Raw genomic sequence first — 55,681 nt, 5'->3', positions numbered from 1 at the left:
CAGGAAGCTCGCCGCGCTGATCAATGCCAGATGGCTGAGGGCCTGGGGCGTATTGCCCAGGTGATGGCCGTGAACATCGAACTCCTCGGCGTAGAGCCCCAGCGGATTGGAATAGCGCAGCAGCTGCTCGAACTCCAGATGCGCCTGTTCGACCCGCCCGGCCCGGGCCAGGCATTCGACGTACCAGAATGAACAGGCGGTGAATGCACCCTCTTCCCCGGCGAGACCGTCGTCATGGTCGTCGTCGTTGCGGTAGCGATAGACCATACCATCGCGCACCAGCGTGCCTTCGATGGCGTCCAGAGTTGCGATCCAGCGCGGATCGCTGGCCCCGACAAAACGCACCAGCGGCATCAGCAACATCGATGCATCCAGGTTGCGACTGCCCTTGTATTGCACGAAGTGGCCGAGGTCAGCGTTCCAGAAGTTTTTCCAGATATCGTCGTGAATCGCCTGCCGCTCCTTGTCCCAACGATCAAAGGGCGCCGGCAGCGAGCGTTTGAAAGCCAGGCGCAGCGCGCGGTCCAGAGCGACCCAACACATCAGGCGCGAATGCAGGAAGTGCTGATCCTGGCCGCGCATTTCCCAGATGCCGACGTCTTTACTGCGCCAGTTTTCGCACACGTAATCCACCAGACGAGTCGCGTGCTGCCAGCCTTCGTAGGAAATCGCTTCGCCATATTTGTTGGCCAGATACACGGCGTCCATCAGTTCGCCATAGATATCCAGCTGGGTCTGCTGGTAAGCCTCGTTGCCGATACGCACCGGGGTGGCGCCGCCATAACCGGAAAGATGCGTCAGGGTTTCCTCAGGCAGCTCTTCGCGGCCATCAAGGCTATAAAGGATGCCGAGGGTGCTTGAATCATCGCAGCAATCGCCCATTCTGCCGCGCACCCAGCCCATGAACGCGTTGGCTTCATCGGAATAGCCCAGGCGCATGAACGCATAGACGGTGAACGATGCGTCGCGAATCCAGGTGTAGCGATAGTCCCAGTTGCGCTCGCCGCCGAGGGTTTCCGGCAGGCCGAAGGTCGCGGCAGCCACAATGCCGCCATGTTTGCGGGAAGTGAGCAGTTTGAGAGTCAGCGCTGAACGGTTGACCATTTCCTGCCAGCGGCCACGGTACTCGGACTGTTTGCTCCAGCGCCGCCAGAACGCCAGGGTGTCGTCCAGATAGCGCGGACATTGCCCGGCGCTGACCTGCTCGTCGTCGATCCCGCCGAGCACGAACTCGAAAATCTCGCCTTGCTGCATGGTGAACTCAGCGACGGCGGTCTGCTCATCGACGTGCAACGGCGCGGTCGATGAAAGTCGCATGCCGGGCTGCCCCTCAGCCTCGAAGCACACATCTTCGCCATCCATACGCACGCTCATTTGCGCACGACTGTAATCCAGCCGCACCCGGCAGCGCATGCGCATGGTCGCTGCGCCGTAGCGCACCTCGATGCGCCGCACCACGCGAGGCAAGTCGTCCTCGTGTTGCCCGATGGGCATCAGGTCAGTCACCTCGACGACCGCGTCCTTGGCGATCCAGCGGGTCTGCAGGACATTGGTGTCCGGCAGGTAAATTTGCTGGCGACGCGCGTCAGGCAGATCCGGCGCCAACTGAAAAATCCCGGCATCGTTGCTGTCCAGCAGTGCGGTGAACACCGATGGGCTATCAAAATCCGGCCAGCAGAGAAAGTCGATGCTGCCCGTGTCGGCGACTAGCGCTGCGCTGCGCATATCGCCAATGATGCCGTGGTTTTCGATAGGGTTTTGCGCTTCTTCCAGAAACTTAGCCATTGTCGCGAAACTCCGGATAGAGGCTCATGCCACCGTCGATGAACAAGGTGGTGCCATGCACGTAATCGGATAAATCAGACGCGAGCCAGACCACTGCATTGGCCACGTCTTCTGCTTCACCGACGCGGCCGTAAGGAATCAGCTTCAACAGTTTGGCTTCGGCATCGCCCTTCATCGCGTCCTGATTGATCGCCGTGCGAATCGCGCCCGGCGCAATGCTGTTGACGCGGATTTTCTTCTCGCCGACCTCCTGGGCAATGGTGCGCATCAATAGATCGATGCCGCCTTTGGACGCCGCATAGTTGGCGTGCCCGGCCCAGGGAATCAGCTGATGCACGGAACTCATGTGAATGATCTTGCCCATGGCTCTGGAAACCTCCGGATGCATGCCTTGGGCGACGAACTGGCGCAAGGCACTGCGGGCGCAGAGAAACTGGCCGGTCAGGTTGACGTCGATCACCTTGTTCCAGTCGGCCAGGCTCATGTCGAAGATCGACGCATCTTTTTGCAGGCCGGAATTGGCGACCAGAATGTCCAGGCGACCGAAATGCTCCAGGGTTTGCGCGAACATGCGCTCGACCTGATCCTCCTGCGAGACGTCAGCGCCGATGGCAACCGCCCGACCGCCTTCGGCAATGATCTGTGCCGCAAGCTTTTCGGCCGGTTCAGGCTGGGAATTATAGTTGATCACCACGGCGGCGCCCGCCGCCGCCAGGGCTTTGGCCGCTCCTGCGCCAAGGCCCGAACTGCCGCCGGTTACCAATGCAACCTGCTTGTCCAATGAAATACGCATCGAGTCAAAACCTCATGTTAAGCATGTAGAGCTGACCGGTAAGCCGAACGGGAAGTTCATTGGAAGCCGCTGCAAGCTGCCAGCTTTAAGTTGCAAGCCGCTTGACGACACCGCTTGCGGCTTGTCGCTTGGGGCTTGCAACTGGTAGCTTGCCCGCACAGGGCCATAACCCCCCGCGGATTGCTACCACAATGAACCGAAATCAACTGCGCAAGGCCGACATCAACCTGATGGTGGTGTTCGAGACCTTGATGCAAGAGCGCAACGTGACCCGCGCCGCCGAAAAGCTGTTTCTCGGCCAGCCGACCATCAGCGCAGCGCTCAATCGACTGCGCGCCTTGTTCAACGATCCACTGTTCATTCGCGTCGGGCACCGCATGGAGCCGACCGCTCGCGCCCAGGAAATCATTCTGCATCTGTCGCCGGCGCTGGACGCCATGTCCACGGCCTTGAGCTTGAGTCACGACTTCGACCCGGCCAGCAGCAACATGACCTTCCGCATTGGTCTGTCCGATGACGTCGAATTCGGTCTGCTGCCGGCCATGCTGCGCGCCATCCGCCTGGAAGCACCGGGCGTGGTAATCGTGGTCAAGCACGTGGACTACTGGAATATTTCCGAACTGCTGATTTCAGGGGAAATCACGGCCGGGGTCTGCCTGACCCGAGAACTACCGGCCAATGCCAAGCGCAAGCTGCTGCGGACTATTCAGCCCCGAGTAATCCGCGCCGACAAATCGGCCACGCCACTGACTCTGGATGAATATTGCTCACGACCGCATGTGGTGGTGTCCCACGTGGCCAACATCAGCAGCTTCGCCGATGAGTGGCTGAGCGCGCTGGGCCGCAAGCGGCATGTGGTGTTGTCGATTCCGCAATACAGCACGTTGCCTGCCTTGATGGCCGGAACTGACTTGCTGTCGAACATGCCGACTTACACCGCCAGTGCGATGAGTGCGTTGGGATTGGTACAGGATGAACCGCTGCCATTCATTACCCCGACCCTGGATTTGTCCATGGTCTGGCTCAGCGTAATGGACACCGATCCGGCCGAGCGCTGGCTGCGTCGGCGGCTGGAAGACTTCATGGGCGAGCCCGCGTCGGCGCCCGCCCAGGTGACAGATCAGCCTTGAATCAGCCGAAACGCCCGGTGATGTAGTCTTCGGTCTGGGTCTTGGAAGGCTTGGTGAAGATGGTGTCGGTGTCGCCGTGCTCGATCAGCTCGCCCATGAACATGAACGCGGTGTAGTCCGAGCAGCGCGCCGCTTGTTGCATGTTGTGGGTCACGATGATCACCGTGAACTGCTCTTTGAGCTCGGTAATCAGCTGCTCGATGCGCCCGGTGGAAATCGGGTCAAGGGCTGAAGTCGGTTCGTCCAGCAACAAGACCTGTGGACGCAACGCGATGGTGCGGGCGATGCACAGACGCTGTTGCTGACCGCCGGACAGCCCGGTAGCGCTTTGCTTGAGCTTATCCTTGACTTCATCCCACAGCGCCGCGCCGCGCAGAGCCTGTTCAACGCGATCTTCCATCTCACGACGCGAGAGCTTTTCGTGGTGCTTGATGGCGTAGGAAATGTTGTCGTAGATCGACATCGGAAACGGCACCGGCTTCTGGAACACCATGCCGACGTGACTGCGCAGGCGGTTCATAGAATAGCCAGGGGCCAGGATGTTCTCGCCATTGAGCAGCACTTCACCCTTGGCTTCCTGCTTTGGGTACATCGCGTAGATACGGTTGAAAACCCGCAGCAAGGTCGATTTGCCGCAACCCGAAGGACCGATGATCGCCGTAATGCGTTTTTCCGGGATCACCATGTCGATGGATTTCAGGGATTGCTGGCCGCCGTAGAAAAACTCCAGACCACGGACTTGAATCTTGGTTTTTTCATTGGCAAGGGAAAGGTTATTCATCATGACGCCCTATTGCGCAAAAGAATTAAGCGGGAAGCAAGACTGAGGAACAGCACGAACAAGGTCATGACCAGAGCACCTGCCCAGGCCAGAGAGTGCCAGTCGTCGAACGGGCTCATGGCGTACTGGAAGACCACCACCGGAACACTGGCGATCGGTTTGAGCAGATCGCTGCTCCAGAACTGGTTGCCGAAAGCGGTGAACAGTAACGGCGCGGTTTCGCCGGTAATACGCGCCAGCGCCAGCAGGATACCGGTGACCACGCCAGCCTTGGCGGCACGCAGGACGATCTGCAAGGTCAGCTTCCATTGTGGAACCCCTAATGCCAACGCCGCTTCACGCATGGTCGACGGCTGCAGTTGCATCATTTCATCCGTGGTGCGCACCACCACCGGAATCACCAGCAACGCCAAAGCCAGGGCCCCGGCCAGCGCCGAGAAGCCAACCTGATGATTGGTAATAGCGTTAAGCGGCAACACGACCACGGTGTAGACAAACAGACCGAGAACAATGGAAGGCGCCGACAGCAGGATGTCGTTGATGAAGCGCACGGTGTTGCCCAGTTTGGTGTAACGGGCAAACTCGGCCAGCCAGATACCGGCCATCAAACCAATCGGGGTACCGATCAGCAGGCCGATACCGGACATCAGCACACTGCCGTAAAACGCGTTGGCCAGACCGCCTTCGGTACCAGGCGGTGGCGTCATGCCGGTAAACAGCTGCAGATTCAGGGCATCAATACCCTTGATGATGGTGGTCAACAGAATCCAGACCAGCCACAACAGACCAAATGCCGTGGCGCCGCAGCTGAGCACCATCGCAATTTTGTTCTTGAAGTTACGAGAGCGGTAAAGGCGCTCGCTGCCTGCCATGTCCTTACTCATAACCCCTCCTTGCGTGACAGACGAGACAGCATCAGACGGGCCAGAGCCAGCACGATGAAGGTGACGACAAACAACAGGAAGCCAAGAGCGATCAGGGCCGAACGGTGCAAGTCGGTGTAGGCCTCGTTGAACTCGTTGGCGATCACCGAAGCGATAGAGCTGCTCGGCATCATCAGCGAGGCCGAGAATTGGTGGGCGTTACCCAGCACGAAGGTCACCGCCATGGTTTCACCCAACGCGCGACCCAGACCGAGAAACACACCGCCGACTACCGCTGAACGCGTATAGGGAAGAACGATGTCCCATACCACTTCCCAGGTCGTGCCGCCCAATGCGTAAGCCGACTCTTTCAACGTGGTGGGTACGGTGCGGAAGACTTCCTGCATGACCGAGGTAATGAACGGCGTAATCATGATCGCCAGCACGATACCTGCCGTGAGCATGCCGATACCCAGTGGCGGCCCCTGAAACATCGGGCCGATCAGCGGCAATGCACCCAGGTTCTCGGTGATCCAGGGCGAAAGGTGTTCAGCCATGAACGGACCGAATACAAACAGGCCCCACATGCCATAAATGATCGAAGGAATCCCCGCCAACAGTTCGATGGCCGAGGCAACAGGCATCCGCAACCAGGGCGGCGCAACTTCGGTCAGGAAAATCGCAATGCCGAAACTCACCGGAACGGCGATCAGCAAAGCCAGAAATGATGTCACCAGTGTGCCGTAGATCGGAACCAGTGCGCCGAATTTGCCGGCGTTCACGTCCCATTCGGTACTGGTCAGAAACTCAAACCCGAAGGTTTGAAATGCCAGACTGCCGCCCCAGAGAGTGGACAGTGCAATACAACCCAGCATTGCAAGCACCAGCATGGCAGCTGCTTGTAACGACCGCTTGAACCACAAGTCATGGCGGTGATCCCGCTTGGCGCGCTTTTCGCCATCGGATTCAACTTCGGTGACGTTAGCGGACAGGTATTGGGTGTTTTCAGTCATGTTGGGTCCACTCGTAAGAAAAAGCCCCTGCCACCAAGCCGATATCGCGGCTCGATGACAGGGGTGTACGGGCTTGGATCACTTACTTGGTGAATTCCGTTTTCCAGTAGGCATCCACGCGGTCAACCAGCGACTTGGGCAGAGCCACATAGTCCAGCGACTCGGCTTGTTTCTGGCCGTTGTTCAAAGACCATTTGAAGAAGTCGAAAGCAGCTGCGCTTTTCTCTTCGTTCTTGGCTTTTTTGTACATGATGATCCAGGTGGTGGCCGTGATTGGCCATGCAGCTTCACCTGGAGCGTTGGTCATGATCAGGTTGAAGTCTTTGGCGCTTGCCCAATCGGCGGTGTCGGCAGCTGCAGCGAACGCCTTGGCGTCAGGCTTGATAAACTTGCCGGCAGCGTTTTTCAGCTGGGTGTAAGCCAGTTTGTTGGTAACGGCGTAGGAATACTCGACGTAGCCGATCGAACCTTTGATCTGCTTCACGTAGGCAGAAACACCCTCGTTACCCTTGCCACCCACACCGGCTGGCCAGACCACTGTCGAACCGAACTTCAACGTCTCGTTCCACTCCGGGCTGACTTTGCTCAGGTAGTTGGTGAAGTTGTAAGTGGTGCCCGAACCGTCCGAACGGTGAACAACGGTGATAGCCGTATCGGGCAGCTTCACGCCGGAATTCAATTCAGCAATGGCTGGATCGTTCCACTTCTTGATTTTGCCCATGAAGATCTCGGCGATGGTTGGGCCGTCCAGCTTCAGCTCGCCGCTTTCCACGCCTTCAACGTTGACGATTGGCACGATACCGCCGATCACGCTTGGGAACTGACCCAGGCCGCCAGCGTGCAGATCGTCTGCGGACAGCGGGGCATCGGATGCGCCGAAGTCAACGGTGGCCGCCTTGATCTGAGCGATACCGCCGCCCGAACCGATGGACTGATAGTTGATACGGTTGTCCGCGGTTTTGCTGTAGTCCTGGGACCACTTGGAGATAACCGGAAAAACGAAACTCGAACCAGCGCCCGTTACGTCAGTCGCATGGGCCATACCGCTCAGGCACAGCGAAGCGATCAGAAGCGACAAGCGTTTTTTAGTCAGCAGTATCACGGCAATACCTCAACAAGAGAATTTTGATGGCCCATCCATGGGAAGGCCCGATGCGGATTTAATCCTTGGAATGTTGCGGTTTAATGACAATCAGTCGAGTTGTGTCATTTTCGGGATTTTTTGTAGGTGATGTCTTACGCGCCAAAAACCAGAAACCCCCGAATTCAGTCAATGAATACGGGGGTTTCATGGATTTTCAGGTGATGAAAAAAAATAAAGGCTCAATGCCATTACAGGCACGCATGACCTGTAGGAGATTTTATTTTTTAGGCAACCCTCAGACGCCGCCGATGTGTTATCTGCACCAACGTCTTCCCGGATAAATCCGGTCCTACAGATCGCGCCGATATCGAAATCGTAGGAGCGAATTCATTCGCGAGGAGGCCGGGACAGGCTCCAACTCTCTCGCTGACTGCACCGACGCCCTCCCGGATGAATCCGGTCCTACAAGACCGCGCCGTTTTCGGAATCGTAGGAGCGAATTCATTCGCGAGAAGGCCGGGACAGGCGCTGACTCTCTCGCTGACTGCACCGACGCACTCCCGGATGAACCCGGCCCTACAGTTCAGGCATTCGCGGGCAAGCCTTGCTCCAACGGATTCGTTCGGTTACTCCCCGTAAATATCGAAATCGAAATACTTCAGTCGAATCTTTTCGTACGTGCCATTGGCGCGGATTGCGGCAATCGCCTGAGTGAAGCGGCCAGCCAACGGGTCGTTCTTGCGCACGGCGACACCGATGCCGGTCCCGAAGTACTGTTCTTCGGTGAACGTCGGGCCGACGAACTGGTAATCCTTGCCTTCGGGTTTCTTCAGCAAGCCTTCATCGATGGCCACCGAACTGGCCATGGTCGCGTCCAGTCGGCCGCCCAGCAGGTCGAGGAACACTTCGTTCTGCGAGCTGTACGGCACCAGTATCGCGCCTTGCGGAACGAATTTTTCAGTGGCGTAACGCTCGAAATTGGTCGCCCGCTGCACGCCGATCCGCTTGCCTTTGAGCTGCGCGGGCACGTCAGTGATGCCGCTGTCCTTGCGCACCACCAGCCGCGCCGGGATTCGATAATAGCGATTGCTGAAATCCACGGACTTCATGCGCTCCGGCGTCATCGACATCGAGGAAATGATCGCATCGACCTTCTTGACCTTGAGGGCCGGAATCAAGCCGTCGAATTCGTTTTCCTTCCAGACGCATTCGACTTTCATCTCGGCGCAGAGCGCCTGGCCAATGTCGTAGTCGAAGCCGACGATCTGGTTATCCGGCGTCTTGGACGCGAATGGCGGGTAAGCGGCTTCGATACCGATGCGCAGCTGTGGCTCGGCGGCCTGGGCGTTGACGGCCAGCGCCAGGAGTGAGGCGAGGCCGAATTTGATTACGGTGTTTTTCAGGTTCATGCATGGCTCCAGACGATGTTGTTCAAATCGGTCACGCCCCGGAAAGGATCGTGTCCGTTATTGGCAGCAGCAATGTGAACAGCGGGAGTGAGCGCTCTGTTGGCGCCCTGCTCCATGGCAAGCAAAGGTCAGACGGCAGCGGTGACGATCAGCTCCAGCAGGATCTCCGGGTCGTCGAACATCACTTGCGCGGTGGCGCGGGCCGGGGTTTGCGTGGCATCCACCCAAGCGCTCCAGGTTTCGTTCATGCCGGAAAAATCTGCCGTCATGTCCTTCATCCAGATCTGCACGCTGAGCAAACGGCCCTTGTCGCTGCCGGACGCCGCCAGCAATTCGTCGACGCGCGCCAACACCTGGCGGGTCTGACCGCGAATGTCCTGCGTGCAATCGGCTGCAACGATGCCGCTCAGCCAGGCCACGCCGTTGTGCACGACGCATCTGCTTAATCGCGCGTTGCTTTCGATGCGGTGTATGGGTGTACTCATGGGAAATTCCTTATCAAGGGGTGGTATTAATAGAAAGTTGGCACCCGGCAGAAGGCTTTTCACCGGCCAATTGCATGAGGGTGATGGGTTTGAGCGGCGAGCGAATTCGGTAATAACCCACTTGCGCAGGACTGATGCGGCGCCGCTCGGCAATGATTTCGGTGACCGTCAGCCCGCACATTCGCCCCTGACAAGGCCCCATGCCGCAGCGCCCGAACGCCTTGGTCTGATTGGGACCCAGGCAGCCCAGATCGACGTACTGACGAATCGCACCGGCGTTGACCTCTTCACAGCGGCAGACCGTGACGTCATCGCCAGGAATGCGGTTTTCCGCTTGCGGGCGATACAGCGCGTCGATCAACGGGCGTGCCGCGTTCTCGCGATCCAAGGCCTGTCGCCAGGGTTTGGCCAGACGCTTCCATTGCGCCTGATCGATGCGTTGCTGTTGATAGGCAATCGTCAGGGCCGCGAGACAACCTTGCGACCGTGCAACGCTGGCGCCGCCAATCGCCCCGCCGTCACCGGCGATGAAGATGCCCGGCAGGCTGGTCTGCCCCTCGGCGCTGCGGCGTGCAATCCAGCAAGCCTGCTGCTCATTCCAGTCATGCTCGACCCGCAAGGACCAGCTGATCTGGGTATTGGGCACCACGCCCTGATGCAGCAGGATCAACGATGCCGGCAGCGTCCACGAGCGACCGGCGCAGTCGAAGCTCAAACCCGTCGCGCGGCCCTCGCCCTCGACCCGCAGCTGGCGCGCGTTGCGGTAATGACGGACGCCCGCGCGTTTCAATTCCGCCAGCAGGTGCAGCCCTTTAAGCAAATCCCGCCAGCCGCGCAATGCGCCAGGCAGTTGCCGCCAGCTGCGCACTGCATCGCCGTGGCCGCTGGTGTCGACCAGCGCCTGGATGGCGATGCCGGCCCGCAGGTATTGCACCGCCAGCAGATACAACAAGGGGCCGCAACCGGCGAGCACCACGGGTCCGGCCGGAATCAGCGCGGCACTCTTGAGCAGGATCTGCCCCGCTCCGGCGGTCATCACGCCGGGCAGGGTCCAGCCTGGAATCGGCATCGGCCGTTCGAACGCACCCGTCGCAATCAATAGATGGCGCGCCTGCAAGACTTCGGCACGGCCATCGACCAGGTAATGCACGCGCCGTTCCGGTGTTGTTTGCCATACCGAAGCGTTTGGGCGGTAATCCACGGCGCTGGCCATGAATGCTTCGGCAAGTTCGCCACCGGCCACATAGTCAACGCCGAGTACGGCACAACTGCGCGCGGATGCACTGCGAATATTGCGGTAGATCTGTCCACCGGGGCTGGCCTGTTCGTCCAGCAGAACGACCTTCAGGCCCAGACGTGACGCTTCGATGGCCGCACTCATCCCGGCAGGGCCGGCGCCGATGATCAGCAAATCCACGGGCTGATCATTCATCTTCGTCGCTCCACGGCAACAGGTCCCGAGCGCCGGCCTGAACCCGCACGCTCATGCCGGGCCGCACGGCAGTAAGACAGGCCTGACAATTGGCCAGCCCATCGATCTCCACCACGCACTCAAAGCAGACGCCCATCATGCAATAAGGCGCGCCAGGCCTGCCGTTGATGGCACTTTCCCGGGTCTGGTGGACGCCGCTGGCCAGTAACGCGGCCGCCAGGGACATGTCGGCGGGAACAGACAAAAGCTGCCCCTCGAACTGGATATCGACGCGCCCGGCCGCACTGTCGAGACTGCGAAACAACGCTTCAGTGAGCATGACGTACCTCATGGGTGCCGCTGAATCGGGCAAGGCTGAATGGCTGAATGGGCTGTTCATCGCCCTGCCCGGCTATCCACGGAGCAAGCCGCAACACGTGCACGGCGGCCAGCGTGACGCCGCTGTGGCAACTGACCACGAAGGCGCCAGGGCAAGTCGTCGGTGAGTCGTAGATGGGAAAACCGTCGGCGCTCAATACCCGCAACGCGCCCCAGGCCCTGACCAATCGCACCTGACCCAGACGCGGAAAACACTGCACCCCGCGTCGGGCGATATCGCCCATCACATCGCTGCTGGTGCTGTCATCGAAGCCCACCGATTCCAGGGAATCGCCCAGCTGCACGGTGCCTTCGTCGGTTTGCCGGACGTAAGTGGTGGGGTAATGCAAAAACGGCTTGAGGCGTTCCGTGACCAGAATCTGCCCGCGATTGGGCCGCACCGGCACGTCCAGCCCTAGCTCGGTGCCTAATGGCCGATTGCCCAGTCCGGCAGCCAGCACCAGTTGTTTGCCGTGAAAACGGTGCTCGCCAACCGCCACTTCGAAACCTTCGGGATGTTGACCGATGGCATCCACGTGCTGGCCGCTGATTACCTGCACCCCGCGCAACTGGCAGGCCGCATACAAGGCACGCAGCAGCTTGAGTGGATTGACGTGGCCGTCCATGGGCGAAAAACATGCGCCCACCACGTCAGGACCGATGCCCGGCAAGCGCTTGCGCAATTGCGCCGGGTCCAGCAGCTCGAAAGGGTAATCGCCGTCGAAAGCCTCGCGCAGCCACACCAGACGGCGGGTTTCCTCGGCCATTTCCTCATCGCTCAGACACAGCTGAAAACCGCCCGGCTGGCGCAGGTGAATCTCGATTCCGGTATCGGCACGCAGCGCTGCATCCAGTTGCGGCCATAACGCCACTGAATCGCGAGTCCACTGCGCGTAGGGACTCATGTGGTAGCCCTTGCTCTGGACCCAGAGCAGGCCGAAGTTGCCCCGCGCGGCGCGAAATGCATCGTCGCCTTCGTCCAGAACGCAGACCTGCCGCCCCAACAAGGCCAGTCCATAAGCAATGGACATCCCCACCAGACCACCGCCTACGACAATCACATCAGCTTTATGCATAAGGTCCGTTTTCATCTGGTGCGGCTTGATCCATCAATGATCAGGCCGTCTTTATTCAATGAAAAGGATCCTAGAAGGCTGACGCGCGCTTTAAAAATGCTTTATTTTCGTTCACTCATGTCTTTTTGTTATGGGTTGATGATTATGAATCTGCGGCAACTCGAAGCCTTCCGCGCGGTGATCCTTGGCCAGACGGTGACGCGTGCCGCAGAGATGCTGCATATCTCGCAACCGGCGGCGACTCGCCTGATCGCCAGCCTCGAAGATGACATCGGCTTTGCGCTGTTCGACCGCATCAAAGGCCGCTTGCAGCCCACTGCCGAAGCCATGGCCCTGTATCAGGAGGTGCAAAGATCGCTGATCGGCGTCGAGCGCATCGCCCGCACTGCGCGGGACATCCATAACCTCAAGCGCGGCGCGCTGCAGATCGCTTGCGCGCCAGCCATGGGTTTGGCTTTTTTACCGCGAGCCATTGCCAGCTTCATCGCCGAGCATGATCAGGTGCAGATTTCCCTGGTGGTGAATTCGTCGCGAGAAGTGATTGACCTGGTGGCCAGTCAACGCTGCGACCTGGGCATCATTGTCCTGCCCAACACCTATCCAAGTCCTCGTGGCGAGAAGTTGCTCGCAACCCGAATGCTGTGCGCGGTTCCCGCAGGGCATCGCCTGCAGGACAAACCCCTCATCGTGCCGCAGGACCTTGAAGGTGAGGCCTTCATCTCATACCCGCACGCCATCGGCTCGCGGCAACAGATTGATACGATTTTCGCGACCCATAATGTGGAGCGCCAATTGCGCCTGGAAACCCAGCTGTCGCTGCCCATGTGCGGCTTCGTCGAGCAAGGTCTGGGAGTCGCGCTGGTCGATGCGATCAGCGCCGTGGAATATCGCGGAAAAGGCATTGTATTCAAAGCCTTCGAGCCGGCAATCGAGATGGATTTCTGCATGCTGTTGCCGGTGCACGGCGAAGCTTCGCGCCTGCAGGACAGTTTCCTTGAGCACATGCATGCCTTCATCAAGAGGGAGATTCCCGAAATCTATCGGTTCTGATGTGCTGCCGTTGGTCGGGCGCAGCGGCACCTCCATGGTGAATCCAGCAACCAATCAGATGTATGGCCCCGATAACAATGGAGACTCACATCATGTTCAACAAAAGACTGACTGCCCTCGCCCTGTCCGGGTTGCTGGCCACGGTTGCGGGTTCGGCATTTGCCGGTTCGACCGGGCCGACCGATCCGGTGGACAACGCACCGAAAGTCCCTCTGGAAAAAAACACCGACGGCACTAACCCCGGCACCAAAGGCACCAGTCCCGGCGTGAAAGGCATGGACCCGGAACCCGCCAATATAGGCACCGACAGCAGCACCGGCGGCGGCATGAGCAACAAACAAGGCATGGGCGGCAGTGGCGGCGGTGGTGATGGCGGTAGCGGCGGCGCGGGTGGCAACGGTGGCAACGGTGGCAGTGGCGGCGGCAGTTAAGCGTTGAACTGCCGCAGCCTCGCGCACAGCACCTGACTGACAAGCCTTTGCAAAGCATTGCATCGGCTTGTCGTTTCCTTTATCAAGCCCCGCTGAACGCGCGTTCCAGCCTGGCGATATCAAGCTTCTTCATTTGCAGGATCTCGGTCATCAGTCGGTCATTCTGACTGACGCTGCCGCTGCCCATCTTTTCCAGCAACAGACTCGGCAAAATCTGCCAGGACAGGCCGTATTTATCCTTGAGCCAACCACATTGCTGGGCATTCGGGTCGCCACCTGCCGACAGACGATCCCAATAGTTATCCAGTTGCGCCTGGCTTTCACAGTACACCTGCAACGATATCGCTTCGTTGAAGGTAAAGAGTGGCCCGCCGTTAAGGGCAGTAAATAACTCCCCGCGCAACTCGAACATCACCGACATCACCGACCCGGCTGGCCGCCCATGCACCTCGAAACCAGCTTCGCCGTAGTGGCTGATCCCGAGAATTCGCGAATCTTCGAAAACACCGGTATAGAACTCCGCAGCCTGCTGCGCCTGATCATCGAACCACAGGCAGGGACTGATCATTTGTTTTATAGCCATGAATATTCTCCACAGAAGCGTGACGCCCGACGCCACGTACTTGATTGGTCGATCCACGACACCCGGTTTCGACATCCAGGCAAACATGAAATAAACCGTTTCAGAAATGAAACAAGCAACTTCCAAAACAAGAGACTAACTAACCTGACAACTTACCAATCGTCAGAAAACAGCCGCCGATAAGAACTTGATTTAGCCGCTCAAGTGGCAATTTGAAAGGTTGCTATTATGCTTGGCTGTTTGCGGGCGAACTCTGGCAGCCACGTTATTGATACGGGCACAGCATTTCAAATACCCAAAGGTAGAGCCATCATGAAAGTGATTACTATCAGTTTGATTGCAGTGGCAATTACGGCGGCGGCTATGCAAACAGCCGCCGCGGAAGCGTTTGTCAGCGATCAAGGCGAAGCAAAAGGCTTCATGGAAGACGCCAAGGCCAATGTGCTATTGCGCAATTACTACTTCAATCGCGACGGTAAAAATGGCATCGGCGATCGAAGAGACTGGTCGCAGGGTGTATTGGGTAATTTCTCCTCAGGGTTTACTCAAGGCACAGTCGGTTTCGGTGTGGATGCCTACGGCTGGTTCGGTCTCAAACTGGATGGCGGCGCAGGAAGGTCGGGCACCGGCAACATTCCGGTAGACAGCGATGGCAGCCCGGAAAGCAACTTCAGCAGTGCCGGTGGCGCACTGAAAGTACGTTTCTCCAAGACCCTGCTCAAGTGGGGCCAGATGCAGCCTACTGCGCCGGTGTTCGCCGCAGGCGGCACCCGGTTATTCCCCCAGACGGCGACCGGACTTTCTCTGCAAAGCAGCGAAATAACCGGACTGGATCTTGAGGCTGGCCACTTCACCGCCGCCAACGGCCCGCAACATACCGACTCAGACGGCGAAATTTACGCGACCTACGCAGGGGTGACCGCCAACAGTGTTGATTATGTGGGCGGCAAGTATGCAATCACCGATGCCCTCTCCGTTTCGCTGTATGGATCAGAGTTCGAAGACATCTGGCGTCAATACTATGCCAATGCCAACTACACTTTGGCACTGGCCAACGACCAGTCTATGGTCTTTGACTTCAATATCTACCGCACTAACGATGAAGGCCAGGCCAAGGCTGGCGATATCAGCAACACTACCTGGTCGCTGTCTGGCGCCTATGCATTCCTGGCGGGCCACACTTTCACGCTCGCCTATCAACAAGTACACGGTGATGAGCCGTTCGACTATGCAGGCTTTGGCGATAACGGACCTGGCTCGAGCGCGGACTCGATCTTCCTCGCCAACTCGATTCAATATTCGGACTTCAACGGCCCGGGTGAAAAGTCCTGGCAGGCGCGTTATGACCTGGCCATGAGCGCCTACGGCGTGCCGGGTTTGAGTTTCATGGCGCGCTACGCCAACGGCAAGGACATCGACGGCACGAAGATGGCGCTGGACAGCCCGTATCGCGCGTACGGTTATGGTGAAGACGGCAAACATCACGAAACCAACCTGGAGGCCAAGTACGTCGTCCAGCAAGGCCCGGCCAAGGACCTTTCCGTACGCCTGCGTCAGGCCTGGCATCGTGGCAATGCCGATCAGGCCGAGGGCGACCAGAATGAATTCCGGGTGATTGTCGATTATCCGATTTCGATTCTTTAACTCTTACGAATTCGTTGCAGGCTTGCTGTAGGAACGGCTTTAGCCGGGAGGGCAATTGACGCTCTCGCGACTAAAGTCGCTCCTACGGTCGCTACTACGGCTCATTCGCGGGCAAGCCTCGCCAACGATTTGCCGCGCGATGCTGCGGAAGAATCGCTTTCACGCTGATATCCCGGTGCAACTGACCTCATCCACCGGCACAACCTCCCACCGCACATAACACACCACCACCGGCATGCCATGCTCGGCGCAGAAATCCAGCCAGCGCAGTTGGTTGTCCTGCAGGCGGTCGCCGGGGCCTTTGACTTCGATCATGCGATAGCGGCGCTGCTCCGGGAAAAACTGGATCAGGTCGGGCATGCCGGTGCGATTGGCCTTGATGTCCAGCAGCAGGCGGCGAAACCAGTGGCGCAGATGCTCGACCGGCAAACACAGCAAGGCCTGTTCCAGCAGTTCTGGCGTCAGCGCGCCCCAGAACACGAACGGCGATTGCAGGCCGAACTTGCTCAGATAGTGCTCGCGGATAGTGGCCTGCCATGCATCGCAATCCAGCTGCGCCAGGCATTCCTCGAACAATGCGGCGCGGCGTTGATAAAAATCCGGGCTGTGCAAATCCGCAGGTCCGCTGTGGAACGGATGAAAGAACGCCCCGGGCAATGGCGCAAAAATCGCCGGCCAGCACAGCAGGCCAAACAACGAATTGATCAGGGTGTTTTCGACGTAGTGCACCTGGCTGCCCTCCTCGGCCAGATGCAGCTGAATCAATTGCTCGACGCGCAGATCCGGGCGCGGCGCAACGCACAGGTCCAGCCGTTGCACATCGCGCACCACGCGCCGTTGCTTGCCGGCCAGGCCCAGCTTGCGTTGCAGACGCGGCAAGATGCGCAGCAGATGCTGTTTTTCCGCGTCGTTTTCCGGGGCGGCCTGCGCGTGCTCCAGCAAGACCAAGGCCTGCGCATACTCGGCGCTGCGCTCCAGCACGCGAATTCGCCGGGAGCGCGCTCCGGGATATTGGCTTTGTTCATAGACGCGCAACGCCAGTGGCCAATCCTGCAAGCGCTCGGCCTGCTGCCCGATCTGAAACAGCAATTTGCCATGCCGCATGCGTAACCATGGGTTCGAGGTATTGATCGCGATGGCCGCGAGCGCCAGCTCGGTCAGATCCGCTGCATCATCCAAAGCTTGACGACACAGGTGCAGCGCCAGGCAGGTGTCGATGTCCGCACGCTCGGCAATGCCTCGGGACTGCGGGGAAAATTCGACTTTCTCATAGCGGTAGATGCCCAGATCAGCCAGCACGAACTCGGACCATTCCTGGTACAGATTGCCGAAATACAACAGCCGCAGCCGGTCGCAGATGGGCATGACGGTCAGCTGGAAAACCTTGTCGTCGATCTCGGCGAACCATTCGTCCAGCGCCAGCGCCGACTCATGCAATGGCTGCAATCGGGCGAGCAGCTCGGTTTTGCGTTCGACGCCCTTTACCCCGTGATGCTTGAAACACTGGCTCAGTTCCGCCTTGCGCAGCAAGGCGAAGAGTTGTTCGAGGCTCAACGCCGGCCGAGGATCGACCCAACCGGTGTGCAACAACGGCATGACCGCCAGCCGGGTATCACCGATTTCTTCGTAACTGAGCTTGCTGGCCCGAAACAACAGGCCCTTGCGCATGACCATGCGCACCAGCAGCCCTTGTGCGGGTTGCGGCAACGCGTCGAAGGTGGTGATGAAATGCCGTTCCTGCTCATCGAGCAAATCGTCATAGCGCTGGGCGATCCAGGCCAGGACCTGACGAAAGTTATCGAGGTAGTAGAAAGGGTTTTCCAGTTCTAACGTAGGCACGGCCGGGTTCACGCGTGGGAAAGGTCGCTCAAGGATACTGGTTATCCGTACAGATTCCACTCTGGTTACCGGCGGCCGGATAAATGGTGGCGACGCAAGGTCCGGATCACGTGAGTCATCCCACGCGCAGGGTATAGAATTCCCCGATGCGACCGGCTCACTGGAGAACGCCATGCACATCCGTACTGCCCCGCAGATTTATCTGGCCGGCTTTGACGTGTTCCGTCAGGACGCCATCGAACACGGCAACTACCTCAAGGCTCTGTGTAGCGCCCACGGCCTGGAAGGCTTGTACCCCTTCGACAACGAAGTCGTCCCGCAGCTGTCGCCCGAAGCAACCGCCAGCATGATCTGCTCGATGAACATCGCCATGATCCAGCGCTGCTCGGCGGTGCTGGCCAACCTCAATGTGTTTCGCGGCCTTGAACCCGATTCGGGCACGGCGTTTGAAGTCGGCATGGCGATCGCGCTGAACAAACCGGTCTGGGTGTATTTCGAGCCGGTGCCATCTCTGCGCGATCTGGTGCCACATGATGGCAACGGCTGCGATGCAAAAGGTTATGTGGTGGAAGATTTCGGCCTGCCGCGCAACCTGATGCTGGCATGTACCTGGGCCGGAGCCAGCTCGACCGTGGAGCTGGGCGTCGAAGCGTTGTCGCTGCATCTGGCGTCAATTCAGCGATGAAGAACCTACATCGCTGCCGAAGATCGGGTCCAGCTTGTCCGAGTCGCTGAATTCATCCAGCCCCAGTTCATCCAGATCCAGATAGCCTTCCGGGTCGGTATCTTCGTCGGCATCGGCGTCATTGAGGGGCGACTGATCACCGCCAAAGTGGTGATCGCTGGTGGCGAAAAGCGGCATCAACGCCTGATGGCTCAGCGAATGTAGGTGGCTCTGCATCGTGTCCTGCTCCTGATCGTTTTCCTCGATCGAGGGTGCCGTTCACCCCCGTATAAGCCACAGGCTAACCCAGTGCGCGCAGAAATGGAGCTACCCGCATCACGTCCAGCTCAAAAATTCCCCGCTGCTGTCGCGCAACATCTGCACCATGGCCTGGGCCGCAGGCGACAGATAGCCACCCTTGCGCACCGTGCAGCCGATGGTGCGCTTCATCGTCGTGTGTTCCAGCGCCACTTCGCGCAAACGTTGCATATTGTTGCCAAACTCCAGGGTCTCCCGGGCGGTGAAGCTCAGCAGACTGGTGCGCTCGATCAGGCCGGGCAGCAGCGGAATAGAGTTGGCCTCGATCTGCACCACCGGCAACGGAAAACGATGCCTTAAAAAGGCTTCGTCCAGCCATTTGCGCGAAGAAACCCCCACCGGTGGCAATACCCAGCGATACCTCGCCAGGTCCTCCATGGTGTAGCGGGTCTTGAAAATCGGATGATCCTTGCTGGCGATGACCACAGCTTCATCCTTGAGGATTGCATGACTCTCGCACTGTTCGTCATCGGTGATCAGCGAGCAGATGATCATGTCCAGCTGGCCGGAACGCAGCGACTCGCGCAGCAGGTCGTCCTGGCCGATGACCATTTTCAAGGTGATGTCCGGCGCCCGTTGCAGCAATGCCGAGGTCAGCTTCGGCAACAGGTATTCGGCCATGGTCGCCGCGCAGCCCAGACGAATGTTGCCCACCGCACCGCTGGCAAAATCCCGCACCTCGCGCTGGGTCTGAGCGATGCTCTGCTGCAGGACCTTGCCCCGCGCCTGCAACAGCTCACCGACCGGCGTCAGCTTGATACGTCGGCCATCGCGCTGGAACAGCTTGGTGCCGAATGATTCTTCCAGACGCTGGATGCTTTTGGTCAGCGCGGGCTGGCTGCGGTTGAGTTTCTGCGCAGCCCGACCCAGGTGGCCCAGCTCGGCGATCGTTTCAAAATAGGTAAGATCGCGAAGATCCATAATTCATCAACCAAAGTTATCAATTCATGATTATTAGAAAATAGACTTGATCGGTTGCAGTGTCGATACTTGCCAGCACTGGATGCCTCGATGAGCGTCTACCGTTACGGGAGCTCTCCCTTGCTGCGCGCACCACGCTTTTCCCTTCACACCCTTCCTCCCACACTGCAATGGTTCGGTTTGATCCTGATCGCCGGAGCGGTCGGGCAGCTGTTGATGTACTGGCAAATTCCCGCTGCGCTATTCCTCGGCCCGATGCTGGTGGCTATTGGTTTCGGCGTTTCCGGGGCCAGCATTCGCATGCCCAGGATCGCGTTTCAGCTGGGTCAGGGCACGGTCGGTGCACTGGTTGCGCACTCAATGAGCATGGCCGTGTTGGTGACTGTCGTGCAGTCCTGGTACGTGATGTTGTTCGCCACCGTGCTGATCGTGCTGCTCAGCGCTGTGGTTGGCTTGGCCTTGGTGCGCTATGCGGGCATCTCCGGCAGTACAGCCGCCTGGGGCACTTCGCCGGGTGCGGCATCGGCAATGGTCGCCATGTCCGAGGATTACGGCGCCGATTCCCGCGTGGTTGCGACCATGCAATATGTGCGTGTGGTCTGCGTGGTCACTATCGGCGCGCTGGTCAGTCGTCTGATTGGCGTGGAAGGCGGCGGTACCCAGGCTCATGCACGAGATATCGCAGTGGAAGGCCTGAATCTGCTGAGTTTCGCCCTGAGTCTGGGCGTGATCGTTTTCGGTATCTTTGTCGCCAAACGCATGCCGGCCGGGGCGTTGATGGGGCCGCTGTTGATTGGCGGTGCGCTGCAATTGAGCGGGGTGCTGCAAATCACCCTGCCGTCGTGGATGCTCGCCCTGGCTTATGGCGCTATCGGCAGTTATGTTGGCTTGCGTTTCGATCGGCCAACGATCAGCTATGTCTGGCGCCGCCTACCGGCAATGATTGCGGGCTCGTTGCTGCTGATTGTGCTGTGTGCCCTCTCCGCCTGGTTGATCGCCGTCATGCTTGGCAAGGATTTCCTCTCGGTCTATCTGGCCACCAGTCCGGGCGGGCTGGATGCCATGGCGATCATCGCCATCGATACCCACTCCGATGTGGGTTTCGTATTGGCCATGCAAACCCTGCGCTTGATCGGCGTGATTCTCACCGGCGCTTTCTTCGCGCGGCAGATCATTCGCCTGACCACGCCAAAAACTGCGCAAGCCCATTGAAAACGCATTGAATCTCTTGTCCACGGACCTCTCAAATAGCTATCGGCTGTTGCACCTGAGAGGAACGCCCCCGTGGATCCGCTTAAAATTGCTACTTTCAACATCAACGGCATTCGCGCCCGGCTTCCGATCCTGCTGGAATGGCTGGACCGCGAAGCTCCCGATATCGTCTGCCTGCAGGAACTCAAGGCGACCGACCTGGCGTTCCCCATCGGTGATATCCGCGATGCCGGGTACGGCGCAATCTGGCACGGGCAAACTTCCTGGAACGGCGTGGCGATCCTCGCCAAGGGCATGGAACCGCTGGAAATCCGCCGCGGCCTGCCGGGCAATGAAAAAGACAGCCACAGCCGGTATCTGGAGGCAGCCGCCCATGGGGTGATCGTCGGTTGTCTGTACCTGCCCAATGGCAACCCGCAGCCGGGGCCCAAGTTTGATTACAAACTGGCGTGGTTCGAAAAGCTCATCGCCCACGCCGCGTCGCTGTACGCCAGCGGCCATCCGGTGGTGCTGGCTGGCGACTACAACGTGGTGCCGACCGATGAAGACATCTACAACACTCGCTCATGGCTCAAGGACGCGCTGCTGCAACCGGAAAGCCGCGAGTGTTTTCAGCGCCTCCTCGACCAGGGCTGGACCGACGCCTTGCGTGCGCAGTTTCCGGACGAGCGGATTTATACGTTCTGGGACTATTTCCGCAATCACTGGAAAACCAATTCGGGGCTGCGGATCGATCACCTGCTGCTCAATGCCGAAACCACCGCGCGCTTGACCAACGCTGGCGTAGACCGCTGGCCCCGCGACCTGCCCCACGCCAGCGATCACGCGCCGACGTGGGTTGAGCTGGATATGGGGGATTGATCGAACACAATCCCCGCCAGCAGCACACGGGCGGCGTTCGGACTTGTTGGCGAATCAGACGCCTCGGTGATCCAGCACTACCGCGTCATCGTTCTTCGCGGGCAAGCCTCGCTCCAACGGGGCCGGTGTTGACTGCTGGACGCATTGCTCGCTCCCACAAACCTGTTCTGGCTGTTGATTTGGCTTTGGCTTTGGCTTTTGATCTTGACCTGCCCCGTCGGAAGGCCGAGCGCAGGTTTTGCGCAGTGGGCAACCCGGCATGGATGCCGGGTTAGCCGCCCTTGGCCAGGGATGGCCGATGGCGGCGGGCCCACGGAGCAAGACCGGAGCGAGGGTATGGTGAGCCCAGGCGAACCACCGGACGTCAGGGGCGAGAGCGCTTGGTTACTTGGCGCTTTTCCAAGTAACCCGCCGTCAGGGCGGAACCCTGAGTCGCCGTTACCGCAGCAACGGATATGTACTCGATCAACAACCCTGTTTGGCAAACTACCCCATCGCCGCCAATCCCGTCGTCAAACTGGGCGCCAACGGCAGCACCGGCAGGACTGTCGCCTGATAGGCGTGATACAGGTCGGGTTTGCCAGCCCAGATATCAGCGCTTGGCTGATTTTGTGGATTGAGTTCGTGGTGCCAGCTGCCCTGCGCATAGTCGATGAACAGGGTTTCGTTGAACTCCCAGAAGCGGCGATACCAGTCTTCATACTGCTTTTCGTCAGTGCGTTGTAACAAGGCTGCGGCAGCGGCGGCTGCCTCGCAGTGCACCCAATGCAGACGATGACGCACCACCGGGCGATTCTGCCAGTCCAGGGTGTAGACGATCCCCGGCAAGCCATCGACTGCCCAGGCATTGCGGCAGGCGCTGGCGAACAACTGCTGCGCATCTTTCAGCAGCCAGGCCGGCGTGGGCAGATGCGCCCGTTGCCGTGCCGCTTCCAGATGCAACAACAGGCGCGCCCATTCAAACGCATGGCCCGGCGTGGTGCCGAACGGGCGAAAGCCGTCGGCGGGATTGTCGTGGTTATAGTCGGGCAATGGTTCCCAGCGTTGGCTGAAGTGCTCGACCACCTGAAAGTCATTGGCGGCGGCGTGACCGTGAATCACCCGTTCGACGATGCGCAGCGCGCGATCCAGCCATTGCGCGTCGCCGGTCACATCGGCCAGGGCCAGAAAGGCTTCGGTGCTGTGCATATTGCTGTTGGCGCCGCGATATTGCTCTTCGCCGCTCCAGTCCCGAGCGAAGGATTCGCGCATGGTGCCTTCCGCTTCGCTCCAGAAGCGGCGCTGGATGATCTGGATCGCGTCCGACAACAGCTCTTGCGCGCCCGCGCGCCCCGCCACCACAGCGGAGCTGGCCGCCAACGCGACAAACGCGTGCAGGTAGGCTTGCTTATCAGCCTTGCGGCCATCGTCAAGCGGCCCGCTGAACCAGCCACCGTGCTCGGCGTCGCGCAGCGGCCCGGCGAGCGCCGCAATGCCGTGATCCACCAATGCCGCGCAACCGGGTATGCCGCGCACGTGGGCCATGGCGAAACTGTGGGTCATGCGGGCGGTATTCATGGTTTCGGCACGGGCGTCGGCAGGCAGTACGCCGCGTGCGTCCAGATTGCCAAACCCTTGGGGCAGGCGCGAAGCCTTGGCGAAACTCAGCAGGCGGCTGCCTTCGCGAGCCAGCCAATCATGGTGGGCCGGCGCGCGCAGCCAGCTGCTGAAGGTGTGATTTTTATTGTCCATGGAAGCTGTTTCGCCTCTGTCGATAGTCCGATGGCCGGGATGATCGGCCGTGGCGAATCATGCCCGGCCCGGACGGCCAGCGGCAAGCGGTCCAGCACGTGGACAGCTCGCCGTTATACCTCGACAGATGAATGCTGCTTCAGACCTTGAAGCGAGCCACCACCGCGTTCAACTCCACGGCCAGACGCGACAGCTCATGACTCGACGCGCTGATCTGATTGGCGCCATGGGTCGATTGCATGGACAGATCACGGATATTGACGATATTGCGATCCACTTCCCGCGCCACTTGCGCCTGCTCTTCAGCAGCGCTGGCGATGACCAGGTTGCGCTCGGAAATCTGGTTGATCGACGCGGTGATATCGCTCAGCGATACCCCAGCGCCTTGCGCCAGAGAAAGAGTTTCGCCCGCGCGCTGACTGCTGGTCTGCATCGATTCCAGCGCCTGAGCGGAACCACTGCGCATCGCCGTGACCATCTTGTCGATTTCCAGCGTCGACTGCTGAGTGCGGTGCGCCAGGGCCCGGACTTCATCGGCCACTACTGCGAAACCGCGTCCTGATTCCCCTGCCCGTGCGGCTTCAATGGCGGCGTTGAGTGCCAGAAGGTTGGTCTGCTCGGCAATCGAGCGAATCACGTCCAGCACCTTGCCGATATCCTGGGACTGATCCGCGAGGTTCTGCACCAGTTTCGAGGTTGCCTGAACGTTATCGGTAAGGGTCTGGATCGACTGCACCGTGTCCACCACCCGAGCCTGCCCGGCCTGGGCCGAAACGTTGGATTGGTTGGAAGCATCGGAAGTCGACACGGCGTTGCGCGCCACTTCTTCCACCGCCGAGGTCATCTCATTGATGGCGGTGGCCGCTTGATCGATTTCGGCGTTCTGCTGGTGCAGGCCACGGTAGCTGTCTTCGGTCACCGAATTGAGTTCAGTCGCCGCCGACGCTAGCTGGGTCGCCGAGCTGCCGATATGACGCATGGCCGAACGCAGATTGCCCTGCATTTTTTCCAGAGCGGCCAACAGACGTGTGACTTCGTCATTGCCATCCACGTGAATGGTTTGCGTGAGGTCGCCGGCGGCGACACTTTCAGCGGCGATCACGGCGGTGTGCAGCGGGCGCACGATACTGCGCGTCAACCACAAGGCCAGGACGATGGTGCCCAGCCCGGCAATGACCACGAAGAACAGGACGATGGTCTTTGATTTACTGTATTGCGCCTCGGCAGCCTGGCCTTCGGCGTCAACCTGATTTGCGTAGAACTCGCCAAAATCACTGAGTTGCTTGCCGGAACCGTCGACGATCGGCTTCATGTCCACCAGCAGCAGCTTATTCAGCGCGTCGCGGTCGTTCTGAGCCGCCAGGACGAAGGAACGCTCGAGCCCTTTCTGATAGTCGCCCAGCGTTATGCGGAACTGGTCATTGAGAACCTTTTCTTCCGGGGTATCGACAAAGGCGCTCAACGTATCGAGCTTTTTATTCAGGTCCTGATTACGTACATCCAGCTGACCGCGGTAGGTAGCGATGTTCTTTGGGTCTGGGTCCAGCGCCATACGCAGCGAGATAGTGCGGATACGCAGCATGTTTTCCCGAATATCGCTGACCACCCGCATGCTCGGCATCCAGTTGCTTTCAACCGCCAATTCGCTCTGGCGAATGGCCGACATCTGCGCCAACGCGAACCAACCCAGCAAAGCAACCAACAGGGAAATCAGGGTGAAGCCAAGGCCAGCGCGGCGGGCGATGGTCAAATTGCGTAGGTTCATGGCCATGAGCTCTTGTTATTGAACAGAAGGGTTATCAGGAAACAGGACTTGGCAGGCTTGAATTGTCCGACAACTTCAGACGCTATCGACTTGACCGCGCGCTTCTTGAGCGTTCCTGGGTAACAATTCTTTCATCCAGGCCAGAATTGTCCGACGAACGAAGACACTCAATCCGATATCCGCTTGTCTAGAACCTAAGTGCCTGGAGTTTTTTATCAGCGCTCAGGCATGTCTTGAGGAGATTTAGTCATGCATCTTGAAGGTTCCTGCCATTGCGGTGAGGTCGAGTTCAGCCTGAACAGCGCCCATCCGTATCCTTATCAACGCTGCTACTGCTCGATCTGTCGCAAGACACAGGGCGGGGGCGGCTATTCGATCAACCTCAGCGGCGACGCTAAAAGCCTGAAGGTCAAAGGCCGCGAACACATCGCGATTTATCACGCCAGGATGCGTGATGATCATCATGTGCATACCAGCAGCGCCGAGCGGCATTTCTGCAAACTGTGCGGCAGCGGCTTGTGGCTGTTCAGCCCCGAATGGCCCGAGCTGATCCATCCATTTGCGTCAGCTATCGATACCCCGCTGCCGACACCGCCTGAACACACGCATCTGCTGATCGATTCCAAGGCGTCGTGGGTGCAAGTGCAAGCCCACGAGGGCGATAAGCTGTTCGATGGTTTCCCCGAAGAATCCATTGCCGACTGGCACGAGCGCCTGGGCCTGGTCCGCTGACGATGTGGATTTTAGTTGCAGTGAACCTTGGCACCCGGCGCCTGACTCCCAACAAAAGCCTGCCAGGAGAAAGCCATGGCCCTGCCTACCGTCGCCCGCTTTGCTGATCTTGCCAAAGATCGCCGCAGCGAAATCAAGATCGGCGAACAGACCATTGTTCTGGTGCCCATCGGTGAGCAAGTGCGTACCTATCAAGGCAAATGCCCGCACGCGGGCGCACCGCTGGCCAAGGGCGCGATCTGTACTGAGCAAATTCGTGATCTCCGGGGATATGCCGCCGGATGAAACACCGCCGCTGCGGGAAGAAAGCTTCTATCGCGAGGTGAATTTTCTAATAGCGACGCCTTTCCAAACGCGGCGACTCGGAGTATCGGCGTCTGTTGCACAACAGCTCAATGGCGGCCAGTCGGTCTGAAACCTGGAAACCGTATTACCAAAGCTACCTGGCCCGAGGGTTCAAACCCACTCAAGCGCTGGTAGTCCTCGCCCGAAAGCTCGCGCGAGTCATGTTTGCCTTGATGAAAAGCCAGACGGAGTACACCCCAAACTTTATGCCTGGGGTTGCTCACGAACATAGCATCTCCAACGCGGTGGACGGGCGCTGGCCAATTCAAACCAGTTCTGAAATCTCGATCAGGTTCAAATCCGGATCACGCACATACACCGAGCGAATCGGCCCCGTGGCGCCGGTGCGCAGGATCGGGCCTTCGATAATCGGCCACTGCGCCGCGTTCAAATGCTTGATGACCTGCTCCAGCGGGATAGACGCGATAAAGCACAGGTCCAGCGCACCCGGCACTGGCACATGAGCCTTGGGCTCGAACTCATGCCCGCGGATGTGCAGATTGATTTTCTGATTGCCAAACCGAAACGCCATACGCCCGGCGCCGAAGGTTTCCAGCTGCATTCCCAACACGCGAGTGTAGAAATCCTTGGTGGCTTCGCCATCGACGGCGGTCAGTACCAGGTGGTCCAGATGATCGATCATGGTTGCGCTCGGTTGTTTGGTGGGTTTAGCGTGGCCGCGGGAGGCTTGCCGGATAACAGGAGGCGCGCCTTGTCGGTCAAGTAGTAGGCCTGCGCGGGACTGCGCGGTGAAGCAGGTTTGGTCATCTGGATGAGCCCGGCAACCAGTGCCGGGTTAAGGTAACTATTGCGAAACGACTGGCGATGCGTGAGCCCTAGATGCTCAATCAGCTCGGCAGCACCCAGTGCCTGACCGTTGCGCAAAGCTTCAAGAAGCCGCCGGACTTGTTCGGTCACTTGTGCGGCTACTTGTGCGGTAGCTTGTGCGGTCGGTTCAACACTCTGGATACTCAACGCAGCCGCTTCTGCGAGTGCCTGCTGTAGTGCGCTCAACATGAACTCTACAAACGGCGTGGCCTCAGCCAGTTGATCCGCCGCAGCCAGCGCTGCGGAGTAAGCTTCCTGCTGCTCGCGGATAACCGTCTCGACAGGAAGATAAGCCAGCATCGGTCGCCACTGGCTGAGCATGAGCGTTTGCCATAGTCGCCCCATCCGTCCATTACCGTCGGCAAATGGATGAATGAATTCAAATTCGTAGTGAAAAATGCAACTGGCGATCAGCGGATGGACTTGCGCAGTTGCTACCCAACCGAGCAAATCATCTATCAAGGTCCTGACCCGATTGGCCGGCGGAGCCATGTGCAAAAGTCGATTGCCACGATAGATGCCCACTCCTCCTTGCCTGAAGCAACCGGCATCATCAATCAATCCCAGCATCAGCAGGTTATGGGCAGCCAATAAATCGACACAGTTGCTCGGCCGCCATTGGGTCATCGCTTCATAGGCAGCGAAGGCATTGCGTACTTCCTGAATTTCCCGAGGCAAACCCAATACCCGCTGCCCATCGAGAACCGCAGTCACTTGCTCAACACTCAAGGTGTTGTTTTCGATGGCAAGGGACGCCTGAATCGTCCGTATCCGATTACCGCGTCGCAACATCGGCGCGTGACTGACTTCACCCAGGGCCGACAGCCGCCCCAATTCTTCGCTGATGTCCGCCACCAGGGAAAGCATTCGCGGGGTCAAGGTCACGGGAGGTTGGTATTTCTTCATGCATTCGATTCCAGGATCAATTCACTGCGCAAAACCGACACTATCGTCGCTCATCTGCCCGGCAGAATCACGCCCGAGACTGAACAGACGCTGCACTCCGCTTCACATGCTCGATAAACCGCGCCACGGCCGCGGCCTTTTCGTAGCGTCGGTAGATCAGTGACAGACATGAGCGAGGCTGGCAGTCGTGAAGCGGGCGGTACAGCACGCTGGGCAGCTGGATGCGCTCGACCATCGATTGCGGCACCACGGCGACGCCCTGCCCCAGGGAAACCAGGGCAACCACCGACACCAGTCCGCCGGGTTGCGGGCCGAGTTTCGGAGCGAACCCGCCTTGGGCAGCAACGTCGAAAGTGCCTGATATCTGCTCGGGCAGAATAAAGGTTTCATTCTGCAGGTGCGAAGCTTCGATCTGTTTCAGGTTGCAGAGCCAGGAACCGGCCGGCAACGCCAGAACGAATGCTTCTTCAAACAAATCCAGACGGCTCAGCGACTCCCCCAACGGCATCGGCGAGCGCACGTAGCCGATATCCAGCCGCCCTTCCTCGATCAGGCGCGGCAAGGTCGGCATCAGTTGTTCGGTAATTGTGAAGCCTACATCGGCATAGCGTTGCCGAAACTCGCTCACCTGATTTTGCAAAACCCCGGAGAACACCGCTGAGGCGACGTAGCCCAGCTGGATATGTCCGGTTTCACCCCGCCCGGCCCGCTGCGCACTGAGCTGCGCGGACTCGAACTGGCGCAGCGTCGCCTCGGCTTCGATCTGCAAGGCGCGCCCGGCTTCGGTAAGGCTCACGTCCCGTTGCGAGCGTTGCAACAGGCGTGTGCCGAGTTCGCTTTCCAGGTCTTGAATCTGCCGGGTCAGGGTCGGTGGCGCGATGCCCAGCTGTTCGGCAGCGCGAACAAAGCTCTTGTGCCGGGCAACCGCCAGGAAATAGCGGAAATGACGGATTTCCATTTTGAATTAGCTCACAGGTAATCAAGTGACGCGGCGCGGGTAATAACACCAAGGCGATGCCGGGATAAGCTGGCCGCTCATGCTCCTTAGGAAGATCAACGATGCGCGTCAAATCAGCTCTTGTCATGCTTTTCAGTGCGCTGGCTTTGCAAATAGCCAACGCGGCCGAGCCCGCAGCGAACATTACTCACAAAGCAACACTTGATCTGAAAGCCGCCAGCCAATTGGTGCAGGCGGCGCAATCCTACGCTGGCCAGCACGGATGGCCCTGTGCGGTTGCGGTCGTTGACGATGGCGGATGGCCCATTCTGACGGCACGCATGGACAGCGCTCCGGTAGTTGCCGGCGTCGAACTGGCCCAGGGCAAGGCGCGGACATCGGCCCTGTTCAAGCGTCCATCGGACGATCTGGAGAAAGGCATCAATGGCGGGCGCACAGCGCTGATCACTGCCGGCCTGCTGATGATGAAGGGCGGCCAGCCGATTCGCGTCGAAGGCCAGGTAGTGGGCGCCATCGGCGTCAGTGCCGACACGCCGGCCCACGATGATGAAATCGCCCTCGCCGCCTTGCAGTCCTTGCAGGTTCCGCAATCACATCAGTAATCGCAGGCCCACCATGAAAATCACCAGACCCAGCCCACGCATGACTCTTTTGACCGCTTCCGGTGTCTGCTCGCTGATCGTTCTCGACACCAATATCGTCGCGGTGACGCTGCCCAGCATCGCTCGGGACCTGGGCGCCAACTTTGCCGACATCGAATGGGTGGTCAGTGCCTACATGCTGGCTTTCGCCGCGCTATTGCTACCGTCCGGCAGTGTCGCCGACCGCTTCGGGCGCAAGAAAATGCTGCTCTGCGGGCTGGTGCTGTTCATTGCGGCTTCGCTGGGGTGTGGCGCGGCGCCCAATATCCTGTTCCTCGACATTGCCCGTGCCCTCAAAGGTATTGGCGCTGCGCTGCTGCTGACCTCGGCACTGGCCACCATCGGCCATGCCTTTCATGACGAAACCGAACGCGCCAAAGCCTGGGCGTTTTGGGGCGCCTGCATGGGCGTGGCGATGACGGCCGCGCCCACCGTGGGCGGCGTGATCGCCGAACTGCTGGGCTGGCGCTGGATTTTCTATCTGAATCTGCCGGTTGGCTTGCTGCTGCTTGCGATGGTTCGGCGCAATATCGAAGAGTCGCGCAACGAACAGTCCGCGCGTCTTGATCCCTGGGGCAGCCTGACGTTCAGCGCGGCGTTGCTATGCCTGATCTGGGGCTTGATCGAAGCCAATCGTATCGGCTGGGACAACTCGATCACGTTCTTGCGCATATTCGGCGGCCTGGGGCTGCTGGCGATGTTCGTGCTGGTCGAGCGGATGCAGCACAAGCCCATGGTGGATTTGCAGCTGTTCAAATCCCCGCGTTTCATTGGCGCATTGCTGGGCATGTTCGCCTACGCCGGATGCGCTCAGGTGATGATGACCCTGCTGCCGTTTTATCTGCAGAACGGGCTGGGCTTCAGCGCCATCGCTTCAGGTCTGGGCATGCTGCCCTTTGCCCTGACCATGCTGGCGTGCCCGAAAATCGGCGCCAGGCTGGCGCGGCACTGGTCACCGGCAACCCTGATGGCGCTGGGTTTGACGCTGGTCGGTTGCGGCAACCTGCTCAGCGCCTGGGCGGTGTCCGGCGGCGGTTATCTCGGATTTGCCTGCGCCATGGCGGTGACCGGGGCCGGTGCCGGGCTGCTGAACGGTGACACGCAAAAGAACATCATGGCCTGCGTGCCTCGTGACCGCGCCGGCATGGCCTCCGGCATGAGCACCACCATGCGTTTCAGCGCGATCATGTTGGCCATCGGCGTCTACGGCGCTTTATTGGCGAGCCACACCGAGCAAAACCTGAAGATCGCCATGCAGGCGCAGGCGTCGAACTGGCTGAATCAGGCCGACGGCATCGCCTCGCGGGTGGTTGCCGGCGATATGGGCGCGGCCATGGCCCCCCTGACCGAGAGCGCGCGGTTGATCGTTCAACCCCTGGCGCAACAAGCCTTTGTGCAAGGCTTCGCGACATTGCTCTGGGTTGCCGGGCTGCTGGCCTTGCTTGGCGCTGCGGTGGTGGGTGCATTGATGCGCAAGCCCATCGTGCAGTTACATCTGCAATCGGCGTGAAGAGCTTTTTTATCCAGTTCTTTTCAGGGCGAGGGAATAAAGCTCGATGAGCTTCGTCGTACAGGCTCAAGAAGTTGAACTCAGCTGAACGAGATGCTCATCATGAAAACCGCACTGATTGCCTTCACCTTGCTGGCCCTGGGCAGCGTTGCTTCTGTCGCCAACGCTGGCCTCAAGCCTCAGGCTAATGTCCAGGATTACACCTACGGCACAAAACTGGACATCGCCAAAGTCGTCAGCACCCCGGAACTGAATTTCTGCGGGGTACGACCAGTGGAAATGACTTACGTCGACCACATGGGTAAAACCCATACCCTGCGCTACGAGGTCAATGGCACCGGTTGCCTGGGTGACAATTGATCCGCAGCGATCAGCGCGCCGCCAGTTGCCAGAGGCGCGCCAGATCCCGTGCCCGGTCGTGCAACAGGGTCGGGGCGTCGCGACAGGCCTGTTCCAGTGTCATCGGGCCGCTGGCCAAGGCAAATGCCGCGCTGATGCCGTGCTCGTACAAGTTGGCGTAATCCTCGCCGAGGGTGCCGGCCAGGACAATGACCGGCACGCCAGCCCGCTTGGCGACGCGCGCCACGCCGAACGGCGTCTTGCCGCGTAAGGTTTGGGCATCGAAGCGACCTTCACCGGTAATCAGCAGATCCGCGCCTTGCAACGCCTGCGCTAGACCGGTGAGATCAGCCACCACCTCGACCCCCGGCCGGAACGACGCATTCAAGTAGGCCTTGGCCGCAAAGCCCATGCCGCCCGCCGCGCCACAGCCCGGTTGGTCACGCAGATCGTGGCCGAGCACCCCGGCTGAAAGATCGGCGAAGTGCCCGAGGGCGTCATCCAGTTGCAGAACCTGCTCTGGCGAGGCGCCTTTCTGCGGGCCGAAAATGTGCGAGGCGCCGTTGAGCCCGCACAGTGGATTGTCGACATCGGCCGCCACTTCAAACTGTACGTCGCGCAAACGCGCATCCAGGTGTTGCACATCGATCCGGGCGACCTGCGCCAGCGCCAGCCCGCCCGGCGCAACCGGCGTGCCGTCGACATCGAGAAATCGTGCGCCGAGCGCCGCAAGCATGCCGCTGCCCGCGTCATTGGTGGCGCTGCCGCCAATCGCCAGAATCACCCGCACCGCTCCGGCCTCCAAAGCCGCCAGGATTAATTCGCCGGTGCCGTAGGTGCTGGTGCTGCGCGCGTCGCGCTGGTCGAGGGTCAACAATTGCAAACCGCTGGCCATGGCCATTTCGATGATTGCCGTCTGGCTCGCGGCCAGCCAGCCCCAATGGGCAACAACCGGCTGACCCAGCGGCCCGCTGACCTCGGCGCTCATCAGCTCGCCGTCACACGCAGCGAGGACCGCCTCGATGGTGCCCTCGCCGCCATCGGCCATCGGACACTTGATCAGCTCGGCGTCGGGCCACACTTCGGCCAGCCCGCTGGCAATGGCATCGGCGACACCCTGGGCACTCAGACTGTCCTTGAAGGAATCGGGGGCGATGACGATTTTCATGTTGTTGTTCTCCGTAAACGCAGTGTCGCGATGTTCTCATCCTAGGCGGGATATGCCTCGCGCCCTGCGCACCAAGCAAACGGCAGCCTATTGGTCATTTGAACAAAGCGCAGCGCGCGGCGTCATGTGCAGACCCAGATACAGGCGCAGCAGATCGTCGGTGCGATAAGGATCGCAGCCGCTCAGCTCGGCAATTTTTTCCAGACGATAACGCAAGCTGTTGCGGTGGATGCCGAGGACATCGGCGCAGGCCTGGCTTTCGCCGCTGTAGTCGAACCAGCTGCGCAGGGTTTCCAGCAGTTGAGCGTGGCTGTGCAAACGCGCAATCGGCTGGGCGACCTGCGCCGCCAGCCAGTCATGCCGATAACGCCAGAACAATACCGGCAGGCGATACGCTGCCAGACGCAACAAACGTTGCTGCGGCTGAACCTCACGGGCGTAATCCAGTAAATCCCGGGCGGCGGCGACCGCATGCCGCAAGCTTGGCAAATCAGGTGATTGCTCGACGGTCGCCATGCGCAGCACCTGCCAGCCTTGCTCGTCGAATTGCTCCAGCAGCAAGGCGTCGTCGCGATCCTTGCCCATGGCCCGACACCAATGGATCAGCATCGGTTCGCGAGCCAGGCACCAGCTATTGGCATAACGACCATTGAGCCAGGCCACGACTTTGCCAGCATCGCTGGCGGGTCCGGCCAGTTCGATCACCACCACCTGGCGCGGCAGAGCGGGTTGCAGGCCTAGCTGCTGCGCCTCGTCCACCAAATATTCCGGACACTCGGCCAGCAGCAGGCGTGACAGCAAATCCTCGCTGCGCTGATGGCGCCACTGCTGATCGGCCTGCTGACGGCGATGCTCCATGAGCATCTCGGCGGTCATTTTCACCAATTCGGCGTAGACCCGGACCTGCTCCGGTTCGCCGGTGATACCGAGCACGCCGACCAGTTTCTGATCGAGCATCAACGGCAGGTTCACGCCTGGCTTGACGCCATCCAGTTGCTGCGCGGTGCTGGCGTCGATTTCCACGACGCGATGGTTGGCCAGCACCAATTGCGCACCTTCATGCCGGGTATACAAACGCCCGGCGTCGCCGCTGCCGATGATGATGCCCAGATAATCCATGACGTTGACGTTGCACGGCAAAATGGCCATGGCCCGGTCGACGATGTCCTGCGCCAGCGAATGATCAAGGGCGAACATGGCGGGCTCCCGACGAAGAACTAAGGATGATGTGCATACAGGTGCCGCTGGTTTTTATTTGAGCATTGAGTCTGCCTGATTCTGGATGCGAGTGCGATTGACATGGCAACGTGCTGGCACCGCATGCATTACGTTGCACCTGTCACAGCTTGCGCCGCTCTATCGATGCACCTTCTTCAGCGGAGAATCCCTTATCTTGCCCAGAAGAGGCTGGCTGAGGCACTGAATAATCGGCAGCATCACCGACGCCTTCCCGGATGAATCCGGTCCTACAAAAGCCCAGCCGCCAGCGTCCGCTTTCACTCCAGCGGCGCGAGCCTTTCGCGGCTGTTGCTCAGGTGGGTCCACATGGCCGCGCGGGCGGCGTCCGGGTCCTGGCGACGGATGGCGCTCAGCAGCGCTTCATGTTCAAGATTGGCCAGATAGCCATGACGGGCCAGATTGGCGCCCGCGCGTTCGCTGGAGGCGATGCGGCTGCGGGGAATGATCGCGCTGCCCAGGTGCTGCATGATCTCGGCGAAGTACGGATTGCCGGTCGCTTCGGCGATCAGCATATGAAAGCGTTTGTCCGCCTCCACGCAGCTGTCTTCCTTGGCCAGCAGATCCTGATAATCATCCAGCGCCTGGCGCATGGCGGCCAGTTGCTCGTCCGTGCGGCGCAACGCCGCCAAGGCGACCGCCTGGGTTTCCAGGCCGATCCGCAGTTCGATGATGTCGCGCACGCTCGCTGCGGTTTCGACTTTCAGGCGCAGTCCGGTGTGATCACTGCGCTCCAGGACGAACGTGCCGACACCGTGATGGGTTTCCACCAGCCCGGATGCCTGCAATTTCGATATCGCTTCGCGCACCACAGTGCGGCTGACCCCGTGCTCGCGGACGATTTCGCTTTCCGAAGGCAGCTTGTGACCGGGCGGAATCTTGCCAAGAAGAATGCGCTGGCTCAGATCGGTGACCAGATCGGTGGCCAGATTATGTTGCCGGCGCTTGGGAATCGGCCGAATAGGCTCTTGCATGAAAAGAGATGTCCTGGACACGGAAATCGGGGAATGGGCTTGAAGGACATACTACTGCGCACTTGTCTGACGAGCTAGCGACGCAAGCTGACTTGTCTAGCTTGTATGATAAGTAACAAATCATCAACCCGCCGTAAAAACGCCCAAAAGCCGCTTGATGAATTTTTTTTGCCGAGTCGTCAATCAGCCCGTCAACCACCAGCAACGCCAATGGAAGCAGGCATAAAGCGGTAATTCTAGCGACCCACCTGTGACTACCCGTCCCTTGCCAGCAAAAATATCTGACAAACCGAATCGATGACCCCTTGCGTCACAAGTCTTTACTTGTATGATGTCTATCAACCCAAGCAACCTAGTTTTCCCATAACCCGCATAAAAATAACGAGTGGGAGATTCACCTGTGAACACATCCAATACCAGGGTGAGTGACGGCGCGGATTCGGCTTTGCTTTCGGCGGTATCGAAAGTAAAGCGTCATGTCCTGCCACTGTTCGTCATCATGTTTATCGTCAATTACATCGACCGGGTGAACATCGGCTTCGTGCGTTCGCACATGGAACACGATCTGGGCATCGGTGCCGCCGCCTACGGATTTGGTGCCGGACTGTTCTTCATCGGTTACGCGCTGTTCGAAGTCCCTTCCAATATCCTCCTGCAAAAAGTCGGCGCCCGTATCTGGCTGACGCGCATCATGCTCACCTGGGGCACCGTCGCCGCCTGCATGGCGTTCATCCAGAACGAAACCCACTTCTATCTCCTGCGCTTGCTGCTCGACGTCACTTTAGCCGTATTCGTCTCTGGCGCTATCTATCACTTCACCCGCGGGCTGCCGGGCGTCGAGCGCGGTAAGGCCCGCGAGGAACAGGACGCATGGTCATCGCGCAATACGCCCAAGGTTACCCAAGCCGCACCTGTGACCCATCTGGCACCGGCTGCCCACTACTGATCGTGCGCCACGACTTTTAAGGACTCAAACATGAATACGCTGAACAACCAGACCGTCAACAAAGCACCTGTCATCACCAGCATGCAAGTGATTCCAGTGGCCGGTCACGATGGCATGCTGCTCAATCTGAGCGGTGCCCACGGGCCGTTTTTCACCCGCAATATCGTGATTCTCAAGGACAACGCCGGGCACACCGGTGTCGGCGAAGTGCCCGGCGGCGAACGCATTCGTCAGACTCTGGAAGACGCTCGGCAACTGGTGGTCGGCAGCACCATCGGCAACTATCAGAAAATCCTCAACTCTGTGCGCCAGGCTTTCGCCGAGCGCGATGCCGGCGGTCGTGGCCAGCAGACTTTCGACCTGCGCGTGACGATTCATGCGGTTACCGGTATCGAAGCCGCCCTGCTCGACCTGCTGGGTCAATATCTGGACGTTCCGGTCGCCGCCTTGCTGGGCGAAGGTCAGCAACGCGACGAAGTGAAAATGCTCGGTTATCTGTTCTACGTCGGCGACCGCAACCAGACGGATCTGGCCTATCGCGGCGAGCCTGATGCCGATAACGACTGGTTCCGTCTACGTCACGAAAAAGCCCTGACCGCCGATGCCGTGGTGCGTCTGGCCGAAGCCGCGCATCAGCGCTATGGCTTCCAGGACTTCAAGCTCAAGGGCGGCGTGCTCAGCGGCGACGACGAAATCCAGGCGGTTACCGCACTGGCCGAACGCTTCCCCGAGGCGCGCATCACCCTTGATCCGAATGGCGCATGGTCGCTGAAAGAAGCGATTCGCCTATGCCGGGATCAGCATCACGTGCTGGCTTATGCCGAAGACCCCTGCGGCGCGGAAAACGGCTATTCGGGTCGTGAAGTCATGGCTGAATTCCGCCGGGCAACGGGCCTGAAGACAGCGACCAACATGATCGCCACCGACTGGCGGGAAATGGGCCACGCGATTCAGCTGCAATCGGTGGATATTCCACTGGCCGACCCGCACTTCTGGACCATGCAGGGTTCGGTCCGTGTTGCGCAGATGTGCAACGAATGGGGCCTGACCTGGGGCTCGCACTCCAACAATCACTTCGATATTTCCCTGGCAATGTTCACCCACGTGGCGGCGGCGGCACCGGGCAATATCACCGCTATCGACACCCACTGGATCTGGCAGGACGGCCAGCGCCTGACCAAAGCGCCGTTGCAGATCGTCGGCGGCTGCGTGCAGGTGCCGAAAAAACCCGGCCTGGGCGTCGAATTGGACATGGATCAGGTGCACAAGGCCCACGAACTCTATAAAGGCATGGGCCTCGGCGCACGAGACGACAGCGTGGCCATGCAGTTCCTGATTCCGGACTGGAAATTCAATAACAAGCAGCCGTGCCTGGTGCGTTGATTCCATAAATAACCCCACCCCGTTCCTACGGAACCGGATGTTTGTCGCGCGAAACCGGGGCGCGCCCTTTTATCAAAAATTTGCCAAGCTGGCACGCGGCGCGCAACCCCCTTGCGCGCCGTCTTTTTATAACCACGCAACGGCCGTGCTAAGGTTTGCGAACCTTTCGTCTCGATGCCCTGCCATGTCCCATATCGCTCACACTCACCCTCGTTTGAGCATCGCCGCAGGCCTGGGCCTGATCAGCGGTTTCGCGTCGGCGATCCTTACGCCGGACATTTCCCTGACCACTAAATGCCTGATCGCCTGGAACGTTGGGGTGTGGATTTATTTGGGGCTGATCATGCTGCGCACCTTTCGCACCAATGCCGAAGACGTCGAGCGGATTTCCCTGATCGAAGACGAAAACGCCAGTCAGGTGCTGTTCACCGTATGCATTGCCGCTCTGGCCAGCCTCGCAGCAATTACCCTGGAGCTGGCCGGCAGCAAGGAGATGACCGCTGACGCCCGCGCCATGCACTACGCGTTCACTGGTTTGACCATTGTCGGTTCGTGGCTGGTCACCGGGGTGATTTTCAGCCTGCATTACGCACGGCTGTTCTACACCTGGAAAGGTAAGGAACCGGCGTTGCGCTTCGCCGACGGCGAATTGCATCCGGATTATTGGGACTTCCTGTATTTCTCCTTCACCCTCAGCGTGGCGGTGCAGACTTCCGACGTAGGCGTGGCGACCCATGGGCTGCGCAAGACTGTGTTGTCTCAATGCCTGATCGGCTTCGTCTTCAATACGGCGATTCTCGGTTTTTCCATCAATATTGCTGCCGGACTGTTTGGCTGAGCCGCTAACGGGCTAAAGAGTCGCTCGGCGCAACATCTTGTTTCCCGCGCCGGCGGTCGGCGGTAAGGTAAGCGCACAACCCTAAAAACCTTTCCTTTGCTTTAGCGAGGCGATCACCAAATGACTCAACGCTCTCCCGCGAGAATTGCGGTACTCGATGACTGGCAGTCGGTGGCCAGCGACGTCGTGGACTGGTCGGTATTGAACAGCATTGGCGAAGTCACTTTCCTCCACGAATTCCCGACCGACACGGACAGCATGGCCGCGCGTTTGCAGGCATTCGATGTCATTTGCGTGATGCGCGAACGCAGCATCTTCGATGAAGCCCTGCTCAGCCAGCTGCCGCACCTGAAATTGCTGGTCACCGGCGGTATGCGCAACGCTGCGATTGACGTCAAGGCGGCCGGCAAGCTCGGCATCCAGGTGTGCGGCACCGACAGCTACAAACATGCTGCCCCGGAACTGACCTGGGCGTTGATCATGGGCATCACCCGCAATCTGGTGGATGAAGCCAATTCCCTGCGCAGCGGCCAGTGGCAAATCGGCCTGGGCAGCGACCTGCATGGCAAGACGCTGGGCATCCTCGGCCTGGGCAGCATCGGCAAGTGGATCGCCCGCTACGGCCAGGCGTTCGGCATGCAGGTGATTGCCTGGAGCGAAAACCTCACGGCCGAAGCGGCTGCCGAATCCGGCGTGACCTATGTCAGCAAGCAGCAATTGTTCGAACAGTCCGACGTGCTTTCGGTGCATCTGGTCCTCAGCGATCGCAGTCGCGGGCTGGTGGATGCGCAGGCCTTGAGCTGGATGAAGCCCGGCGCCTACCTGATCAACACCGCGCGCGGGCCGATTGTCGACGAGGCAGCATTGATTGAAACCCTGCAACAACGCCGTATCGCCGGTGCCGCGCTGGATGTGTTCGCCATCGAACCGCTGCCCGCCGAGCACCCGTTCCGCACCCTGGACAATGTGCTCGCCACCCCGCACATCGGCTACGTGACCGAAAATAACTACCGCACGTTCTTCAGTCAGATGATCGAGGATATCCAGGCCTGGGATGCCGGGGAGCCGATTCGGGTGTTTGCCTGATACCTCAGACCCTGTTGGAGCAGGGCTTGCCCGCGAAGGCGATTTTCCAGTTCAGGAAGATACTGTGAATGTCCCGACCTCTTCGCGGGCAAGCCTCGCTCCCACAAATTGTGACGATTACCAAGGAGCTTCACCATGACCCAGTCTCGATTCGACCTCGACAGCGTCCTGCTGGTCATCGACATGCAATATGACTTCATGCCCGGCGGCGCGTTGGCGGTTGCCGATGGCGATGCGCTGGTGCCGCTGATCAATCGTCTGGGCGAGCAATTTCGCGGCGTGGTCATCACTCAGGACTGGCACCCGTCCGGGCACATTTCGTTCGCTTCCAGCCACCCCGGCCGCCTGCCTTTCGAAAGCACCACCCTGCCCTACGGCGCGCAAACCCTGTGGCCGGACCATTGCGTGCAGGGCAATCATGGCGCGCTATTACACGCGGATCTCGACCTGCCTCACGCGCAGTTGATCCTGCGCAAGGGCTGCAACCCGCATATCGACAGCTATTCGGCCTTTCTCGAAGCCGACCGCAGCACACCGACAGGTCTGGCTAGTTACTTGAAGGAACGCGGCGTGCAGAGTGTCTTCGTGGTCGGCCTCGCCCTGGATTTTTGCGTGGCCTGGTCAGCACTGGACGCACGGGCCGCAGGCTTTACCACGGTAGTCATCGAAGACGCCTGCCGCGCCATCGACATGAATGGTTCCCTCGACAAAGCCTGGCAGGACATGCTCGCAGCGGGTGTGACGCGCATTGATAGCAGCGAGTTGCTGAATTAGCAGATGCAAAACCTGTGGGAGCAAGCTTGCTTGCGAAGGCGGTATTTCAGGTTCGAAAGATTCAGCATGATCATCCGCCTTCGCGAGCAAGCTCGCTCCTACAAAAGGTTGTGCGTTGCCACTCAACCCAACGCAAAACGCTTCAACGTCTCGCCTTCAAGGCGATAGCGCACCCACTCATCCTGCGGCTGTGCGCCGATGGATTTATAGAAGTCGATGGCCGGTTGATTCCAGTCCAGCACACTCCACTCGAAGCGCCCGCAGCCGCTGTCGTAAGCGATTCTGGCCAGCTGCCGCAACAGCGCCTTGCCTGCACCGACGCCGCGATGTTGCGCAGAGACAAACAGGTCCTCCAGATACAACCCCTTGCGGCCCAGCCAGGTGGAATAACTGAGGAAATACACAGCAAAGCCGATGGGTTCATCGTCCAGCAGGCAGATCAACGCCTTGGCCGGGGATGGCTCGTCGAACAGGCTACGCTCGATCTCCGTCACGCTGGTCAGCACTTCGTGCTCGGCTTTTTCGTAAATCGCCAGTTCAGTGATAAAGCCCAGAATGACCTTGGCATCGGCCCGGGTCGCTTCGCGGATTTCGAGGGTCAAAACAGTTCTCCTTTTTATGGATTGGGCATCGTTCAGGGTCGAACGATGGGCGGTGAATTGTGTCTTAACCAGCAGCCCGGCGCAGCATTCATCTGTCTGTGCCCTACCCGCGTCTAGCCCCATTAGCACCAAGGAAGTCGTATGCAAGAGCACACAGAAGGCAAGACCCCGGGTCTGTCCGCTGAAGAAGAGCGCGAAGTCGATAAAAACCAGCCGCCCCGCGCAGCGGTACTCCACGAGACTATCCGTATCCAGGGCGATCACGAACTGGAGCGCAGCGTTGCCGCGCTCTGGTGGTCGGCACTGGCTGCGGGCCTGACCATGGGCCTGTCGCTGATGGCCATGGGTTTGTTCAAATCCCGGTTGGCGGATGTCGAGGCCAGTCACGTGATTGCCAGCCTGGGTTATTGCGCCGGGTTCCTCGCGGTGATTCTGGCCCGTCAGCAACTGTTCACTGAAAACACCATCACGGCGGTACTGCCAGTGATGAGCAAACCGACGCTGGCCAATTTCGGGCGCTTGCTGCGATTGTGGGGCGTGGTGCTGGTGGGCAATCTGTGCGGCACACTGCTGGTTGCCTACGTGATGCTGCATTTGCCGATTTTCGATACCAAGACCGACGAAGCCTTTCTGGAAATCGGCCGCAAGGTCATGGAAAACGACGTCACGCACATGTTTTCCAAAGGCATCGTGTCCGGCTGGATGATCGCCACTATGGTATGGATGATTGCTTCCATGGAGTCGGCGAAGATCTGGATCATCATTCTCATCACTTACCTGATGGCCCTGGGCGACTTCACCCACATCGTGGTGGGTTCCGCTGAAGCCGGGTATCTGGTGTTCGCCGGCGAGCTGTCCTGGCATGACTTCTGGCTGGTATTTGCCGGGCCAACTCTGGCGGGCAATATCATCGGCGGCAGCTTTATCTTCGCCCTGATCAGCCATGCGCAGATCCGCAGCGAGAACGACACCACCGCGAAAATGGAACGCGACCGCAAAGCCAGGGCGCTGGCCAAGAAGCAGCAGGATGAGCAGGATCAGGCTGCCGGTTAACGTTCAGAAGGACAGGCCCGGCACATGAAAATCTTTTCAGAAACCGGGCCCGGGTTTGCAGGCAGAATACGGCTTTGGCCGTAACCCTTTCAGGCAGGCAACATGACCCGAATTCTGACCATCGAAGACGACGCCGTCACGGCACAGGAAATCGTTGCCGAACTGAGCAGCCACGGACTTGACGTGGACTGGGTCGACAATGGCCGCGAAGGCCTGGCGCGGGCGGTCAGCGGTGACTATGACCTGATCACCCTGGATCGCATGCTGCCGGAAGTCGACGGCCTGGCGATTGTCACCACCTTGCGCGCTCAAGGCATCTATACCCCGATCCTGATGATCAGCGCCCTTTCCGATGTGGACGAACGGGTACGCGGCCTGCGTGCCGGTGGCGATGATTACCTGGCCAAACCCTTTGCCTCCGACGAAATGGCCGCGCGCGTTGAAGTCCTGCTGCGCCGACGTAATCCGGTGGCGGCCTCGGAAACCGTGCTGCGGGTCGCCGATCTTGAGCTGAACCTGATCAAGCGCGAAGCCAGTCGCGGCAAGCAGCCGCTGACGTTGCTGCCCACCGAGTACAAGCTGCTGGAATTCATGATGCGCAACAGCGGGCAGATCATCACCCGGATGATGATCTTCGAAGAAGTCTGGGGTTATCACTTCGATCCGGGCACCAACCTGATCGACGTCCACATCGGTCGCTTGCGCAAGAAACTCGATCCACCCGGCATGACCCCGCTGATTCGAACCGTGCGAGGCTCGGGCTATGTCATTGCTGAACCCGTCTAACGGCTGGCGTTCATCCAGCAGCCGCTTGCTGGCGCTGTACAGTTTTCTCTTCGTAGCCTGGAGCTGCACCCTGATCGGCGTGGTGTACTGGGAAGTCACCAGCTATCTCGACAACCTGGCCCGCCACTCGCTCATGCAACGCCAACAACTGTTCGCCCGCTTCCAGGGCGAACAACTGGTCGAAGCGCTGGCCACCAGCATGACTTTCGACATGCGCGCCGTGGACGCCTACGGCCTGTTCGACGCTCGGTTGCAGCCATTGGCCGGACCGATCCGCAACATCCCGGCCAGTCTGCCGCTGGACGGCACGATTCACGAACTCAACAACTGCGTCGACTCCGATGACCCCGACATGCCGCGCGACAGTTGCGATGCAGTCGCCAGCCGAACCCTGGACGGACACTGGCTGGTGCTGGTGCGCGACAACGGTTCGCTGTTCGCCGTCACCACGCTGATATTGCATGCTCTGCTCTGGGGTTTGTCGCTGACGATTATTCCCGGCATTGCCGGCTGGCATTTGCTACGGCGCCGCCCGTTGCGGCGCATTCGCGGCATTCAGGCCAGCGCCGAAGCCATCGTCGCCGGGGACCTTACCCGCCGCCTGCCGGTTTCAACCCGTCGCGATGAGCTGGACATGCTGGCCGTGATCGTCAACGCCATGCTCGACCGCATCGAAAAACTGATGAACGAGGTCAAGGGCGTCTGCGACAACATTGCCCACGACCTGCGCACGCCGTTGACCCGCCTGCGTGCGCAGCTGTACCGCATTCAGCAGCAGTCGCCGGAAGATTCCCTGGTCGCCACGCAAATGGATCAAGTCATCGCCGAAGCCGACACGCTGATGGCACGCTTTCGTGGCTTGCTGCGAATTTCAGAGCTGGAAGATCATCAACGACGCTCGGCATTCGTCGAACTGGAGCCCAAGCCTCTATTGCAGGAAGTGCATGATTTCTACTTGCCGCTGGCCGAAGAAGGCGGTGTCAGCCTGTATTTACAGGTGGACGACGACCTGCCGCCATTGCTCGGTGATCACGCCCTGCTGTTTGAAGCGCTGGCCAATCTGTTGAGCAACTCGATCAAGTTCACACCACCGGGCGGCAGCGTCACTCTTGGCGCACGCGCCGAAGGCGGCAGCACCTGCATTACCGTGGAAGACTCCGGCCCCGGCATTCCTGAAGCGGAACGCAAAGCGGTATTCCGACGTTTCTATCGCAGTGAAAACGGCAATCAGCAAAGCGGCTTCGGCCTGGGCTTGTCCATCGTCGCGGCGATCGTCAACCTGCACGGCTTTACGCTGCACATCGGCACCAGCTCATTGGGTGGCGCGAGTTTGAGTCTGGAGTGTCGGCAGGTTAAGGCGTTGGTTTGAGTTGCAGGAGACTAGCTCAATCCGTAGGACCGGCTTTAGCCGGGAGGGCGGAAGATCTGACGACGCAACCGCTGCGAATGTACCCGCCTCCTCCTGGCTAAAGCCGGTCCTACTAGATGTATCTAACCACCGAAAAACCCAAACAACGCCTGCGGCGCTTCGATCAACAGCGCCCGGCGCACGCTGTCATCGCAGCCTGATTCCTGCAGCTGCTGAACTACGGTATCGAAACTGACGTCCTGCTCATGCTGGGTATGCGGCCAATCGCTGCCCCAAACCAGTCGGTCCAGACCAAAATGCTTGACCAGTAATGGCAAGGCCGCTTGGGCGAAAGCCATGTTCTGCTGGTTGTTACCGCCGAGGCGGTAGATGGCCGAGACTTTTACCCAAACTTGCCCATTCGAACCGGTCTCCAGCAAAGCCTGGAATGCCGGGTGATCGACGCCCGACAGCGCATCCGGGCGGCCGAAGTGATCGATTACGATCTTGCAGCCGAAAGGCAACAGCCCGCGAATCACTTGCGGTAAATCGACGACACCGCGATGCAGTTCCACATGCCACCCCAGATCGGCGACATGGCCGAACAGGCGCTGCCACTGCGGCTCGGTGAAGTCAGGCAGCGCCTTGCCCATCAGGTTCAGGCGTATGCCGACAATGCCTTGCTCGCCCATTTTCTCCAGCTGTTCACGGCTGATATCGATATCCACCACCGCGACACCGCGCAGTTGCTGTGGAGCCTGTTGCAGCGCGGCCAGCAGGTAGCGGTTATCGGTACCGAGAAAACTCGGCTGCACCAATACACCATGGCTCAAGCCGTGAATACGCAATTGCGTCAGGTACGCATCCAGCGTGGCGTCGTAATCGGGTGTGTAGCGTCGGCCCGAAGTGAGCGTCAGCTCGCGGTCGAAGACATGGGCGTGGCCATCGATGCCGAGGATTGGCGAGGTAAGGGAATCAGGCATGGAACTCATCTTGGGAAGGAAAGGCGCGATGTTCGACATCGCGCCAGGGGCAAAGCGTCAGGCTTGCTGTGGGGCTTGGTCGCCTTTGGCATCGGTTGCGCTCGCCGTTGCATCGAGACTGCGGCCACGGGTTTCCGGCAGGCAAAGCGCGGCGAGAACGGCAACGCCGTAGGCGATCCCGGCGTCGATACCAATCGCCGAACCCAGTGACATGGACTCACTCATGTGGCCGACCATGAACGGGAATACCGCGGACAGGACACGACCGAAGTTGTAGCAAAAACCAACCCCGGCGCCGCGTACGTCGGCGGGATACAGCTCGTTGAAAAACGCGCCAAGGCTGGCTGGAATACCGGCGGCGAAAAAGCCCAGCGGGAAGCCGAGGAACAGCATCTGCGTGTTGGTCATCGGCAGGAAGACGTAGCACTGCACGGTGACGACGCAGCACAGGGCGAACAGCAGAATATTCATGCGGCGACCGATGCGGTCGATCAAAAAGCCGCTGGCCACGCATCCGCACCAAAAGGCAAAGATGATCACCGCCAGGTAACCGCCGGAGTTCAGCACCGACAGGTTGCGTTCGGTTTTGAGGAAGGTCGGCAACCAGGTCATGACCGCGTGATAACCACCGTGGGCACCGAGGCCCAGCAGGCCGCCGAGCAAGGTGACGCGGATCAGTTCAGGGCGAAAAATACCGGCCATGGATTTGAAAAAGCTCGCCGGTTTGGTCTTGGCTTTTTGCAGGCGCTGGAAGCTGTCCGGTTCTTCGACGTTACGACGCACCCAGATGATCATCAGCGACGGCAGCAGACCGACCAGGAACATTACGCGCCAGGCCATGTCTTGCGGGACAAAAGAATAGATCAGAGTAAACACGCCGACCGCCAGCCCCCAGCCCACGGCCCAGGCGCTCTGCACGGTGCCCATGACTTTGCCGCGATATTTCGACTGGATGGTTTCCGCCATCAGCACCGCGCCTGCCGCCCACTCGCCGCCGATACCAAAGCCTTGCAGCGCCTTGACGATCAGCAGTTGATGGAAGCCGGTGACGAACGCCGAAAGAAAGGTGAACACCGAAAACCAGAGGATCATCCATTGCAGGGTGCGCACCCGACCGTAACGGTCCGACAGTGTGCCGCCGACCCAGCCACCCAACGCCGATGTGACCAGAGTCACACCACTGATCAGGCCTGCGTCACCCTTGGTCAGGGCAAACGCGGCAATCAGCGCTGGAATCGCCAGGCCGAACATTTGCACTTCAAGGGCATCCAGCGACCAGCCGCCGAAGCAGGCCCAAAACGTTTTGCGCTCACGAGGAGTGACTTGGCGATACCAACTGAACATGTTTTTATCCTTATGGTTGTGCGTGCTGTCAGCGGATCTCGACGCTGTAGCGGAAATGGCTGGCGTGGCCGCGTGAGCGACGCCATTCCAGAGGCTGGCCGGCGTAATTGCGGGCCAGACGTTCGATCACCACCACCGGGCTGTTTTGCGGGATGTGCAGCAATCGCGCATGTACATCGCTAGCGGCCTCGGCGGTCAGGGTTTCTTCGGCGTAGGCCACGACCTGGCCGCACAGGGTTTCGTAGATCGGGTAAAGCAACGGACCGTGCAGTTGCAGATCGGTATCCAGCAGCGCCTGGAACAACACGCGCGGCAACCAGATTTCTTCAGCAAGCACCGGTTGCGCATCCAGCAATCGCAGCCGCACCAGGCGAATCACCGGCGCATCGGGAATCAGGCCCAGGGCCTGGCTGACAGCGGAAGGCGCAGTCATCGGTTCGATGGACAGAATCCGGCTCTCGGGAACCTGACGTTCGCCGGCAGCGGTCTGGAAGCGGAAAAAACGAAACAGCGAAGACTGAAATTGCGCACGGCGAATGTAAGTGCCCCGCCCCTGCTGTCGTTCAAGAATGTTGTCGGCGACCAGCATGTCGATGGCCTTGCGCACCGTGCCGGTGGAAAGGCAATACTCGCTGGACAGCGCCGCTTCGGTGGGAATCGCTTCGCCCGGACGCCAGCGGTTATTGGCGATCTGCTCGGCCAGTTGGTCACGCAGGCGTTGGTAAAGCGGGAGACGTTCGTCGCTGGAGAGTCTGTTCATATTGTTATTGATCTAGTCATCTATATGAATTTGAGCGGAAGTATTGTCTCGTTACAAATGTCCGTCAAGACCAAGACAAGCAATTCTCATAGATCCTTTTTCTATAAGATGGCTGGGTTTTGCCACCGAACGAATCTTCGGTGGCGATATTGAACCCGGCACCGAAGCGAGATGATGCAATTGACCGATATTGATGCCGACCTGGCGAACTGGAACGACGTGCAACTCACCAGCCCGAACTGGGGCCTGCTGCTGGGTAACGGCGCGAGCCTGGCCGTGTGGAAGAATTTCGCCTATGACTCGCTGTTCGACCTGTCCCAGACCACCCGCAACAATCCCATGAGCCGTACCGAGCTGGCTGTGTTCAGCGCCATGGAAACCAGTAATTTCGAGCCGGTATTGGCCGCGTTGAAATCGGCAATGCGCGTCAACGCTGCGCTGACCATCAGCTCCTCCTCGCCGCGTAACCGTTACTTCGCGATCAAGGAAGCGCTGATTCACGCGATCCGTTCGGTGCACATTCCGTGGAAATTGATCGAGACCAAGACCCTCGCGCATCTGAACAGCGCATTGCGGCAGTATTCCAGCGTGTACTCAAGCAACTACGATCTGCTCGCCTATTGGGCGGTGATGCATGCGCCGGAGTACTTCGACGATCTGTTCAACGATGAGGCAACGTTCAATCTGCATGCAGCGCAGGCCAAGGCCACCCGCGTGCTTTATCTGCACGGCGGCATGCATCTGGTGAAAAACCTTGATGGCACGGTACGCAAACTGCTCTCCTCGGAAAGCACCCTGCTGGGCAGCTTTGCCATCAACGCGCTGGATGACGTGCCGCTGTTCGTCTGCGAAGGGGCCAGCGCGGAAAAGATGAAGATGATCCGGACGTCGGATTACCTGTCGTTCTGCCACGGACAACTGGCACAGCACGCCGAGGCGCTGTGTATCTTCGGCCACGCGCTGGGCAAACAGGACGCGCACATCCTCGCTGCAATCCGCCAGGCCAAACCGCAACGCATCGCGATCTCGGTGCTGCCGCGCAGCGCTGCCTTCGTTGAGTTTCAGAAGCGTCACTACCTTGAGCTGTTCGGCGATATGCAGACGCAACTGAGCTTTTTCGACGCGAAGAGCCACCCGCTGGGCAGCCCGGATTTGCTGGTTGCGGCAAATACTTCCCTGTAAGAGCGGCGGGCCTGACACTGAAAGTCCTACGCCCGCGAAGGCTTCGTTTCAGGCGCAAGATTGTGTGGACTGAAAACCCGGTTCCCGGACAAGTCCGGTCCTACCTGATCCGGGCAAATCTGCAGGAGGGGACTTGTCCCCGAGGCGTCGGTCAGCGGCACACCTCACTTTGTGGGAGCGAGGCTTGCCCGCGAACGCTTCGTTTCAGGCACTAGATAAAGTCGACTGAAAATCCGATTCGCGGGCAAGCCTCGCTCCAACGAGTTGCCAACACGTTGTCTCCTGGATCAGCCTGCGACTTTCTTGAGCCACGCTTGCAGATCGTCAACTTCCGCTTCGCTGATGGTATGACCGACGCCGGAATAGCTGTGGAATTCAGGCGTTATCCCTAAGGTTTTCACAAAGGCTTCGGCATCTTTCGCGCCGCTGAACGACACTCGCGAATCGGCAGTGCCGTGACCGATGAACACGGCCAGGTTCTTGAGCTGCGCGTCAGGTTTGGCCTTCAATTCGGCGCGCAGTACCGGCAACAGGCGGCCGCTCAACGCCGCGATACCACCGACCTGCTCGGGATGCCGCAGCCCGACTTCGTAACTCATCATCGCGCCCTGACTGAAGCCCACCAGGAAAACCTTGCCCGGTTGCGTGTGGTATTTCTCGGTGGCCGCCTTGATGAAGCGGCTCAACAGCTCGCCACTGTTTTTCAGGTCCACGGTCACACCGTCGTACTCTTCGGTCTGCGGTTTTTTCGCGAACCACTGATAACTGCCGGGTTGCAACTGCACCGGGGCGCGCACCGACAGGTAGTTGTAATCGGCCGCAAGCACGTCCTTGATGCCGAACAAGTCTTTTTCGTTGCTGCCGTAGCCATGCATGAAGATGATCAGCGGCTTGTCCCTGGAATCAGTGCTGGCCTGGGCCAGATAACTCAAGGGCAAGTCGGTATGGAGCGCGTCCTGCGCCTGAGCCAGCCCCGAACACACCAACAGCAGTGCAGCAAAAAACTTCAGCATATCGTCATGACCTCATAAGAGCGCCGCCGGATCAGGCGGCGCGATGCGGGTGTCGGGCGCCATCATACGCGGTTAATCGTCGAGGCTCTGACGAGCTTTTTCCGGACGCAGCAGCTGCATTTGCTGGCGATAATCGTCGGTCACCTGACGCGACTGGCTGCTGCTGGTGATCACACGCGGAGTGATCAGGACGATCAGCTCGGTGCGGTCCTTGGTTTTTGTGGTGCTGCCGAACAGCCATTTCAGGCCGGGGATTTTCCCCAGATAAGGCACGGCGGTGCCGCTGTCGCTGTTGTCCTGCTTGATCAGACCGCCGAGCAGCACGGTCTGGCCACTTTGTACCGCCACCTGGGTCGATACCGAGCGGGTCGAGATGCGCGGATTGGTCTGGGTGTCCGTGGTCGCGCCCGCATCGCTGACTTGCTGTTGGATATCCATATACACCAGGCCGCCCGGATTGATCCGTGGCACGACATCGAGGATCACCCCGGTCTGGATGTATTCGACGCTGCTCAGGGTGGTGTCGGAGTTGGTGGTATTGACCGTGGTCTGGCTGATGGGGATGTTGTCGCCGACCTGGATTTGTGCCGACTGGTTGTTCATGACCACCAGCGACGGTGCCGACAGCACTTGCGTGCGGCCATTGGTTTCCAGCGCGTGCAAGGCAATCTGCAAGTTGGTGCTGACGAATGAGTAGAACAGCGAATCCGCGCCCAGCCCCGCGCCGCCAGCGCCCAATGCACCTTGACTGCCAGCGGTGTTGGCGACCGTGGTGCTGGTGGAATTGCCCGCCAGACGTCCGAGGTACCATTGCACGCCAAGTTCCAGGGAGCCGCTGAGTTTCACTTCAAGAATGCGCGTCTCGATCTGCACTTGCAGGGGCGGATTGTCCAGGCGCTTGATCGCCACCTCGATCTCTTTCCACTGCGCCGGACGCGTGCGCACCAGCAACTGGTTGCTGCTCTTTTGCGCGGTAATGCGAGTGCTGGAATCGAGGGTTTTTGCTGCTGTGCCGGACTCACCGCCCTGCTCTACGCTGCTGTCGGCTCCGCTGTCCTGGCTTTCGTCGTCGGTTTCGGCGTCTGGATCCGGCTCTGCCTCGGCATTGGAGTTCTGGGTGTTGCCCATGCCCATCCCATTGCTGTTGCCCATGCTGCCGCTGCTGTTCATGCCACCAGAGCTCATGCCGCCAGAACTGCTGCCGGAGTTGAGTGAAGACAAGGTCTTGGTGCGCAGGCCCGGCGCGACTTTCGCGGCGGCGTCGTCCTTGATCGCGCCGCTGCCGTAGATCTGCCGCAGGTACTTGGCCAGGTCGGAGGCTTTCATGTTGCGCACGTCATAGACGTACATTTGCGGCTCGTTACCGCCGCCTTCGTCGATGGTGTGAATCCACTCGCCGACTTCGCGCAGGTACTCGGGCTGCGACGAGATCGCCACAATCGAGTTGGTCCGTTCCACAGGCAGGAAACGCACCATGCCCGCCAACGGCATGCCGCTGTCGGGACCGAACATCTTCTGCAATTCGGGCATCAGCTCGCCAACCGACGCACGTTGCAAGCCATACACGCCCACCGACATGCCTTTGAGCCAGTCCACATCGAAGGTATCAATCGTTTCCTGATAGTTGGCCAGTTCGTCCGGCGTACCGGCCAGGCTCAATACATTGCGCGCCGGATCCACCAACAGGAAGGCGTTTTCCCTAGCGAACGGCTTGAGCAGTTTCTGCATTTCCGTGGCCGAGATGTAGCGCAACGGAAACAGCCGCGCGGACATGCCATTGGACGGCTGCGCCACGGCCATTTCCGGCACCAGCTTGCCAGCCACCGCCTGACTGGCAGGCAGGATCACGTAGCGATCGCCCTGCTTGATCATGGCGTTGTCGGTCCAGGACAGCAGGGTTTCCAGAATCGACAGCGCCTGCTTCTTGTTCACCGGCTTGGAGGTCGAGAAACTCACGTCGCCCTTCACTCCTTGGGCAATGCTGTAGTTTTCGTGCAACAGATCGCCCATGACGCTGTTGATCACCGCTTCAATCGGCTGGTTGGTGAAGTTGAAGACGATGTCGCCGTTCTCCCCGGCCCGCGCCGCCGGTGCCGCTGCCGGTTTACGCACGAATTGCTGGTTGCCACGGATCAACTGCCGCGAAGGCGCGGTGGCGGCCTGCGGCTGCTGGGTATCGGCTGGCGGCAATTCGCTACGCGGGTCCACCGGCGCACGTTGCGAACCGGTGCCTTGCAGGGCTTCGCGCATCAGGCCGTCATCCTGATCGACAGAACTGGAGGTAGACGCGCAGCCGCCGAGGGCGACAGCGGTGGCAAGGCAAAGCATGGGGGTGCGCAAGGTGGCTATGTTACGAACTCCTGGGAAAGTAGCGATCACGGGGTGGACTCACGGGGAAGAGAAATCGGGGGTGTGTTGGACGGCGGCGGCAAACGCGGAGCGCGCAGGCTCAGGGTTTGAGTGCGGCCATCGGAAGAAAAATCGGCTTGCATCGGGGTCAGCTTGTCGAGCTTCCAGCCGTTGGGCAGCGCCTGGCCCTGATGAATTTTCAGTGGCGGGCCGTCGGCGCGTTTGATCAGCGCCACACGCAGGTCGCCGTCGATCATCACGCCGGTCAAGGTCAGACCGGCAAGATTGGAAACCTGGGCTTGCTGGGTCGAGCGATCCGGGCTGCGGTCGGTGCTGAACAACGGCGCTTGCCAGGTGGCCGACAGGCTTTGCAGGCTGGCGTTGGGCGCAACATGGGTTTTGCCCGCGTCATCGATCAGGTTGCGCGGTGCTCTTTCCGGCAACCAGTCGGGGGAATCTGCCACGCCGCCAAGAATACCGGCGATCAGCAAACCCAGAACCAGCGCGATGCCCAGCTGACTCATTTCAGCAGCACGTAAAGAACCAATCATGGCGCGGTCTCCACAATGGCCGCCGGTTGCAGATAACCGCGCACCAAGAGATGCGCCACCAGCTTGCCGGCGCCGCCTTTGGTTGGAGCGTTAGCATCGCGGCGTACGCTCATTTCATCGACGAACAGGAACGGCCGCTGGTATTCCAGCTCATGCAGGATCGCCGTCAGCGGCTCGATGCCGCATTCCAGGGTGAGGCTGACTTTCACCTGCCGATAGGGCTCGGCGCCATCCTGTTCAGGGGTGATCGGCATGCGCTGGGTCAGGCTGCAACCGGCGCCGGTGCTGGCGTGGCGGTTGATCAGGTCGGCGATGCGTTGCATCAGATCGGCGGCGACGGCGCTGGGATCCTCGCCGGGCAACAGGCTGGTGCTGCTCGCCGGATCGTTGCGGGCTTGCTCCAGTTGTTGTTTCAGCGAATCGCCCTGGCGCAGCAGACCGGCATAACGTTGCTGCTGTTCACGCAGTTGCTCGGCCTGCTCGTTCATATCCCGCAGCGGTCCGGCGAACCAGCTGTCGACGAGCAGCCAGTAACCGGCGCAGAGCACCAGTGCCAGCACGATCAACGCCGCGCCGCGACGTTCACGGGGTGTCAGTGGTCGGCGCATCGGCGGCCTCCTGATGCAGGTGGGCGCGCAAGGAAAAATGATCCTTGCCGGTTTGCGCGTCGGGTTGAATCACGCCTTGGAACTGCGCGTTCTCCAGGCTGTGGCAATCCTTGATGCGCGCGATCAAGGCACTGGCCTTGGCACTCTGCCCGGAGAAGGACACTTCGGCGCTGTCATTGATTTCCAGTTGGTCGATCCAGGTGTCGCGGGGCAGGCAGGCGGTCAGCTCGTTGAGCAGCGCGGCCAGCGGCGGCTGCGCGGCTTTGCGGCGGATCAGGTAATTGGCGGCGCCACGGGTGTTGGTCAGTTGCTGACGGATTTTCTGCACTTCGGCGACTTGGGATTTCTGCGCCCGGACCGTGTTTTCCATTTCGGTTAACAGGCGCTGACGGTCGTCGAGCCACAGCAGCATGGCGGCGATCAGCAAACCGCCGCACAGCCAGGCCAGTTTGCGTTGCAGGCCCAGGCCGCTGCGGCGCTGACGCGGGCGCAATGGAATCGGCAGCAAGTCGATGCCCATGCGCTGGCCGTCGCCACCGCCGACATCCACGGCATGGGGTTGCAGGCCGAGGGCCGCGCATTCGGCGAGAATCTGATCCAGCCGCTCGCGCAAAATCGCCACCAGCGTGACCTGAATTGAACTCGCGTTGCGGCGTTCCTGACGCGCGACAAAATACAGTTGCGCAGCGTCGAACGGGGTAAAGCGGTCCAGCTCATAACCGACCACGGTGGCCAGATTGCGCGCTGCCGCCAGCGGCAGTTGCAGGGTTTGCACCAGCACCGCCGAGGGCGGCAGCAGAAGAATCTGCTGCACCTCGGCAGGCAGCACCGGCAACGGTGCGGTCAACGGCCAGGCGTGCAGCTGCTCCGGCGTGTCGTGGATCAACAACCGTTGCAGCTTCTGCGGCAGACAGGCGCGCAACTCGACCAGCCACAAGTGCCAGCCGCGTTGCAGCAGGCTGCCGCGCCACTCTTGGGCAATGCGTTCGGCCAGAGCCAATACCGGCGCTGGCAACGTCGTCAGCCGCGCTGAAATAAATCGATTCATTCTTGCCAACGCAGCACCCGATAAGGCTGTGCGCTTCCCTCCGATGGGCTCAATAAAACAGTGGTTTGCAAACGGGCAGCAAAGCCGCCCGCGCGTTGTGCCCGACTATCGATCATCAATACCTGGCCCGCATCGGCGCCAACCGCGCTCTGATTCGGCAGGTTCAACGCCCGGCGCACCAACCCCGAAGCAAAGGCCGGATCGGGTCGATCCATCCCGCTCCATAAGGTCACTTCCGGCAGCAGGCGCAGGTAGAGCGCCTGCGTCATACCCGGCAACTGGCGCACTTCTTCAATCACCCGCAACGGCGGCGAGCCATTGCCCCGTCGGCCGTCCAGCGCTTGGGCCATGGCCGCGGCCTGGTCTTTAGCCGCCCCGCACGCCTGCGCCACTCGCGCGATATCGCCAACCACCGCGCTGTTCAAATCCAGCTTGCCGCGCTCGCTGCGCACGCTGACCAACAGTTGTGCGTCATCGAAACGCAGGGCGATGTCCCGGCCATCAGCGATCCAGCGCTTGCGTTGCGCCGGATCAGCCAGCCCCTGCACCGCCAGCGCCAAACCCGCTTCGGCCGCCAGCAGCGCCTGGGTATGCTGACGGGCGAACAGCGCCTGACGGGTTTCCAGTTGCACCCAACCCGCCAACCCGCCCAGCAACAAACTGAGCAAGGCCAGCGCCCACAGCACCAGCAGCAAGGCAACGCCCCGTTCGCGCTTCATTGGCCGCCCGCTCCGCCGGACAAATCCAGACGCAGGGCGACCACTTCCGTCAGCCACGGCACCGGGCCATTGACCTTGGCGTCGATACGCACGGCGCGGGGTAGACGCGTCGGCCACGGCCAATCGCTGATCCAGCCGGTCGGCTCGCCCTTGGGCGACACGCCGCGATAGCTGAGTTGCAACTCCTCAACGTCATGCACCAGCACTTGCGGGTCGCCCCAGGGTTTGGCGACCGTGCCGTCGGCGCTGGACTGAACCTGGGCAAACGCCACCTGCAGATCGCGTTTGCCTGCGACGCCGCTCAACTCCAGCGTATGCAGCTGAATGCCGCCGCCCAGGGTGCCGGGCAAGGTGGCCACGAACTGCAAACGTTGCGCCGAGCCGACAAAAAAACCGCTGCTTTCGCTGTCGTCTTCCGAACTGTCCAGCGGCAACGCCTGGCCGATGGAGCTGCGCAAAAAGCGCTGCGCCGCACGCATTTCGTCCAGACTTGTGGTGTAACGCTGCGCCTTGAGCACGGCGCGATTGGCCCCCAGCAACGCGCCGCCAACCAAGGTCAGCAACACGCCCATCAGGCTCAGCACCAGCAGGATTTCCAGCAGCGTGAAACCACGCTGGCGCTGCTTCACGCGCCCGCCTTGTCAGTCGGCCCGCGCAGTTTCAGCGTGCTGAAAGTCGCCTTGCGGCGCGCTTCGCTGATGCTCAGGTCCAGACGAAACACGCGCGCCTGACCGACCTTTGTTGGCTGCTGACTGATCTCTAGCTGCCAGTTGATGTCGCCGTCGAGGACGCCGTTGCGCGTACCACTTTGCAACGGCCCGGCGGCTTCCTGATCGAACAGCGTGCGCGCCGCATGACTGAGCCGATCGCTGCGCGAGACCTGTTGCAACGAGCGCGCGCTCTGACCGAACGCAACCAGCAACACGCTGCTGCACACCGCCATGACGGTCAGTGCAGCCAGCATTTCCAGTAAGGTAAAACCGGTCTGGGCGCGGCGCCTCATTGCAACGCCCTGGACTGCACGCTGCCCGTCAGCCAGCCGATATCAATGCGCCAACGACGATCCCCATTGGCCAGCATCACGTTGCCGCCGGTTGAACCACCATCGGGGTAAAACTCCACGGTCGAACCCATCTCGGCAGCGGTCTGCAAGGTGACCTTCAGCTGCGCAGGCCACTGGCGGATCGGTTGCCCCGGCGCCTGAAAGGCCTTTTTGCGCAGATCAAACACGGTTCTGGCCGGTTGCCCGGTGACAATCGCATTGACCCGGGTTGCCCTGAGCGCATCGACCATTTGCCCGACCGCCTGACGTTCCCGGGCCGCGTGCAAGCCTTGTTGCAAGCCGAAACCCACCAGGCCAACGGCGATGCTCATCAAGACGATGACCACCAGCATTTCCAGCAGCGTGAAACCACGGCTCGCAGCAGGCATTCGCATAAAACGT

The 55,681-nt window shown here is 59.9% G+C and carries 55 protein-coding genes and 3 pseudogenes (1 of these 58 running past the window's edge); 22 read left to right on the top strand and 36 right to left on the bottom strand.

Translation table 11 applies throughout. The features are described from left to right. A protein-coding gene (locus AABC73_RS11370; protein ID WP_341523654.1) for a glycoside hydrolase family 15 protein crosses the window boundary here: on the bottom strand, positions 1-1,785 show its 5' portion. 42 nt of this gene lie to the left of the window's left edge; only the first 1,785 of its 1,827 coding nucleotides appear in the window; the start codon lies at positions 1,783-1,785; the stop codon falls past the left edge of the window. Continuing rightward, a complete protein-coding gene (locus AABC73_RS11365; protein WP_341523653.1) occupies positions 1,778-2,578 on the bottom strand; it encodes a glucose 1-dehydrogenase in 801 nt (266 codons plus the stop codon). The genes AABC73_RS11370 and AABC73_RS11365 overlap by 8 nt, the downstream gene beginning before the upstream one ends. Positions 2,579-2,769: 191 nt before the next feature. Here AABC73_RS11365 and AABC73_RS11360 point away from each other — a divergent pair, with 191 nt between their 5' ends. Further along, entirely contained in the window at positions 2,770-3,708 is a 939-nt protein-coding gene (locus AABC73_RS11360) for a LysR family transcriptional regulator (protein WP_341523652.1), read from the top strand. A gap of 1 nt (position 3,709) precedes the next feature. On the opposite strand, the gene pstB is transcribed toward AABC73_RS11360, so the two are convergent. From pstB to AABC73_RS11315, 9 genes are all read right to left on the bottom strand, one after another. Further along, positions 3,710-4,489: a phosphate ABC transporter ATP-binding protein PstB gene (gene pstB, locus AABC73_RS11355; protein ID WP_020289787.1), complete on the bottom strand. Its 780-nt coding sequence runs from the start codon at positions 4,487-4,489 to the stop codon at positions 3,710-3,712. Continuing rightward, a complete protein-coding gene (gene pstA, locus AABC73_RS11350) occupies positions 4,489-5,373 on the bottom strand; it encodes a phosphate ABC transporter permease PstA (RefSeq protein WP_341523651.1) in 885 nt (294 codons plus the stop codon). The genes pstB and pstA overlap by 1 nt, the downstream gene beginning before the upstream one ends. Further along, positions 5,370-6,365, bottom strand: a complete 996-nt coding sequence (gene pstC / locus AABC73_RS11345; protein WP_341523650.1) for a phosphate ABC transporter permease subunit PstC — start codon at positions 6,363-6,365, stop codon at positions 5,370-5,372. The genes pstA and pstC overlap by 4 nt, the downstream gene beginning before the upstream one ends. An 82-nt stretch (positions 6,366-6,447) precedes the next feature. Further along, positions 6,448-7,467 carry a phosphate ABC transporter substrate-binding protein PstS gene (pstS, locus tag AABC73_RS11340; RefSeq protein WP_341523649.1) on the bottom strand — a complete coding sequence of 340 codons (1,020 nt, stop codon included), beginning with the start codon at positions 7,465-7,467 and terminating at the stop codon, positions 6,448-6,450. A 608-nt stretch (positions 7,468-8,075) separates the two neighbouring features. Continuing rightward, positions 8,076-8,858, bottom strand: a complete 783-nt coding sequence (locus tag AABC73_RS11335; RefSeq protein ID WP_341523648.1) for an ABC transporter substrate-binding protein — start codon at positions 8,856-8,858, stop codon at positions 8,076-8,078. 128 nt (positions 8,859-8,986) lie between these two features. Next, positions 8,987-9,343 (bottom strand): RidA family protein, encoded by a 357-nt coding sequence (locus AABC73_RS11330; RefSeq protein ID WP_341523647.1) that lies wholly within the window; start codon positions 9,341-9,343, stop codon positions 8,987-8,989. Between the two features lie 13 nt (positions 9,344-9,356). Further along, the gene (locus AABC73_RS11325; protein WP_341523646.1) at positions 9,357-10,775 is read right to left on the bottom strand and encodes an FAD/NAD(P)-binding oxidoreductase; all 1,419 of its coding nucleotides are present in this window, start codon (positions 10,773-10,775) and stop codon (positions 9,357-9,359) included. Then, positions 10,768-11,094: a (2Fe-2S)-binding protein gene (locus tag AABC73_RS11320; protein ID WP_341523645.1), complete on the bottom strand. Its 327-nt coding sequence runs from the start codon at positions 11,092-11,094 to the stop codon at positions 10,768-10,770. The genes AABC73_RS11325 and AABC73_RS11320 overlap by 8 nt, the downstream gene beginning before the upstream one ends. Beyond that, complete coding sequence (locus AABC73_RS11315; protein WP_341523644.1) at positions 11,084-12,208, bottom strand: FAD-dependent oxidoreductase; 1,125 nt, start codon at positions 12,206-12,208, stop codon at positions 11,084-11,086. The genes AABC73_RS11320 and AABC73_RS11315 overlap by 11 nt, the downstream gene beginning before the upstream one ends. Positions 12,209-12,352: 144 nt before the next feature. Between AABC73_RS11315 and AABC73_RS11310 the strand changes: the two genes are divergently transcribed. Together AABC73_RS11310 and AABC73_RS11305 are read left to right on the top strand one after the other, a co-directional pair. Then, the gene (locus tag AABC73_RS11310; RefSeq protein ID WP_341523643.1) at positions 12,353-13,258 is read left to right on the top strand and encodes a LysR substrate-binding domain-containing protein; all 906 of its coding nucleotides are present in this window, start codon (positions 12,353-12,355) and stop codon (positions 13,256-13,258) included. Between the two features lie 92 nt (positions 13,259-13,350). Beyond that, positions 13,351-13,689, top strand: a complete 339-nt coding sequence (locus AABC73_RS11305) for a hypothetical protein (RefSeq protein WP_341523642.1) — start codon at positions 13,351-13,353, stop codon at positions 13,687-13,689. Between the two features lie 82 nt (positions 13,690-13,771). On the opposite strand, the gene AABC73_RS11300 is transcribed toward AABC73_RS11305, so the two are convergent. Then, complete coding sequence (locus AABC73_RS11300; RefSeq protein ID WP_341523641.1) at positions 13,772-14,272, bottom strand: VOC family protein; 501 nt, start codon at positions 14,270-14,272, stop codon at positions 13,772-13,774. Between the two features lie 312 nt (positions 14,273-14,584). On the opposite strand from AABC73_RS11300, the gene AABC73_RS11295 reads away from it, so the two are divergent. Then, positions 14,585-15,916: an OprD family porin gene (locus tag AABC73_RS11295; protein ID WP_341523640.1), complete on the top strand. Its 1,332-nt coding sequence runs from the start codon at positions 14,585-14,587 to the stop codon at positions 15,914-15,916. 159 nt (positions 15,917-16,075) lie between these two features. On the opposite strand, the gene AABC73_RS11290 is transcribed toward AABC73_RS11295, so the two are convergent. Further along, positions 16,076-17,755 (bottom strand): VRR-NUC domain-containing protein, encoded by a 1,680-nt coding sequence (locus tag AABC73_RS11290; RefSeq protein WP_341523639.1) that lies wholly within the window; start codon positions 17,753-17,755, stop codon positions 16,076-16,078. Positions 17,756-17,927: 172 nt separating this feature from the next. Here AABC73_RS11290 and AABC73_RS11285 point away from each other — a divergent pair, with 172 nt between their 5' ends. Continuing rightward, positions 17,928-18,440 (top strand): nucleoside 2-deoxyribosyltransferase, encoded by a 513-nt coding sequence (locus AABC73_RS11285; RefSeq protein ID WP_341523638.1) that lies wholly within the window; start codon positions 17,928-17,930, stop codon positions 18,438-18,440. Here the strand turns inward: AABC73_RS11285 and AABC73_RS11280 are convergent. Both AABC73_RS11280 and AABC73_RS11275 read right to left on the bottom strand, forming a co-directional pair. Further along, on the bottom strand, positions 18,426-18,656 hold the full coding sequence (locus AABC73_RS11280) for a hypothetical protein (RefSeq protein WP_341523637.1): 231 nt from the start codon (positions 18,654-18,656) through the stop codon (positions 18,426-18,428). The two genes, AABC73_RS11285 and AABC73_RS11280, sit on opposite strands and share 15 nt — an antisense overlap. Before the next feature lie 99 nt (positions 18,657-18,755). Then, positions 18,756-19,658: a LysR family transcriptional regulator gene (locus AABC73_RS11275; RefSeq protein ID WP_341523636.1), complete on the bottom strand. Its 903-nt coding sequence runs from the start codon at positions 19,656-19,658 to the stop codon at positions 18,756-18,758. Positions 19,659-19,778: 120 nt separating this feature from the next. Between AABC73_RS11275 and AABC73_RS11270 the strand changes: the two genes are divergently transcribed. Together AABC73_RS11270 and AABC73_RS11265 are read left to right on the top strand one after the other, a co-directional pair. Next, on the top strand, positions 19,779-20,870 hold the full coding sequence (locus AABC73_RS11270) for an AbrB family transcriptional regulator (protein WP_341523635.1): 1,092 nt from the start codon (positions 19,779-19,781) through the stop codon (positions 20,868-20,870). A gap of 72 nt (positions 20,871-20,942) precedes the next feature. Then, positions 20,943-21,731: an exodeoxyribonuclease III gene (locus AABC73_RS11265; RefSeq protein ID WP_341523634.1), complete on the top strand. Its 789-nt coding sequence runs from the start codon at positions 20,943-20,945 to the stop codon at positions 21,729-21,731. Positions 21,732-22,217: 486 nt separating this feature from the next. Here the strand turns inward: AABC73_RS11265 and AABC73_RS11260 are convergent, their stop codons facing one another. Then, on the bottom strand, positions 22,218-23,462 hold the full coding sequence (locus tag AABC73_RS11260) for an AGE family epimerase/isomerase (protein ID WP_341523633.1): 1,245 nt from the start codon (positions 23,460-23,462) through the stop codon (positions 22,218-22,220). A 139-nt stretch (positions 23,463-23,601) separates the two neighbouring features. After that, the gene (locus AABC73_RS11255) at positions 23,602-25,227 is read right to left on the bottom strand and encodes a methyl-accepting chemotaxis protein (RefSeq protein WP_341523632.1); all 1,626 of its coding nucleotides are present in this window, start codon (positions 25,225-25,227) and stop codon (positions 23,602-23,604) included. Positions 25,228-25,476: 249 nt separating this feature from the next. Between AABC73_RS11255 and AABC73_RS11250 the strand changes: the two genes are divergently transcribed. From AABC73_RS11250 to AABC73_RS11240, 3 genes and pseudogenes are all read left to right on the top strand, one after another. Then, on the top strand, positions 25,477-25,959 hold the full coding sequence (locus AABC73_RS11250) for a GFA family protein (RefSeq protein ID WP_341523631.1): 483 nt from the start codon (positions 25,477-25,479) through the stop codon (positions 25,957-25,959). 75 nt (positions 25,960-26,034) lie between these two features. Continuing rightward, positions 26,035-26,281, top strand: a pseudogene (locus tag AABC73_RS11245) (Rieske 2Fe-2S domain-containing protein); the annotation flags it as partial. A 28-nt stretch (positions 26,282-26,309) separates the two neighbouring features. Then, positions 26,310-26,504, top strand: a pseudogene (locus AABC73_RS11240) (IS110 family transposase); the annotation flags it as partial. A gap of 65 nt (positions 26,505-26,569) precedes the next feature. On the opposite strand, the gene AABC73_RS11235 reads toward AABC73_RS11240, so the two are convergent. The 3 genes from AABC73_RS11235 to AABC73_RS11225 form a co-directional block, all read right to left on the bottom strand. Continuing rightward, positions 26,570-26,947 (bottom strand): VOC family protein, encoded by a 378-nt coding sequence (locus AABC73_RS11235; RefSeq protein ID WP_341523630.1) that lies wholly within the window; start codon positions 26,945-26,947, stop codon positions 26,570-26,572. After that, positions 26,944-28,038 (bottom strand): Fic family protein, encoded by a 1,095-nt coding sequence (locus AABC73_RS11230; protein WP_341523629.1) that lies wholly within the window; start codon positions 28,036-28,038, stop codon positions 26,944-26,946. Before AABC73_RS11230 ends, AABC73_RS11235 begins: the two co-directional genes overlap by 4 nt. 67 nt (positions 28,039-28,105) lie before the next feature. Beyond that, on the bottom strand, positions 28,106-28,996 hold the full coding sequence (locus tag AABC73_RS11225; RefSeq protein ID WP_341523628.1) for a LysR family transcriptional regulator: 891 nt from the start codon (positions 28,994-28,996) through the stop codon (positions 28,106-28,108). Positions 28,997-29,097: 101 nt separating this feature from the next. Here AABC73_RS11225 and AABC73_RS11220 point away from each other — a divergent pair, with 101 nt between their 5' ends. The 3 genes from AABC73_RS11220 (at position 29,098) to AABC73_RS11210 (ending at position 31,507) form a co-directional block, all read left to right on the top strand. Further along, the gene (locus AABC73_RS11220) at positions 29,098-29,598 is read left to right on the top strand and encodes a heme-binding protein (RefSeq protein ID WP_341523627.1); all 501 of its coding nucleotides are present in this window, start codon (positions 29,098-29,100) and stop codon (positions 29,596-29,598) included. A 13-nt stretch (positions 29,599-29,611) separates the two neighbouring features. Further along, positions 29,612-31,147: an MFS transporter gene (locus AABC73_RS11215; protein WP_341523626.1), complete on the top strand. Its 1,536-nt coding sequence runs from the start codon at positions 29,612-29,614 to the stop codon at positions 31,145-31,147. A 102-nt stretch (positions 31,148-31,249) separates the two neighbouring features. Then, entirely contained in the window at positions 31,250-31,507 is a 258-nt protein-coding gene (locus AABC73_RS11210; RefSeq protein ID WP_065834259.1) for a DUF2790 domain-containing protein, read from the top strand. 10 nt (positions 31,508-31,517) lie between these two features. Here the strand turns inward: AABC73_RS11210 and AABC73_RS11205 are convergent, their stop codons facing one another. From AABC73_RS11205 to AABC73_RS11195, 3 genes are all read right to left on the bottom strand, one after another. Then, a complete protein-coding gene (locus tag AABC73_RS11205; RefSeq protein ID WP_341523625.1) occupies positions 31,518-32,654 on the bottom strand; it encodes a glycerate kinase in 1,137 nt (378 codons plus the stop codon). Positions 32,655-32,741: 87 nt separating this feature from the next. Beyond that, positions 32,742-33,851: a sugar diacid recognition domain-containing protein gene (locus AABC73_RS11200; RefSeq protein WP_341523624.1), complete on the bottom strand. Its 1,110-nt coding sequence runs from the start codon at positions 33,849-33,851 to the stop codon at positions 32,742-32,744. A 299-nt stretch (positions 33,852-34,150) separates the two neighbouring features. After that, positions 34,151-34,864 carry a FadR/GntR family transcriptional regulator gene (locus AABC73_RS11195; protein WP_341523623.1) on the bottom strand — a complete coding sequence of 238 codons (714 nt, stop codon included), beginning with the start codon at positions 34,862-34,864 and terminating at the stop codon, positions 34,151-34,153. Positions 34,865-35,264: 400 nt separating this feature from the next. Between AABC73_RS11195 and AABC73_RS11190 the strand changes: the two are divergent. From AABC73_RS11190 to pncA, 5 genes and pseudogenes are all read left to right on the top strand, one after another. After that, positions 35,265-35,717: pseudogene (locus AABC73_RS11190) on the top strand (MFS transporter); the annotation flags it as partial. Between the two features lie 123 nt (positions 35,718-35,840). Continuing rightward, positions 35,841-37,193, top strand: coding sequence for a glucarate dehydratase (gene gudD, locus AABC73_RS11185; protein WP_341523622.1), 1,353 nt, complete (start codon positions 35,841-35,843; stop codon positions 37,191-37,193). Positions 37,194-37,377: 184 nt separating this feature from the next. Continuing rightward, the gene (locus tag AABC73_RS11180; RefSeq protein ID WP_341523621.1) at positions 37,378-38,031 is read left to right on the top strand and encodes a DUF1345 domain-containing protein; all 654 of its coding nucleotides are present in this window, start codon (positions 37,378-37,380) and stop codon (positions 38,029-38,031) included. Between the two features lie 120 nt (positions 38,032-38,151). Beyond that, positions 38,152-39,117: a D-2-hydroxyacid dehydrogenase family protein gene (locus AABC73_RS11175; protein ID WP_341523620.1), complete on the top strand. Its 966-nt coding sequence runs from the start codon at positions 38,152-38,154 to the stop codon at positions 39,115-39,117. A gap of 135 nt (positions 39,118-39,252) precedes the next feature. Continuing rightward, positions 39,253-39,891 (top strand): bifunctional nicotinamidase/pyrazinamidase, encoded by a 639-nt coding sequence (gene pncA / locus AABC73_RS11170; RefSeq protein WP_341523619.1) that lies wholly within the window; start codon positions 39,253-39,255, stop codon positions 39,889-39,891. Between the two features lie 122 nt (positions 39,892-40,013). On the opposite strand, the gene AABC73_RS11165 is transcribed toward pncA, so the two are convergent. After that, positions 40,014-40,493, bottom strand: coding sequence for a GNAT family N-acetyltransferase (locus AABC73_RS11165; protein ID WP_341523617.1), 480 nt, complete (start codon positions 40,491-40,493; stop codon positions 40,014-40,016). A gap of 141 nt (positions 40,494-40,634) precedes the next feature. Here AABC73_RS11165 and AABC73_RS11160 point away from each other — a divergent pair, with 141 nt between their 5' ends. The 3 genes from AABC73_RS11160 (at position 40,635) to AABC73_RS11150 (ending at position 43,701) form a co-directional block, all read left to right on the top strand. After that, on the top strand, positions 40,635-41,546 hold the full coding sequence (locus AABC73_RS11160; protein WP_341523616.1) for a formate/nitrite transporter family protein: 912 nt from the start codon (positions 40,635-40,637) through the stop codon (positions 41,544-41,546). 102 nt (positions 41,547-41,648) lie between these two features. Further along, the gene (locus tag AABC73_RS11155) at positions 41,649-42,332 is read left to right on the top strand and encodes a response regulator transcription factor (protein WP_341523615.1); all 684 of its coding nucleotides are present in this window, start codon (positions 41,649-41,651) and stop codon (positions 42,330-42,332) included. Further along, the gene (locus AABC73_RS11150; protein WP_341523614.1) at positions 42,310-43,701 is read left to right on the top strand and encodes a HAMP domain-containing sensor histidine kinase; all 1,392 of its coding nucleotides are present in this window, start codon (positions 42,310-42,312) and stop codon (positions 43,699-43,701) included. The genes AABC73_RS11155 and AABC73_RS11150 overlap by 23 nt, the downstream gene beginning before the upstream one ends. Before the next feature lie 122 nt (positions 43,702-43,823). On the opposite strand, the gene AABC73_RS11145 is transcribed toward AABC73_RS11150, so the two are convergent. The 3 genes from AABC73_RS11145 to AABC73_RS11135 are packed head-to-tail and all read right to left on the bottom strand — an operon-like array spanning position 43,824 to position 46,767. After that, positions 43,824-44,663: an amidohydrolase family protein gene (locus AABC73_RS11145; protein ID WP_341523613.1), complete on the bottom strand. Its 840-nt coding sequence runs from the start codon at positions 44,661-44,663 to the stop codon at positions 43,824-43,826. Between the two features lie 57 nt (positions 44,664-44,720). Next, on the bottom strand, positions 44,721-46,007 hold the full coding sequence (locus AABC73_RS11140) for an MFS transporter (protein WP_341523612.1): 1,287 nt from the start codon (positions 46,005-46,007) through the stop codon (positions 44,721-44,723). Between the two features lie 28 nt (positions 46,008-46,035). Then, positions 46,036-46,767, bottom strand: coding sequence for a GntR family transcriptional regulator (locus AABC73_RS11135; RefSeq protein WP_341523611.1), 732 nt, complete (start codon positions 46,765-46,767; stop codon positions 46,036-46,038). 174 nt (positions 46,768-46,941) lie between these two features. On the opposite strand from AABC73_RS11135, the gene AABC73_RS11130 reads away from it, so the two are divergent. Continuing rightward, positions 46,942-47,949 carry a DUF4917 family protein gene (locus AABC73_RS11130; RefSeq protein ID WP_341524217.1) on the top strand — a complete coding sequence of 336 codons (1,008 nt, stop codon included), beginning with the start codon at positions 46,942-46,944 and terminating at the stop codon, positions 47,947-47,949. A gap of 287 nt (positions 47,950-48,236) precedes the next feature. Here the strand turns inward: AABC73_RS11130 and AABC73_RS11125 are convergent, their stop codons facing one another. From AABC73_RS11125 to AABC73_RS11085, 9 genes are all read right to left on the bottom strand, one after another. Beyond that, entirely contained in the window at positions 48,237-48,962 is a 726-nt protein-coding gene (locus AABC73_RS11125; RefSeq protein ID WP_341523610.1) for a dienelactone hydrolase family protein, read from the bottom strand. Between the two features lie 72 nt (positions 48,963-49,034). Continuing rightward, complete coding sequence (gene gspD, locus AABC73_RS11120) at positions 49,035-51,338, bottom strand: type II secretion system secretin GspD (protein ID WP_341524215.1); 2,304 nt, start codon at positions 51,336-51,338, stop codon at positions 49,035-49,037. Further along, positions 51,338-51,862, bottom strand: coding sequence for a hypothetical protein (locus AABC73_RS11115; protein ID WP_341523609.1), 525 nt, complete (start codon positions 51,860-51,862; stop codon positions 51,338-51,340). Before AABC73_RS11115 ends, gspD begins: the two co-directional genes overlap by 1 nt. Continuing rightward, on the bottom strand, positions 51,859-52,470 hold the full coding sequence (gene gspM, locus AABC73_RS11110; protein ID WP_341523608.1) for a type II secretion system protein GspM: 612 nt from the start codon (positions 52,468-52,470) through the stop codon (positions 51,859-51,861). Before gspM ends, AABC73_RS11115 begins: the two co-directional genes overlap by 4 nt. Next, complete coding sequence (locus AABC73_RS11105; RefSeq protein ID WP_341523607.1) at positions 52,445-53,518, bottom strand: PilN domain-containing protein; 1,074 nt, start codon at positions 53,516-53,518, stop codon at positions 52,445-52,447. Before AABC73_RS11105 ends, gspM begins: the two co-directional genes overlap by 26 nt. Further along, positions 53,515-54,237, bottom strand: a complete 723-nt coding sequence (locus AABC73_RS11100) for a type II secretion system minor pseudopilin GspK (protein ID WP_341523606.1) — start codon at positions 54,235-54,237, stop codon at positions 53,515-53,517. Before AABC73_RS11100 ends, AABC73_RS11105 begins: the two co-directional genes overlap by 4 nt. Continuing rightward, complete coding sequence (locus AABC73_RS11095; protein ID WP_341523605.1) at positions 54,234-54,866, bottom strand: prepilin-type N-terminal cleavage/methylation domain-containing protein; 633 nt, start codon at positions 54,864-54,866, stop codon at positions 54,234-54,236. Before AABC73_RS11095 ends, AABC73_RS11100 begins: the two co-directional genes overlap by 4 nt. Then, positions 54,863-55,240 (bottom strand): prepilin-type N-terminal cleavage/methylation domain-containing protein, encoded by a 378-nt coding sequence (locus AABC73_RS11090; RefSeq protein ID WP_341523604.1) that lies wholly within the window; start codon positions 55,238-55,240, stop codon positions 54,863-54,865. Before AABC73_RS11090 ends, AABC73_RS11095 begins: the two co-directional genes overlap by 4 nt. Further along, positions 55,237-55,674 carry a GspH/FimT family pseudopilin gene (locus tag AABC73_RS11085; RefSeq protein WP_341523603.1) on the bottom strand — a complete coding sequence of 146 codons (438 nt, stop codon included), beginning with the start codon at positions 55,672-55,674 and terminating at the stop codon, positions 55,237-55,239. Before AABC73_RS11085 ends, AABC73_RS11090 begins: the two co-directional genes overlap by 4 nt. Between the last annotated feature and the right edge of the window lie 7 nt (positions 55,675-55,681).

Source organism: Pseudomonas sp. G.S.17 (assembly GCF_038096165.1).
Classification (GTDB): Bacteria; Pseudomonadota; Gammaproteobacteria; order Pseudomonadales; family Pseudomonadaceae; genus Aquipseudomonas.
Note: the sequence above shows the minus strand (reverse complement) of the source record. Positions and strands in the feature narration are given on the sequence as shown.

Excerpts from the sequence above, each read along its gene's own strand:
- AABC73_RS11365 (WP_341523653.1), bottom strand. The coding sequence starts at position 2,578 with ATGCGTATTTCATTGGACAAGCAGGTTGCATTGGTAACCGGCGGCAGT.
- AABC73_RS11360 (WP_341523652.1), top strand. The coding sequence starts at position 2,770 with ATGAACCGAAATCAACTGCGCAAGGCCGACATCAACCTGATGGTGGTG.
- pstB (WP_020289787.1), bottom strand. The coding sequence starts at position 4,489 with ATGAATAACCTTTCCCTTGCCAATGAAAAAACCAAGATTCAAGTCCGT.
- pstA (WP_341523651.1), bottom strand. The coding sequence starts at position 5,373 with ATGAGTAAGGACATGGCAGGCAGCGAGCGCCTTTACCGCTCTCGTAAC.
- pstC (WP_341523650.1), bottom strand. The coding sequence starts at position 6,365 with ATGACTGAAAACACCCAATACCTGTCCGCTAACGTCACCGAAGTTGAA.
- AABC73_RS11335 (WP_341523648.1), bottom strand. The coding sequence starts at position 8,858 with ATGAACCTGAAAAACACCGTAATCAAATTCGGCCTCGCCTCACTCCTG.
- AABC73_RS11330 (WP_341523647.1), bottom strand. The coding sequence starts at position 9,343 with ATGAGTACACCCATACACCGCATCGAAAGCAACGCGCGATTAAGCAGA.
- AABC73_RS11325 (WP_341523646.1), bottom strand. The coding sequence starts at position 10,775 with ATGAATGATCAGCCCGTGGATTTGCTGATCATCGGCGCCGGCCCTGCC.
- AABC73_RS11320 (WP_341523645.1), bottom strand. The coding sequence starts at position 11,094 with ATGCTCACTGAAGCGTTGTTTCGCAGTCTCGACAGTGCGGCCGGGCGC.
- AABC73_RS11315 (WP_341523644.1), bottom strand. The coding sequence starts at position 12,208 with ATGCATAAAGCTGATGTGATTGTCGTAGGCGGTGGTCTGGTGGGGATG.
- AABC73_RS11310 (WP_341523643.1), top strand. The coding sequence starts at position 12,353 with ATGAATCTGCGGCAACTCGAAGCCTTCCGCGCGGTGATCCTTGGCCAG.
- AABC73_RS11305 (WP_341523642.1), top strand. The coding sequence starts at position 13,351 with ATGTTCAACAAAAGACTGACTGCCCTCGCCCTGTCCGGGTTGCTGGCC.
- AABC73_RS11300 (WP_341523641.1), bottom strand. The coding sequence starts at position 14,272 with ATGGCTATAAAACAAATGATCAGTCCCTGCCTGTGGTTCGATGATCAG.
- AABC73_RS11295 (WP_341523640.1), top strand. The coding sequence starts at position 14,585 with ATGAAAGTGATTACTATCAGTTTGATTGCAGTGGCAATTACGGCGGCG.
- AABC73_RS11285 (WP_341523638.1), top strand. The coding sequence starts at position 17,928 with ATGCACATCCGTACTGCCCCGCAGATTTATCTGGCCGGCTTTGACGTG.
- AABC73_RS11280 (WP_341523637.1), bottom strand. The coding sequence starts at position 18,656 with ATGCAGAGCCACCTACATTCGCTGAGCCATCAGGCGTTGATGCCGCTT.
- AABC73_RS11275 (WP_341523636.1), bottom strand. The coding sequence starts at position 19,658 with ATGGATCTTCGCGATCTTACCTATTTTGAAACGATCGCCGAGCTGGGC.
- AABC73_RS11260 (WP_341523633.1), bottom strand. The coding sequence starts at position 23,462 with ATGGACAATAAAAATCACACCTTCAGCAGCTGGCTGCGCGCGCCGGCC.
- AABC73_RS11255 (WP_341523632.1), bottom strand. The coding sequence starts at position 25,227 with ATGAACCTACGCAATTTGACCATCGCCCGCCGCGCTGGCCTTGGCTTC.
- AABC73_RS11250 (WP_341523631.1), top strand. The coding sequence starts at position 25,477 with ATGCATCTTGAAGGTTCCTGCCATTGCGGTGAGGTCGAGTTCAGCCTG.
- AABC73_RS11235 (WP_341523630.1), bottom strand. The coding sequence starts at position 26,947 with ATGATCGATCATCTGGACCACCTGGTACTGACCGCCGTCGATGGCGAA.
- AABC73_RS11230 (WP_341523629.1), bottom strand. The coding sequence starts at position 28,038 with ATGAAGAAATACCAACCTCCCGTGACCTTGACCCCGCGAATGCTTTCC.
- AABC73_RS11225 (WP_341523628.1), bottom strand. The coding sequence starts at position 28,996 with ATGGAAATCCGTCATTTCCGCTATTTCCTGGCGGTTGCCCGGCACAAG.
- AABC73_RS11220 (WP_341523627.1), top strand. The coding sequence starts at position 29,098 with ATGCGCGTCAAATCAGCTCTTGTCATGCTTTTCAGTGCGCTGGCTTTG.
- AABC73_RS11215 (WP_341523626.1), top strand. The coding sequence starts at position 29,612 with ATGAAAATCACCAGACCCAGCCCACGCATGACTCTTTTGACCGCTTCC.
- AABC73_RS11210 (WP_065834259.1), top strand. The coding sequence starts at position 31,250 with ATGAAAACCGCACTGATTGCCTTCACCTTGCTGGCCCTGGGCAGCGTT.
- AABC73_RS11205 (WP_341523625.1), bottom strand. The coding sequence starts at position 32,654 with ATGAAAATCGTCATCGCCCCCGATTCCTTCAAGGACAGTCTGAGTGCC.
- AABC73_RS11200 (WP_341523624.1), bottom strand. The coding sequence starts at position 33,851 with ATGTTCGCCCTTGATCATTCGCTGGCGCAGGACATCGTCGACCGGGCC.
- AABC73_RS11195 (WP_341523623.1), bottom strand. The coding sequence starts at position 34,864 with ATGCAAGAGCCTATTCGGCCGATTCCCAAGCGCCGGCAACATAATCTG.
- gudD (WP_341523622.1), top strand. The coding sequence starts at position 35,841 with ATGAATACGCTGAACAACCAGACCGTCAACAAAGCACCTGTCATCACC.
- AABC73_RS11180 (WP_341523621.1), top strand. The coding sequence starts at position 37,378 with ATGTCCCATATCGCTCACACTCACCCTCGTTTGAGCATCGCCGCAGGC.
- AABC73_RS11175 (WP_341523620.1), top strand. The coding sequence starts at position 38,152 with ATGACTCAACGCTCTCCCGCGAGAATTGCGGTACTCGATGACTGGCAG.
- pncA (WP_341523619.1), top strand. The coding sequence starts at position 39,253 with ATGACCCAGTCTCGATTCGACCTCGACAGCGTCCTGCTGGTCATCGAC.
- AABC73_RS11160 (WP_341523616.1), top strand. The coding sequence starts at position 40,635 with ATGCAAGAGCACACAGAAGGCAAGACCCCGGGTCTGTCCGCTGAAGAA.
- AABC73_RS11155 (WP_341523615.1), top strand. The coding sequence starts at position 41,649 with ATGACCCGAATTCTGACCATCGAAGACGACGCCGTCACGGCACAGGAA.
- AABC73_RS11150 (WP_341523614.1), top strand. The coding sequence starts at position 42,310 with ATGTCATTGCTGAACCCGTCTAACGGCTGGCGTTCATCCAGCAGCCGC.
- AABC73_RS11145 (WP_341523613.1), bottom strand. The coding sequence starts at position 44,663 with ATGCCTGATTCCCTTACCTCGCCAATCCTCGGCATCGATGGCCACGCC.
- AABC73_RS11140 (WP_341523612.1), bottom strand. The coding sequence starts at position 46,007 with ATGTTCAGTTGGTATCGCCAAGTCACTCCTCGTGAGCGCAAAACGTTT.
- AABC73_RS11135 (WP_341523611.1), bottom strand. The coding sequence starts at position 46,767 with ATGAACAGACTCTCCAGCGACGAACGTCTCCCGCTTTACCAACGCCTG.
- AABC73_RS11130 (WP_341524217.1), top strand. The coding sequence starts at position 46,942 with ATGCAATTGACCGATATTGATGCCGACCTGGCGAACTGGAACGACGTG.
- AABC73_RS11125 (WP_341523610.1), bottom strand. The coding sequence starts at position 48,962 with ATGCTGAAGTTTTTTGCTGCACTGCTGTTGGTGTGTTCGGGGCTGGCT.
- AABC73_RS11115 (WP_341523609.1), bottom strand. The coding sequence starts at position 51,862 with ATGATTGGTTCTTTACGTGCTGCTGAAATGAGTCAGCTGGGCATCGCG.
- gspM (WP_341523608.1), bottom strand. The coding sequence starts at position 52,470 with ATGCGCCGACCACTGACACCCCGTGAACGTCGCGGCGCGGCGTTGATC.
- AABC73_RS11105 (WP_341523607.1), bottom strand. The coding sequence starts at position 53,518 with ATGAATCGATTTATTTCAGCGCGGCTGACGACGTTGCCAGCGCCGGTA.
- AABC73_RS11100 (WP_341523606.1), bottom strand. The coding sequence starts at position 54,237 with ATGAAGCGCGAACGGGGCGTTGCCTTGCTGCTGGTGCTGTGGGCGCTG.
- AABC73_RS11090 (WP_341523604.1), bottom strand. The coding sequence starts at position 55,240 with ATGAGGCGCCGCGCCCAGACCGGTTTTACCTTACTGGAAATGCTGGCT.
- AABC73_RS11085 (WP_341523603.1), bottom strand. The coding sequence starts at position 55,674 with ATGCGAATGCCTGCTGCGAGCCGTGGTTTCACGCTGCTGGAAATGCTG.